Annotated in this window: 51 protein-coding genes (1 of these 51 running past the window's edge); 26 read left to right on the forward strand and 25 right to left on the reverse strand. The window is 43.0% G+C overall.

Annotated features, from left to right (window positions below):
- Positions 1-740: 740 nt before the first annotated feature.
- Positions 741-1,436, reverse strand: a complete 696-nt coding sequence (locus tag BTV98_RS09545; RefSeq protein ID WP_218612969.1) for a DNA glycosylase — start codon at positions 1,434-1,436, stop codon at positions 741-743.
- 234 nt (positions 1,437-1,670) lie between these two features.
- Between BTV98_RS09545 and upp the strand changes: the two genes are divergently transcribed.
- Positions 1,671-2,318: a uracil phosphoribosyltransferase gene (gene upp, locus BTV98_RS09550; RefSeq protein WP_075103473.1), complete on the forward strand. Its 648-nt coding sequence runs from the start codon at positions 1,671-1,673 to the stop codon at positions 2,316-2,318.
- A gap of 64 nt (positions 2,319-2,382) precedes the next feature.
- The gene (locus BTV98_RS09555; RefSeq protein ID WP_075103474.1) at positions 2,383-3,135 is read left to right on the forward strand and encodes an SDR family NAD(P)-dependent oxidoreductase; all 753 of its coding nucleotides are present in this window, start codon (positions 2,383-2,385) and stop codon (positions 3,133-3,135) included.
- A 25-nt stretch (positions 3,136-3,160) separates the two neighbouring features.
- Here BTV98_RS09555 and BTV98_RS09560 read toward each other — a convergent pair whose 3' ends face one another.
- Positions 3,161-3,841 carry a hypothetical protein gene (locus tag BTV98_RS09560; RefSeq protein WP_075103475.1) on the reverse strand — a complete coding sequence of 227 codons (681 nt, stop codon included), beginning with the start codon at positions 3,839-3,841 and terminating at the stop codon, positions 3,161-3,163.
- 207 nt (positions 3,842-4,048) lie between these two features.
- On the opposite strand from BTV98_RS09560, the gene BTV98_RS09565 reads away from it, so the two are divergent.
- Entirely contained in the window at positions 4,049-5,011 is a 963-nt protein-coding gene (locus BTV98_RS09565; RefSeq protein ID WP_075103553.1) for an alpha/beta fold hydrolase, read from the forward strand.
- Between the two features lie 95 nt (positions 5,012-5,106).
- Here the strand turns inward: BTV98_RS09565 and BTV98_RS09570 are convergent, their stop codons facing one another.
- Positions 5,107-5,334: a DUF1653 domain-containing protein gene (locus BTV98_RS09570; RefSeq protein WP_058369567.1), complete on the reverse strand. Its 228-nt coding sequence runs from the start codon at positions 5,332-5,334 to the stop codon at positions 5,107-5,109.
- Between the two features lie 128 nt (positions 5,335-5,462).
- The gene (tyrS, locus tag BTV98_RS09575) at positions 5,463-6,674 is read right to left on the reverse strand and encodes a tyrosine--tRNA ligase (protein ID WP_075103476.1); all 1,212 of its coding nucleotides are present in this window, start codon (positions 6,672-6,674) and stop codon (positions 5,463-5,465) included.
- Positions 6,675-6,793: 119 nt separating this feature from the next.
- On the opposite strand from tyrS, the gene BTV98_RS09580 reads away from it, so the two are divergent.
- The 3 genes from BTV98_RS09580 (at position 6,794) to BTV98_RS09590 (ending at position 10,711) form a co-directional block, all read left to right on the forward strand.
- On the forward strand, positions 6,794-8,122 hold the full coding sequence (locus BTV98_RS09580; RefSeq protein WP_075103477.1) for an anhydro-N-acetylmuramic acid kinase: 1,329 nt from the start codon (positions 6,794-6,796) through the stop codon (positions 8,120-8,122).
- A 372-nt stretch (positions 8,123-8,494) separates the two neighbouring features.
- On the forward strand, positions 8,495-9,757 hold the full coding sequence (fabF, locus tag BTV98_RS09585; RefSeq protein ID WP_058369579.1) for a beta-ketoacyl-ACP synthase II: 1,263 nt from the start codon (positions 8,495-8,497) through the stop codon (positions 9,755-9,757).
- Positions 9,758-9,931: 174 nt separating this feature from the next.
- Positions 9,932-10,711, forward strand: coding sequence for a hypothetical protein (locus BTV98_RS09590; protein ID WP_058369570.1), 780 nt, complete (start codon positions 9,932-9,934; stop codon positions 10,709-10,711).
- A gap of 123 nt (positions 10,712-10,834) precedes the next feature.
- On the opposite strand, the gene BTV98_RS09595 is transcribed toward BTV98_RS09590, so the two are convergent.
- The 5 genes from BTV98_RS09595 to BTV98_RS09615 all read right to left on the reverse strand — a co-directional run bounded on the left by BTV98_RS09595 (position 10,835) and on the right by BTV98_RS09615 (position 18,293).
- Positions 10,835-12,652 (reverse strand): aminopeptidase P family protein, encoded by a 1,818-nt coding sequence (locus BTV98_RS09595; RefSeq protein WP_075103479.1) that lies wholly within the window; start codon positions 12,650-12,652, stop codon positions 10,835-10,837.
- 382 nt (positions 12,653-13,034) lie between these two features.
- On the reverse strand, positions 13,035-14,600 hold the full coding sequence (locus tag BTV98_RS09600) for a peptide MFS transporter (protein ID WP_075103480.1): 1,566 nt from the start codon (positions 14,598-14,600) through the stop codon (positions 13,035-13,037).
- A 277-nt stretch (positions 14,601-14,877) separates the two neighbouring features.
- Complete coding sequence (locus BTV98_RS09605; protein ID WP_075103481.1) at positions 14,878-15,351, reverse strand: hypothetical protein; 474 nt, start codon at positions 15,349-15,351, stop codon at positions 14,878-14,880.
- Positions 15,352-15,486: 135 nt separating this feature from the next.
- Positions 15,487-17,061: an apolipoprotein N-acyltransferase gene (gene lnt / locus BTV98_RS09610; RefSeq protein ID WP_075103482.1), complete on the reverse strand. Its 1,575-nt coding sequence runs from the start codon at positions 17,059-17,061 to the stop codon at positions 15,487-15,489.
- A 332-nt stretch (positions 17,062-17,393) separates the two neighbouring features.
- Entirely contained in the window at positions 17,394-18,293 is a 900-nt protein-coding gene (locus BTV98_RS09615; protein ID WP_058369575.1) for a CBS domain-containing protein, read from the reverse strand.
- Between the two features lie 336 nt (positions 18,294-18,629).
- Between BTV98_RS09615 and BTV98_RS09620 the strand changes: the two genes are divergently transcribed.
- Complete coding sequence (locus tag BTV98_RS09620; protein WP_256713888.1) at positions 18,630-19,823, forward strand: DUF4105 domain-containing protein; 1,194 nt, start codon at positions 18,630-18,632, stop codon at positions 19,821-19,823.
- Positions 19,824-19,868: 45 nt separating this feature from the next.
- Here the strand turns inward: BTV98_RS09620 and BTV98_RS09625 are convergent, their stop codons facing one another.
- The gene (locus tag BTV98_RS09625) at positions 19,869-20,426 is read right to left on the reverse strand and encodes a YcgN family cysteine cluster protein (protein WP_075103484.1); all 558 of its coding nucleotides are present in this window, start codon (positions 20,424-20,426) and stop codon (positions 19,869-19,871) included.
- Positions 20,427-20,591: 165 nt separating this feature from the next.
- Between BTV98_RS09625 and BTV98_RS09630 the strand changes: the two genes are divergently transcribed.
- From BTV98_RS09630 to mutY, 3 genes are all read left to right on the forward strand, one after another.
- Entirely contained in the window at positions 20,592-21,329 is a 738-nt protein-coding gene (locus BTV98_RS09630) for a dienelactone hydrolase family protein (protein WP_075103485.1), read from the forward strand.
- A 292-nt stretch (positions 21,330-21,621) separates the two neighbouring features.
- Positions 21,622-22,575, forward strand: a complete 954-nt coding sequence (gene ylqF, locus BTV98_RS09635) for a ribosome biogenesis GTPase YlqF (protein WP_075103486.1) — start codon at positions 21,622-21,624, stop codon at positions 22,573-22,575.
- Positions 22,576-22,797: 222 nt separating this feature from the next.
- Positions 22,798-24,045, forward strand: coding sequence for an A/G-specific adenine glycosylase (gene mutY / locus BTV98_RS09640; RefSeq protein WP_075103487.1), 1,248 nt, complete (start codon positions 22,798-22,800; stop codon positions 24,043-24,045).
- A gap of 30 nt (positions 24,046-24,075) precedes the next feature.
- Here mutY and BTV98_RS09645 read toward each other — a convergent pair whose 3' ends face one another.
- Together BTV98_RS09645 and rapA are read right to left on the reverse strand one after the other, a co-directional pair.
- Positions 24,076-24,978, reverse strand: coding sequence for an acyl-CoA thioesterase II (locus tag BTV98_RS09645; protein ID WP_075103488.1), 903 nt, complete (start codon positions 24,976-24,978; stop codon positions 24,076-24,078).
- 311 nt (positions 24,979-25,289) lie between these two features.
- Positions 25,290-28,178 (reverse strand): RNA polymerase-associated protein RapA, encoded by a 2,889-nt coding sequence (rapA, locus tag BTV98_RS09650; protein ID WP_075103489.1) that lies wholly within the window; start codon positions 28,176-28,178, stop codon positions 25,290-25,292.
- Between the two features lie 552 nt (positions 28,179-28,730).
- Between rapA and BTV98_RS09655 the strand changes: the two genes are divergently transcribed.
- Positions 28,731-29,675, forward strand: coding sequence for a D-2-hydroxyacid dehydrogenase (locus BTV98_RS09655; protein WP_075103490.1), 945 nt, complete (start codon positions 28,731-28,733; stop codon positions 29,673-29,675).
- A 4-nt stretch (positions 29,676-29,679) separates the two neighbouring features.
- Here BTV98_RS09655 and BTV98_RS09660 read toward each other — a convergent pair whose 3' ends face one another.
- Together BTV98_RS09660 and BTV98_RS09665 are read right to left on the reverse strand one after the other, a co-directional pair.
- The gene (locus tag BTV98_RS09660) at positions 29,680-31,281 is read right to left on the reverse strand and encodes an NAD(P)/FAD-dependent oxidoreductase (RefSeq protein ID WP_256713889.1); all 1,602 of its coding nucleotides are present in this window, start codon (positions 31,279-31,281) and stop codon (positions 29,680-29,682) included.
- 117 nt (positions 31,282-31,398) lie between these two features.
- Positions 31,399-32,112 carry an RluA family pseudouridine synthase gene (locus tag BTV98_RS09665; protein WP_075103491.1) on the reverse strand — a complete coding sequence of 238 codons (714 nt, stop codon included), beginning with the start codon at positions 32,110-32,112 and terminating at the stop codon, positions 31,399-31,401.
- A gap of 374 nt (positions 32,113-32,486) precedes the next feature.
- Between BTV98_RS09665 and trxA the strand changes: the two genes are divergently transcribed.
- The 3 genes from trxA to BTV98_RS09685 all read left to right on the forward strand — a co-directional run bounded on the left by trxA (position 32,487) and on the right by BTV98_RS09685 (position 35,187).
- Positions 32,487-32,813 carry a thioredoxin gene (gene trxA / locus BTV98_RS09670; RefSeq protein WP_075103492.1) on the forward strand — a complete coding sequence of 109 codons (327 nt, stop codon included), beginning with the start codon at positions 32,487-32,489 and terminating at the stop codon, positions 32,811-32,813.
- 514 nt (positions 32,814-33,327) lie between these two features.
- The gene (rho, locus tag BTV98_RS09680) at positions 33,328-34,596 is read left to right on the forward strand and encodes a transcription termination factor Rho (RefSeq protein WP_075103494.1); all 1,269 of its coding nucleotides are present in this window, start codon (positions 33,328-33,330) and stop codon (positions 34,594-34,596) included.
- 339 nt (positions 34,597-34,935) lie between these two features.
- Positions 34,936-35,187, forward strand: coding sequence for a hypothetical protein (locus tag BTV98_RS09685; RefSeq protein ID WP_075103495.1), 252 nt, complete (start codon positions 34,936-34,938; stop codon positions 35,185-35,187).
- Between the two features lie 180 nt (positions 35,188-35,367).
- On the opposite strand, the gene BTV98_RS09690 is transcribed toward BTV98_RS09685, so the two are convergent.
- Positions 35,368-36,255: a neutral zinc metallopeptidase gene (locus tag BTV98_RS09690; RefSeq protein WP_075103496.1), complete on the reverse strand. Its 888-nt coding sequence runs from the start codon at positions 36,253-36,255 to the stop codon at positions 35,368-35,370.
- 559 nt (positions 36,256-36,814) lie between these two features.
- Here BTV98_RS09690 and BTV98_RS09695 point away from each other — a divergent pair.
- Positions 36,815-37,180 (forward strand): hypothetical protein, encoded by a 366-nt coding sequence (locus BTV98_RS09695; RefSeq protein ID WP_075103497.1) that lies wholly within the window; start codon positions 36,815-36,817, stop codon positions 37,178-37,180.
- Positions 37,181-37,388: 208 nt separating this feature from the next.
- On the opposite strand, the gene BTV98_RS09700 is transcribed toward BTV98_RS09695, so the two are convergent.
- The 5 genes from BTV98_RS09700 to rpmI all read right to left on the reverse strand — a co-directional run bounded on the left by BTV98_RS09700 (position 37,389) and on the right by rpmI (position 42,376).
- On the reverse strand, positions 37,389-37,688 hold the full coding sequence (locus BTV98_RS09700; protein WP_058369589.1) for an integration host factor subunit alpha: 300 nt from the start codon (positions 37,686-37,688) through the stop codon (positions 37,389-37,391).
- A 205-nt stretch (positions 37,689-37,893) separates the two neighbouring features.
- Positions 37,894-40,311, reverse strand: coding sequence for a phenylalanine--tRNA ligase subunit beta (gene pheT, locus BTV98_RS09705; RefSeq protein ID WP_075103498.1), 2,418 nt, complete (start codon positions 40,309-40,311; stop codon positions 37,894-37,896).
- Positions 40,312-40,379: 68 nt separating this feature from the next.
- A complete protein-coding gene (gene pheS, locus BTV98_RS09710; protein ID WP_075103499.1) occupies positions 40,380-41,435 on the reverse strand; it encodes a phenylalanine--tRNA ligase subunit alpha in 1,056 nt (351 codons plus the stop codon).
- A gap of 273 nt (positions 41,436-41,708) precedes the next feature.
- The gene (gene rplT / locus BTV98_RS09715) at positions 41,709-42,065 is read right to left on the reverse strand and encodes a 50S ribosomal protein L20 (protein WP_058369591.1); all 357 of its coding nucleotides are present in this window, start codon (positions 42,063-42,065) and stop codon (positions 41,709-41,711) included.
- Positions 42,066-42,178: 113 nt separating this feature from the next.
- Positions 42,179-42,376 carry a 50S ribosomal protein L35 gene (gene rpmI / locus BTV98_RS09720; protein WP_058369592.1) on the reverse strand — a complete coding sequence of 66 codons (198 nt, stop codon included), beginning with the start codon at positions 42,374-42,376 and terminating at the stop codon, positions 42,179-42,181.
- 415 nt (positions 42,377-42,791) lie between these two features.
- Here rpmI and BTV98_RS09725 point away from each other — a divergent pair, with 415 nt between their 5' ends.
- From BTV98_RS09725 to BTV98_RS09755, 7 genes are all read left to right on the forward strand, one after another.
- Complete coding sequence (locus BTV98_RS09725) at positions 42,792-43,235, forward strand: thioesterase family protein (RefSeq protein WP_058369593.1); 444 nt, start codon at positions 42,792-42,794, stop codon at positions 43,233-43,235.
- Between the two features lie 79 nt (positions 43,236-43,314).
- Positions 43,315-44,169: a bifunctional phosphoribosyl-AMP cyclohydrolase/phosphoribosyl-ATP diphosphatase HisIE gene (hisIE, locus tag BTV98_RS09730; RefSeq protein ID WP_075103500.1), complete on the forward strand. Its 855-nt coding sequence runs from the start codon at positions 43,315-43,317 to the stop codon at positions 44,167-44,169.
- A gap of 177 nt (positions 44,170-44,346) precedes the next feature.
- Positions 44,347-44,634 carry a Sec-independent protein translocase subunit TatA gene (gene tatA, locus BTV98_RS09735; RefSeq protein ID WP_075103501.1) on the forward strand — a complete coding sequence of 96 codons (288 nt, stop codon included), beginning with the start codon at positions 44,347-44,349 and terminating at the stop codon, positions 44,632-44,634.
- A gap of 70 nt (positions 44,635-44,704) precedes the next feature.
- Positions 44,705-45,604 (forward strand): Sec-independent protein translocase protein TatB, encoded by a 900-nt coding sequence (gene tatB, locus BTV98_RS13785; protein ID WP_256713890.1) that lies wholly within the window; start codon positions 44,705-44,707, stop codon positions 45,602-45,604.
- Positions 45,601-46,458, forward strand: coding sequence for a twin-arginine translocase subunit TatC (gene tatC, locus BTV98_RS09745; RefSeq protein WP_075103502.1), 858 nt, complete (start codon positions 45,601-45,603; stop codon positions 46,456-46,458). The genes tatB and tatC overlap by 4 nt, the downstream gene beginning before the upstream one ends.
- Positions 46,459-46,682: 224 nt before the next feature.
- Positions 46,683-48,179, forward strand: a complete 1,497-nt coding sequence (locus tag BTV98_RS09750; protein ID WP_058369597.1) for a UvrD-helicase domain-containing protein — start codon at positions 46,683-46,685, stop codon at positions 48,177-48,179.
- On the forward strand, positions 48,169-49,164 hold the full coding sequence (locus BTV98_RS09755) for a tRNA-dihydrouridine synthase (RefSeq protein ID WP_075103503.1): 996 nt from the start codon (positions 48,169-48,171) through the stop codon (positions 49,162-49,164). Before BTV98_RS09750 ends, BTV98_RS09755 begins: the two co-directional genes overlap by 11 nt.
- Positions 49,165-49,274: 110 nt before the next feature.
- Here BTV98_RS09755 and BTV98_RS09760 read toward each other — a convergent pair whose 3' ends face one another.
- Complete coding sequence (locus BTV98_RS09760; protein WP_058369599.1) at positions 49,275-49,700, reverse strand: MAPEG family protein; 426 nt, start codon at positions 49,698-49,700, stop codon at positions 49,275-49,277.
- A gap of 14 nt (positions 49,701-49,714) precedes the next feature.
- The gene (locus tag BTV98_RS09765) at positions 49,715-50,128 is read right to left on the reverse strand and encodes an OsmC family protein (protein WP_058369600.1); all 414 of its coding nucleotides are present in this window, start codon (positions 50,126-50,128) and stop codon (positions 49,715-49,717) included.
- Positions 50,129-50,560: 432 nt separating this feature from the next.
- Here BTV98_RS09765 and BTV98_RS09770 point away from each other — a divergent pair, with 432 nt between their 5' ends.
- The gene (locus BTV98_RS09770) at positions 50,561-51,082 is read left to right on the forward strand and encodes an RNA pyrophosphohydrolase (protein WP_058369601.1); all 522 of its coding nucleotides are present in this window, start codon (positions 50,561-50,563) and stop codon (positions 51,080-51,082) included.
- Positions 51,083-51,160: 78 nt separating this feature from the next.
- On the opposite strand, the gene BTV98_RS09775 is transcribed toward BTV98_RS09770, so the two are convergent.
- Positions 51,161-51,979, reverse strand: a complete 819-nt coding sequence (locus BTV98_RS09775) for an NRDE family protein (RefSeq protein WP_075103504.1) — start codon at positions 51,977-51,979, stop codon at positions 51,161-51,163.
- 209 nt (positions 51,980-52,188) lie between these two features.
- Between BTV98_RS09775 and lgt the strand changes: the two genes are divergently transcribed.
- From lgt to BTV98_RS09790, 3 genes are all read left to right on the forward strand, one after another.
- Positions 52,189-53,073, forward strand: a complete 885-nt coding sequence (gene lgt / locus BTV98_RS09780) for a prolipoprotein diacylglyceryl transferase (protein ID WP_058369603.1) — start codon at positions 52,189-52,191, stop codon at positions 53,071-53,073.
- Between the two features lie 70 nt (positions 53,074-53,143).
- Entirely contained in the window at positions 53,144-54,004 is an 861-nt protein-coding gene (locus BTV98_RS09785; RefSeq protein ID WP_075103505.1) for a thymidylate synthase, read from the forward strand.
- Positions 54,005-54,052: 48 nt separating this feature from the next.
- Positions 54,053-54,625, forward strand: coding sequence for a dihydrofolate reductase (locus BTV98_RS09790; RefSeq protein ID WP_058369605.1), 573 nt, complete (start codon positions 54,053-54,055; stop codon positions 54,623-54,625).
- A gap of 111 nt (positions 54,626-54,736) precedes the next feature.
- Here BTV98_RS09790 and uvrC read toward each other — a convergent pair whose 3' ends face one another.
- Both uvrC and BTV98_RS09800 read right to left on the reverse strand, forming a co-directional pair.
- Entirely contained in the window at positions 54,737-56,581 is a 1,845-nt protein-coding gene (gene uvrC / locus BTV98_RS09795) for an excinuclease ABC subunit UvrC (RefSeq protein WP_075103506.1), read from the reverse strand.
- Positions 56,582-56,724: 143 nt separating this feature from the next.
- On the reverse strand, positions 56,725-57,671 hold the 3' portion of the coding sequence (locus tag BTV98_RS09800; RefSeq protein WP_058369606.1) for a DUF3360 family protein. The gene runs 580 nt beyond the window's last position; the window shows 947 of its 1,527 coding nt (coding positions 581-1,527); the start codon falls outside the window, past its right edge — the gene reads right to left on this strand; the stop codon is at positions 56,725-56,727.

A 57,671-nucleotide genomic window follows, 5' to 3' on the forward strand; every position in this document is an offset into this window, starting at 1 on the left:
CTTCTAATCTTGACTCATCTAATCTGGCAATTACGCTCTTCGTATATGTTCGTAATGAATTAACTTTGAGTTTTTTTTGCTGATTAAATGATAATTTTTATAGTTAAATATCTTTCCCAAAAGAAAAGATATGCAACTTTATTTTTAGCATTCGATCTTAGCAAAAATCCACACAAGTTGTTCTTTAGTTTTGCTTTTAAATAATGCCCTATACTGTCGTCCAGTATTAGGTTACTTACTCTATCGAGTAAGACTAAATAGTGCTAAACCTATATGGTTTATCCTATTTAGCGAGCCGACTATCATATCACAATGAATAGGTTTGTCAAGCTTTTTATCTAATTTGTTTCAACAAGTTAAGAAGTTGATTTGACTAAGTTTGTTAGTCTTTATCTCGTCCTATCCCTTAATGAGGTGCGTATTATAGACGCTTTATTTGGTAAGTCAAGAATTAATTTAAGATGTTTTAAACTAATTTGTCAGGCTCGGTTTTTAGTCAGTAGTGTTCTACTTGTAAATACCCTTCCCTTTCGACTGGGTGGCATTATACGCGCTTTAAGTTGGGGGTCAAGGGGGATTAGATATTGTTTTTAATAATATTTGGCAAGAAAACCAATATCCCATACTTATCAAGAAGTTAACCATCAAAATAATTTTATTCTACGCCAAATAACACGCTATCAATGAATAATGCGCTTTTATACATATTATATTTTTTCTATAACCTCTCTCAGAGCCCTTTATAACTTACCCATTTTTTCAAAAAATGCTTTATAAGCAGCAACCTTTTTGTCTAATGCTAACGGATAAGCGCGCGAAGTAGAAGGTAACCTATATAAGGTTAAGTCATTTATCGAAGTCGCTGCTAGACTAGAATCATTGCCTTGCCATGTATAAGGGTAAGCCATACTTTGATTGGTTTTTGGTTGTTTAGACTTAGGTAACGAGCTACCTAACAAATCAATTAAAACTTCTGTGGCTTTACCGCCTGTTGTGAATAGCGCTTGCATTTTGGGAACTTGTGGCAAGATGTTGTCTAAATTAACAGATGTGACGACGGTTAAGTTTTTATCAGAAGCATTACCTGTCTCTCGAATTGCTTGCTTGACCGTTGGGCATAACGCAATACCACGCTCAAATAAAAAATTGCGAATACGCTCAGGATCAAAGCGCTTTTCGTCCCCGACTCTAAAATAATCTACGTCGTCAAAGAACACGCCCCCATAGATGCGCCACATGTCATTATAGAAATTGGGATAATGAAAGCGCATTGCCCATTTATCAGAGGTCGGTGGAAACGTTCCCATCATCATGACGGTAGCATTAGTTGGTAATATGGGCTCAAAAGGGTGGGTTTCTATTGGCATTGCTACTGTTTTTGTCGATACTAAGCTGGCATTTGCTTGATTGTGGTTGTTAGATGGTTGTTTGGTCATAAGATTCTTCATCGGAAAAGTGGTTTTTTTGGTATCATAACAGGCCTAAACACGACTTCACTTATCATAGCGCTATATAGCCGAATAGGTTTGGCTTAAAACTGGTTATTTAAGCCTCAATCTTACTATTTCTATGCTTGGTATAGCGTTAAGTGCAGTAAGTGTTTGTATCTTTTATACTAATAGCGACCGCAGTATCTGCGTGAGCATCAGCCTAAAACCAAGAGAGTATTTATGAGTGACTTAAAAATTACTGTAATTGATCATCCGTTAGTCCGTCATAAACTCAGCCTAATGCGTGAAAAAGACTGTAGTACTTATAAATTTCGTACGCTAACCAAAGAGCTTGCCCGTTTAATGGCTTATGAAGCAAGTCGCGATTTTGAGATTGAAACCTTTCCTATGCAAGGTTGGTGCGGTGAGATAGAGGGTGAGCAAATCACTGGCAAAACTGCCACAATCGTACCTATATTACGTGCTGGCATCGGCATGTTGGATGGGGTGCTTGACTTAATCCCTACTGCAAAAATCTCTGTCGTAGGTTTGCAGCGCGATGAAGAAACCTTGCAACCAGTGCCGTTCTTTGAAAAATTCGTCAGCCACATGGATAAACGCCCGGCACTTATCGTTGATCCCATGCTTGCTACTGGCGGTTCGATGGTTGCCACTATTGATATGTTAAAAAGAAATGGCTGTAAAAGTATCAAAGCACTGGTGTTGGTCGCGGCGCCTGAAGGTGTGCGCTTGGTGAATGAAGCACATCCTGACGTGACCATTTATACAGCTGCATTAGATAGTCATTTGGATGAACACGGATATATTATTCCAGGTCTTGGTGATGCAGGCGATAAAATCTTTGGTAAGCAATTATTTAACAAATAATCCAAAAAGTAGTCGCTATAAGAATCATGGACAAATCTTACGACATCAATGATAAGGATATAAAATGAACGTATTGATTACAGGTGCAAGTGCTGGTTTTGGTAAAGCGCTGGCTGAACGTTTGGTTGCCAAAGGCCATCGCGTAATTGGTTGTGCCAGACGACTTGATAAGCTGAATGCAATGGCTGAAACGTTAGGCGATTTATTTTTACCCGTCGTCATGGATGTCAATGATACTGCCTCCATTCCAAAAATTATTGCAGATTTGCCCGATGGCTTTGAGCAAATAGATGTCTTGGTCAATAACGCTGGCCTAGCACTTGGTACAGACCCTGCACAAACTGCCAATCTTGATGATTGGATGAGAATGGTCGATACCAATGTTAAAGGATTAATAGCTTTGACCCATGCTGTGTTGCCATCGATGGTTGCACGCGATAGTGGTTATATTATCAACGTTGGCTCTATCGCCGGTAGCTGGCCTTACTTTGGTGGGAATGTTTATGGCGCGACCAAAGCGTTTGTAAAGCAGTTCAGCTTAAACCTGCGCGCCGACCTACTTGGTACGCAAGTGCGAGTAACCAATCTTGAACCAGGTAATGTTGCGGGTACGGAGTTTTCAAACGTCCGCTATCATGGCGATGAAGAGAAAGCGGCCAAGGTCTATGATGGCTTTAAAACCATGACAGGCGAAGATATTGGCGATATTTTACTATGGCTGATTGAGTCGCCTGCGCACATTAATATCAACCGTTTAGAAGTCATGCCAGTCGCGCAAACCTATAATGGTTTAACGATTGCTAAGCAAAACTCTTAGTCTATAAAGTTTTATATATAAACCATCAACGCAATTCATAATAACGTAGCACTACGGCGGTGTCATTTGGCACCGCCGTATTAGTTAGCGTCTCACTATTTAAAATCTGCTCATTGACCAAACGCAAATCGTCAAAGTCCAAGATAAGTACTTCATTACGAGTGCGCTCACTGGTACGCTTATTATGGCGTATCGGAAAGCCAACCGCTTGTTTACCAACGACTTTTATCTGATTCACAATCAAGGTTTGACTGTTTTCTCGCCCTAGTCTTAGCGCCTCCTGCCTAACTTTTTGAGCATTTAAGACGGCAGTAGCAGGATTAACAGTAGTAGTAAATAACTTATCAAGTCGCGCGCTTTTTGGCATAGTACCTGCGATAAATAATACTTGCTCTAACGGTAGATACTGCGCATGACGTAACAGCTCAGCGCGAAACAGCGCTGGCATATCCATATTAAAGCTGTCTTCAGTTTGACGATAAAATGCTTCAAAACTACGCTGGATGTAGCGCCCAAATACGGTAGCATTAATCCAATCTTGATACGTATCATTTGCCAGTAATCGTTTGGTAAAGTCGTTGGGTTCTAATGCCAAATCACCCATTAAAAGCGCCATTAATAAACCATGCGAATCTGCAAAAGTCAGCTGGCCCCAGACCTGAGGATAAAGGCTACTATCAAGACTGGATAATGTCGCTCTACTCATAAATACTTACTTCCCTTTTTTCATTGAATTATTAGGTTGGCGACGTGGCTCTGATAGATATTTTTATACTTATACTGTTGTTACAGTGGCCTTTTTTACTATAACACGCCTTACTAATATTAAAATGTTTTGTGCTGAGCATTTTCATATTAAAATCATTTGATAAACCCCTAAAGATAATAAAATTAAAACGAGATGATGCTGCCCATGATAAAAGACTGGCTAAAACTACCGCCTCAATACCAATTACAGACTTTAAGCATCATCAAGACTGACGGTACAAACATTCCTGTCTCTGTAATTGGCAAAGGCAAGCCTGTAATCTTGCTACATGCGTATGGCATGGATGCACGTGAGTTTTTACCTTTTATATTGCCACTTACTGGCGAATATAGGTTTTATCCCCCACACTTTAGAGGTTTTGGAGAAGCGAAATTGTCCAATTTGACGCAATTTGATTTTGTGCGCCAGTATGCTGACGATATCAACGCTGTGATTGAGCAAATCTGCCATGACCTTACAATAGAATCTTTACCGGTTGCCGCTATTTCAATGGGCGCGCAAGTAATGTGGGGGTATTTTGAGCGTTTTGGTATGTCACGGATCAGCCGTTATATGAATATCGACCAAAGTCCTGCGATTCATAATCAGTCTGATTGGCAAGGCGGCTTATTTGGTAAGCGGCAGCAGGAAGTGTTTGATATATTTCATGAAGTGGTAGATATGACACTGCTTTATGCTAATGTTGATAGCTTTAAGCACCTACCATTTACGATTAAACGTCGAGTCACGGATATTGAGCGGCTATTCTCTTTACTATCAGTAAATCGTACACGCTCAAAAGCTATCGTACAATTCTTGACTCATCAAAACGATCATAAGCTGGTGTTTTATAATCACAGTACATGGCAACATAAGATGCGCTGTTTGCAAGCATATTTAAAACTGGAGTACGATTTTCGAGCCGTCATAGAAAAAGTCACTATTCCAGTGGTGAACGTAATTGGAGGTCGCTCAAAGCTCTATGATCCTAAGTGGCAGCAAGAAGTGACCCGTATGCTACCCAATGCAACTGAGATCGTTTTGCCGCGCTCTGGTCATGCGGTACCAATGGATGAGCCGATTGGGTTTTATAAAGTATTAAAGGGGTTTTTGGGAAATGAGCGATAGGTGATATGGTAAAAATCTGGGTTAAAAACCCAGCCTACGACAGCGTACCTTAAGTTTCTAGTCGGGCTTTGCATTTCCAACTAATCAGCTTCAAACTAATCAGTGAGCGCTTTAATCAATTCAAATCTAGGCACTTCTTTACCGTCACGCGTGACTGTCTCGCTAAACATCGACAATGGTCGTACCCATACGCCATATTCGCCGTACAGACAACGATAAACCACTAGCATTTCTTCCGTTTCGGAATGCTGAGCGGTATGCAAGACTTGGTAGAGATTGCCTTTATAATGGCGGTAAATGCCTTGTGGCATAGATTGGTTCATAAATATTTTCCTAGTCTTCCCCATAAATGTATGAGCTAAATACTGTCTCGTTATGTTTAAATAATAGAAATAGATAAGGCCGACAATCAATGTCGACCTTATTTATGCTCTTGATATTAAAAGCCCTATCAACCCACCGTTACTTTTGCATAGCCTTTCTTGCCTGCTTGAATAACAGCCGTCTGACTTGATGTTAAGCTAAAGCTAGCATCAACCACTTCGCCATCTACTTTTACCGCGCCACGTTTTACCATATCTTTGGCTGCTGAGTTGTTTTTAGCAAGTGCTGCTTGGTTTAAGATTTGAGTGATAAATAGTGCGTCTTGACCTTCTAGATCTAGCATAATTTCTGGCAGATCAACTGGCAATTCACCATCAGCCAATACGTTGCCCGCTGACTTGTGCGCATTGGCAGCAGCGTCCGCATCGTGGAAACGCTCGATTAATTCTTCGGCTAAGACACGTTTGATCTCTTGTGGATTGCGACCGTTTTCCATCTCTGTCATCAATGTTTCGACTTCTTCCATCGGCTTAAAGCTTAAAAATTCAAAGTAGCGACGAATTAAGGTGTCTGGCATGGATAGCAGTTTTTGGTACATGGTGCCCGGTGCATCATAAATACCGACGTAATTGTTCAAGGATTTAGACATTTTATTGACGCCGTCTAATCCTTCTAAGATCGGCACTGTGATACAAACTTGTGGCTCTTGGCCGTAACGGCCTTGCAAAGTACGCCCCATTAGGATGTTAAAGGTTTGGTCGGTACCGCCCAGCTCGACGTCAGCTTTTAGTGCAATAGAGTCGTAGCCTTGCACCAACGGATACAAAAACTCATGAATAGCAATGGGCGTTTGGGCGGCATAACGTTTGGAGAAATCATCACGCTCAAGCATACGCGAGACGGTAAGCTGGCTTGACAGCTGAATCATATCTCCTGCTGACATATCATTAAACCATTCAGAGTTAAAAACAATCTTGGTTTTTTCTTTATCCAAGATCTTAAACACTTGCTCGGCATAGGTCTGAGCATTGGCTTTGATTTGCTCATCAGTCAATGGCGGACGCGTGCTATTCTTGCCAGAAGGATCGCCAATCTTGGCCGTATAATCACCGATTAAAAAATAAATCTCATGACCTAAATCTTGAAAGTGCTTAAGCTTATTAATCAGTACCGTATGACCCAAATGCAGGTCAGGCGCGGTAGGATCAAATCCTGCTTTGATACGTAGCGGACGGCCCAGTTTGAGTTTCGCAACTAAATCCTCTTCAGATAAGATTTCTTGCGTACCGCGTTGCACAAGGGCAATTTGTTCTTCTAGGGTGTATGAATGGTCTGTCATGATGCTCTCTTTATTGTCTTTATTAAAAGGGTAACGCGTTTGGGCTATTTAGGACTTCGTAGCCTGTAAAAGATGTTAGAATTTGAGGGATATACTAGCGTTTTTTAAGGTAAATTGCCATGACCAACCCTGCTCAGACCACGAATGACCCTGAAAACACCGAATTTTTAGCTGACTTAGCTGATTCAATAAATAATGATGACGATACAAACTATGCCTCCCTGACTGAAGCATTGGAACAAACGGTGTTTGAAAGTTTTGATGATGGTCTGTATATCGGTGTGATGTCAGGCACTAGCTTGGACGGTATGGATGCGGTGATTTGTCAGTTTGAGGATGAAAATAACACCCAACAGCCGATGCAGCTATTAGCCACTTATAGCCAAGATTTCCCGCCGCGGCTGCGTGAGGTACTCTTGGCTTTGTGTCAGCCAAATGGTGTTCAAGAATTAACGCCAACGGCTGATGAGCCAAATAATGAGCCAAGCAGCGAATTGGACTGGTTTGGCTGGGCAAGTAAAGCTTATAGCGAGTTTGCGAGCGTTGTGGTCAATAATCTATTACAGCAGTCGAATACCGATAGTGAGTCGGTCCTGGCGATTGGCTGTCATGGGCAGACGGTACGTCATCGTCCGCAGTTGGGCTTTAGCTTACAACTACTCGATGCCAATATTATCACTGAACAAACGGGCATTAGTGTCGTCAGCGACTTTCGTCGTCGTGATATGGCGGTTGGCGGTCAGGGGGCACCTTTGGTTCCCGCTTTTCATAAGGCATTATTTGCCGCACCTGATAACACGCGAGTATTATTAAATTTGGGCGGTATTGCCAATATTACTGTCTTGCCAGCTGGTGATAGTTCTGTTGTTGGTTATGATACTGGCCCTGCCAATTTATTACTTGATGCGTGGACCGCGCTACATACCGACAATGACTATGACGCAGGCGGTGCATGGGCGCAGTCTGGACAAGTCATTGAGCCACTACTTAATCAATTATTAGAGTATCCGTTTTTTGCGAAACCTTATCCTAAAAGTACAGGACGCGAGGACTTTAACCTAGAGTGGCTACAAAGCGAGCTACAAAAATTTGATCAGATTTCTGCCTTTACTCGCTACTCATCAGCAGATGTACAGGCAACATTGACAGAGCTTACTGCCATTAGTGCCAGTGCACAAATCAATATGTTTATTAATGCAAAAGTAAATAGCTCGGTGTATGTCTGCGGCGGCGGCGCATTAAATGATTACTTAATGGAGCGCTTGCAAGCGCATCTGCCCCATTGCACAGTAGAGACTACAGCAAGTCTAGGACTTGAGCCAACTTGGGTAGAGTCTGTGGCCTTTGCTTGGCTGGCACGCCAAACTTTGATGGGTGAAACAGGTAACTTGCCAGCGGTAACAGGCGCAAGTAAAAGCGTAGTACTGGGGCAAGTGTGTTTTGCTTAACCAGCAAATAGGTTTTTAGGTTTTTAGGTCTTTAGGTTTATAGAGATTTTAAACGCGTCATGACTAGCAATGTAGCAACAGCATGCTAACTTTCTATTTTATCTTACTCTAGCGTCATCATTCTATAAATTATTAAGTTTACAGACGTGCACTTATGTGCTTTATAATAGTTGCTAAAATGGCAAGATAACGCTATAAATAATATTGCGTAATTTTAGAATATTTACAATAAAACAAGTAGTCTCACCCCTTTAGGATCGCAAGTACAGGATATATCACATGAGCCAAAACAGCAGTTCACCGACACCGCAACATACCAACGCTGAATCAAAACTGCGTCGTAAGCCTCCTCATCATGAGCGTCCTGATGAGATGCGTGTCGTCGTTACTGGTATGGGGGCTGTTACCCCGCTAGGTATGGATGTTGAGAGTACATGGACACGGTTGCTCAATGGCGAAAGTGGTATTTCAACCATCTCACATTTTGATGCAACTGATTACCGCGCCCAAATCGCAGGTGTGATCAAAGACTTTGATACTAAGCCATACATGAGCCCCAAAGATGCACGCCGCTATGATGCGTTTATGCACTATGGTGTCGCTGCTACTGCGATGGCACTCAAAGATGCAGGCTTTATCGAAGAGATTAGCGCTGAGGATACGCCGGTACAGAATGTCGATCAGGAGCGTTTCGGTGTCATATTAGGATCAGGTATCGGTGGTATTCAGACTATTGAAGACAGCTGCGCTATGCTAACTGAAAAAGGCGCTAAAAAAGTATCGCCATTTATCGTACCAGGTTCTATTGCCAATATGGCAGCTGGACTGGTGGCTATCAAACACAAACTCAAAGGCCCCAATCTGGCTACAGCAACCGCCTGTACGACAGGTACACATGCTATCGGCTTGGCTGCACGTCTAATTGCTTATGGCGATGCTGATGTTATGATTGCAGGTGGTAGCGAGAGAGGTTCGAGCCCATTAGGTATGGCAGGTTTTGCAGCCATGCATGCACTCTCTACTCGTAATGATGAGCCTACCAAAGCATCACGCCCATTTGATAAAGATCGTGATGGTTTTGTGATGGGTGATGGCGCAGGCGTGTTGGTGCTTGAAAGTCTTGCCCATGCTAAAGCACGCGGTGCAACCATACTCGCTGAAGTCGTCGGCTTCGGTATGAGTGACGATGCCAGCCACATTACCGCACCCCCTGAAGATGGTAATGGTGCCGCGCGCGCTATGCAAAGTGCCCTCAATGACGCAGGTATCGAGCCATCAAGCGTTGGATATGTCAATGCCCATGGCACCAGTACCCCTGCTGGAGATGTCGCTGAATCGATCGCGATTGAAACCGTTTTTGCACCAGTTAAAGACAGCATCTTGGTCAGCTCAACCAAATCAATGACTGGACACTTACTGGGCGCAGCTGGTGGTGTTGAAGCTATCTTTACTATATTAGCTTTGCAAAATCAGCACGTGCCGCCAACGATTAATCTAGATAATGTCGAGGATAACTGTAATCTAGATTATGTAGCCAATCAATCACGTAAGGTTGAGAATCTCAATTATGCTGTCTCTAATAGCTTTGGCTTTGGTGGTACCAACGGCTCAGTAATTTTTGCACGTTGGTCATAATTAACGTCATTATTACAGGTATTGGGTCTTAGTTGCATCCTATACAAGTCATAAAAGCGAATAATACTATCAATGTAGCGCTGGTAGCAGTTTTGCTACGTTTGTCCCCTTGCAGCCCCTTATTATAGTTGCGTATGATAAGGGGTAATTTTTAGAAAATTTATGGAAAAGTCTATGTCAAGCTATTCGTTTTCGCATCAATTTTATCAGCGTTGGACTCGTGCGCCAGAGCAGATACGGGCTGCCATCGTTCAAGAGTTAACGGATATCACGACTCTGCTGCAAACAGACACCCCCTATGAAAGTTTCACATTTAGTTTGCCAGACTTAGATGCACACCTCGATGAGCTATATAGTGTGCATAAAGCTGAGCAAGCTGCTGCAAAAGAGCTTGCCGATAAGCAGGCAGAACAACGTGCCGCTGCTGAACAACTACGCTTAGCAGAAGAAAAAAAGCGTGAGGAAGAAAAAGCACGTGCTGCAAAAATTGAACAAGAAGAAGCTATGCGTCAAAAAGAAAAACAGCAAGCAGAACAAGCTCAAAAAGATGCGGATGAACAAAGCCTTGCTGAGCAAGAGAAGAGCGATACCGAAGCCGCTACGAACGACAAGCAAACTACAAGCGATGCACACAGTCCTACTAACGACGAAAAAAACAACGTCAATGGTCATTCTCATACGGTTAATCAGACTGAAAACACTATCGTAAAACCTCAAAAAGGCGCAGCAATCGACCTGTCTTTTAAAAACCCAGAACTGACTGCCGCCCACGAGAGTTTAATTCAAGAGCTTGAAATGCATGTAGACGACTATTTGAGTGAGCAAATGATGCAAATATCTGAGGATCTAAAGTCGTGGTTACGGGCTGAAGTGAGTCAGCAACTCGCTGGAATCACAGAAAAAAACCAAGCTGTCGAAGACATTGTTCAAGAAAACATGGCTAAAAAACACTAGTCTATTAACTGATTTATCGACAGCTTTCAGATACTTGTCAAAAAATAAAGTTTTAATAAAAAGCCCCGTAAACATTTTTACGGGGCCTTTTGTATTTCAATTAAGCATTAACCAATCTTTATTTTAAATAGCTTGTGTACGTTCGGTCAGCCATTCAAGCGCTGCGCCATCAACGCGATCTTTTAGCTCAGCATAGACTTGGCTATGATAATCGTTAAGCCAATCAATCTCTACTTTGTTGAGCAAGGATTTATCGATCAAACGGGTGTCAATTGGGCAATAAGTGATGGTTTCAAAGTTTAAGAATTTGCCAAACTCGGTCTCAGTAGGGTTCGCTACCGGCATATTGACCACCAAATTTTCGATACGAATACCCCACTTACCTTCGCGGTATAAGCCTGGCTCATTACTGGAGATCATCCCCTCTTTCATCGCACGCTCTTTTGGCGTACTGGCACTATAAGCGATGACTTGCGGGCCTTCATGGACGTTTAAAAAGTAACCAACGCCATGACCGGTACCATGCCCATAGTCCATTTGTGCCTGCCATAATGGCGCACGGCAAATCGCATCAATTAGTGGCGAGGCAATACCATCAGGGAAGCTTGCACGCGCCAAAGCAATATGAGCTTTGAGCACAGTGGTAAAGTCACGTTTGTGCTCGCTGCTTACTTTTCCAATACCGACCACGCGAGTGATATCAGTGGTGCCGTTTTGGTACTGAGCACCTGAATCAATCAGTAGTAAGCCTCCTTCGCCCTCAGCGACATCAAGGTAGCTAAACTTCTCTGGCGTTGCACGGTAATGCGGCAATGCGCCATTTTCATTAAAGCCTGCAATCGTTGGAAAGCTTGGTGAAACATAATGTGGCTGCTGACTACGTACCTCAATCAGCATACTATCAACATCAAGCTCACTTAAACGCTCACCGTCTGCTAGACGCTGCTCAAATGCAGCAAAGAACTTACTCAATGCCGCCCCATCTTGACGCATGGCTTCACGTACATGATCTATGTCTGAGTCAGACTTAACAGATTTAAGTAGTGTACTAGGTGCCATTTGCTCAATAAAGCCCACATCGTCTGCCATCTTCGATAGCGTACCCACGGCAACTTTACTTGGGTCTAACAATAACAAGTCTTCTGGTGTCATCTCGCTCAGCGCATCTTGTACGGCATCATAATCAGCAAGGGTGATACCACTATCTTGTAGATCTTTTGCAATATCAGAGCTGACTTTATTATTATCAACGAACAGCGTTGCTTTATCTTTACTAATGAGCATATGTGATAAAAATACAGGATTATAATCGACATCAGCGCCGCGCAAATTGGTGAGCCAAGCAATATCATCTAAGCTTGATAGCAGATGATGTGTCGCGCCTGCACCAGCCATACCTTCACGTACCGCAGCAAGTTTTGAGCTAGTAGATTGTGCGACGAACTGCGCATCATGCTGATATAACTCTGCTGATGGTAGCGCTGGACGATCTGTCCATATCTCTGTCAACACATCACGCTCGGTGATTAAGGTAATGTCGTTAGCATCAAATGCATTTAATAGCTTATCTTGCTCAGCGATAGACAGCACATTGCCATCGACGGCCACGCTATCACCCTCTGCCAAATGTGTAGCTAACCAGTCGATATGGTTTGGCTGACTGGGAGCAAGCTTCTCCAAGCTGATACCTGTACCTTTTAGCTGATCAGCGGCATGCACCCAATAACGACTATCAGTCCACAGACCTGCAAAATCAGCCGTAACTACCAGCGTACCAACTGAGCCTGTAAACCCTGACAACCATAACCGCGCTTGCCAATATTCTGGTAAATACTCAGATAAATGCGGATCGGCTGACGGTACGATAATGGCGGTAAGGTCTTGTACGACTAAAGTTTTACGTAAGCTATCGATACGATCATGTATGGCTTGTTTATTCATTAAAAGTTTCCTTATTGATATTGATTATGGAGCGTTGATATCGTGAAGCGACTATGCATAGTCGTCTTATTCGAGTGGATAAATTTTTAAGCGTTGACAAAACGTTCAGTATTCGAATATGCATCAGCCACATTCAAAATACTAAAAATTAAAATATCGTAAGTAACCAGACGACACATAAATGAAGCCACCTATTATTTCTATAAAATAGTATGACAGCAAAGCATCTTAGATGTCTGGGCACAAAGCAGGCTTTCAATAGCGCAAGATAATTATCTTATCGAGTGAAACAATAAAACGTGCTACCAGTAATGGTAACACGTCTGAAGATTTGTCTTTTATTGAGCGTGTAGCCTGTACAAAAGTAACATCAAAGCGCTGTTTATTGGACAGTCTTATCAGCATGCTCGCTCTTTTTGAGCATATTATTGATAGGCTTTGCTAATATTAACAAGATGGCAGCAGTCACCACCAAAAAGACGGTCATTGTGGTAAATAATGTTGGTAGACCTTCAATTTTATCGGCTGACACATTGCCACCAAAAAATGCCGCGACCAAGTTACCCATCGCTAAAGATGCAAAGAAAAGCCCCATCATCTGTCCTTGCATGCCCTTTGGTGCAAGTTTCGTCATTGACGACAGACCCACAGGACTAAGCGCCAACTCACCAAGTGTTAATAGCAGCAAACTACCAACTAGCCATAAAGGCGATGCTAGGCCCGTATCATTGGTCAAAATGCTTTTTGAGGCGATAATCATCAGACCAAAACCTGCCGCAGCAAGTAACATCCCAAGGGCAAACTTCACCATACTACTTGGCTCAAGACCTCGATTACCAAGCTTGACCCAAACAATACTAATGATGGGTGCTAGGAGAAGAATAAATAAAGGGTTTAATGACTGGAACCAAATGCTTGGAATCTCAAAACCTAAAACGTTTAGATCAGTATAGCGATCAGCAAATAGATTAAATGAGGTCGGCTGCTGCTCAAAACTTGACCAAAACAGCGTTGAGCCGATAATTAAAATAAAACAAATCAGCAAACGCAATTTATCGGTTTTATCCAACCTTGGTGAAATAAACATAACCAAAAAATATAGTATCACCACACTTGCAATGATATAGGTCATATACTCTGCCACCATTTGCGGCTCAAAAGGCATGATACCAGTAGCGACCAACACAACGATTGCGACCAGTAAAGCCACAAATCCTATAACCCAGCGACCGATGTTGTTAAAACGGTCATTTGAGCGCTCCCATTCAGCAGCGATGCCTTTTGCTTGCGCATAGTGTGTCAGTGTTTTTTGGGCAGAAAAGCGGTAGATAAGTAGTGAGACTAACATACCAAGTCCACCAACCCCAAAGCCGACATGCCACATACCTTGCTCTTTAAACACCCCGACGATAAGTGCGGCTAATAAGGCGCCGATATTGATACCCATATAAAATAGAGTAAAGCCACTATCACGGCGTACATCACCTTTAGAGTATAACGCCCCAACCATCACCGAAATACAGGTTTTAAACAATCCCGATCCCAACACGATACAGATGAGACCGACGAAAAATAACGTCATACCGAACATCGCGGAGAGCGCAATACATAGATGGCCAAGCGCGATAATAATACTGCCCCACCATAATGCACGCTCTTGTCCAAGCCAGTTATCAGCTAGCCAGCCACCAGGTACTGCTGCCAAGTATAAAGAGCCTGCAAAGATGCCATAGATAGCAGAAGCGGTGACCTCATCAAAACCAAAGCCACCGCTTCCTACTGTTGCCACCATGAATAATACTAATAGCGGACGGATACTATAGTAAGAAAATCGCTCCCACATTTCAGTAAAGAATAAAGGACGCAGTGGCCGAGGATGACCCATAAACCCATTGTCTAGTGCTTCTAGCTCAGCAGCACTAACCTCTGATTTTGTTTCCGTGCTCATAAGTTTATTCCTTTGCTGCACTATGATAAAGATAGACCAAGCCCGTCATTTCTAAGACGGACGGTCGCAAATGCGCGTTATTGTTTCATTAGATTATAAGTATGTAAAGTAAAAGAGTGTTCATGAATTGAACAGTCATTCACAAAGTCCTGACATAAAAAAGCACCGAGCTATTATATTTAATAGCTCGATGCTTTTTATAAACGCTACTACTTGATTATTCGTTATCAAATGCTAACGATACGATTTAACTATCTTATCAAACAATCTCATTAGATTATTGAGCAGTAGTCGTATCTTCAGCCGTACCAGCATCCACATCACCATCAGCTTGCTCTGCGGTAAGCTCGGTATCTTCAACCGCAGCTTGGCTCACTGTGCCAGAAGCAGTGGCTGTACCAGCTTCAGCGCTAACCACTGCGCCACTTGTGTCTTCAGCAGGCGTGACGGTAGCGTCAGCGGCAGTTTCGGCCGCACTCTCGCCAGCACCTACTGTTGCGGTTGCGTCGGTATCAGTATCTGCTGACGCGGCTTCTGCGGTATCAGTTGCTGCTGTCTCTTCAGCAGCGATCGCTTCTGCTTCATCAGCCGCTGCCGAGGCTTCAGTCGTTTCAGCTGTGATGTGCTCACCTGCTGGACGCAAGAATGCTGAGACACCAATAATTAAGACAATACCCAAAAACAAGGCAATGCCGCCTAAGGCATACATAAACTCTTTTTTTGGATTGTTGTTGACGATATCTTCTGACATACCTTATCCACCTTGCACAAAATATTTGAAATTTTAGCCTATTATATCGCAATTTGTACTAATGTGTTAAAACCCTTAACTATTTGAAGGAATTATTATTTAGTACTCGCTCATAAGCCATTGATGATGCCCTTTTTATCTACCAATACGAGCGCGATCGGTGGCGCGTTTGCCAAGATAGCCCAGCAATAATAATAGCGCAGTGATAAATAAAACTGGGTAATTACCAAAACGCATAAATGGTGTATTGCCAATCCGTGCTTGTACATGACCTCGCAATACTGTGCGCTCAAACTGCGGTGCGCGCTCGACGATACGGCCTTTATGATCGATGATAGCCGTCACACCAGTATTGGTAGCTCGCATAAACCAGCGGCCATTCTCTAACGCGCGCATTTGTACCATTTGTAAATGTTGCAGTGGACCTGCCGATGTACCAAACCAAGCATCGTTTGAGATGGTCAATAAAAAGTCAGTACTGATGGCGTTTTTACGAGTGGTATCAGGGTAAGCAACTTCGTAGCAAACCGCCGCGCCTAGATTATGTCCGCGCACCTGTAATGGTAACTGCTCATCACTACCGCGGCTATAGCTCATGATGTCTTGGCTACCTGCCAAATTCGGTAGTATATCTAATAAGCCCTCAAATGGAATATACTCACCAAATGGCACTAAACGCTGTTTTTTATACAAGCCTTCTGCATCAGCACCTAACGCAACGACACTATTATAAAATGGAGGATATTTATCCTGAGTTTCATCAAACGCCGCCTCATCCTTGTACGGAATCCCTGTCACCCACGTAGTGTCAGTGGCTTTGGCCATTTTTACCATTTCATTGATAAAACCAACCGCTTCTGTCTGAAACATTGGAATCGATGATTCAGGCCAAAGGATAAGATCGCGCCCCCATTCTGTGCTCGTTAATTTGGCATAAATGTTGAGCGTTTCTACTTGATATTCAGTAAGCCATTTTAGATCTTGCGGTATATTGCCTTGAATCAAAGATACGGACAAATCAGGTGTACCCTTTGGCTTAGTCCACTGTGGATTGATCAACCACAATGACGTACTAATGATTAGCAAGGCGATTGCAACCACCATGTAACCGCCGCGACGACGTAACAGCTCAACGATACTTGCTGCCAATAGGATGGCGACAAAAGAGATAGCAAACACTCCAGCGACTGGCGCAAGTGATGACAACCAATACTGCTCAGTAAAGGCATAGCCGACGAACAACCACGGAAACCCTGTGAACAGCCATGTTTTCATCCATTCCTGTAGCACCCAAAGCGCGGCAAACGATAAAGGCTGCTTACCGACTACACGATTAAATAACAACGCTAAAAAGCCATGGAACAACCCCATGCCTAGGCCCATAAGCGCAATCATAATGAGTGCAAGCCATGCAGGCGTCGCTCCATAAACGTGAATGGAGGTATACAGCCAAAATGCGCCGACGCACCAAAGCCCCGTACCGTATGCTTGTCCGATGATAAATGCACGTTTACCAGTCATCGCTGGTAACAATAGACCATATAAAATAGCAGGCGACAATAGCGCTAATGGCCAGATATCATAAGGTGCGAGCGCAAATATGAATATTGCACCTGCAAGCCAAGCAATCAAAATAGTCAACCCAAGCGATAAGCGCTTAGGCTTATTGGGGTTTAAACGCTTTTGTAAATCCACAGTAGACAGGCGCATAGCTATTATCCGAAACCTTATTATTCAAAACGTTAAATCTGAGTTTACTTGTTTGACGGCGACTGTTTTTGACAGCAATCGGCTGTAAATACTCAAAATTAAGAATGCTTAAAATTAAATGCGCCCATGATACCAGCCTATATTCATTAATGGGTAAATTTGCGTAGTAAAAAGAGCATATACTAAAAAGCAAAAAACACGACCGCAGTCGTGTTCTTATCATACAAGTTTAATATGAATGCGTATGGCGCTTATCAAAGGCTATATCGACTATCTAATAATTGACTATCTTAAATAAGCCCTTGTCTAATAGCTAGATTATTATCAATAAGCTAATGGCTACCTATTAATAGACGCTGATCGTCAGTGGTTTTAGTCAGCTCTAGATTTTGAATAAAGCGTCCTTCTGCATCGATTACTTTGATTTTCCAATCGTCTATTTGTACGCTTTCACCTTCTAGGTCACCCACATAGCCAAGTGTTTGCATGACAAGACCACCCATCGTATCGACATCGGTATCATCAAAATGGCTACCTAGCTCATCGTTACAGTCTTCAATCACCGTAGACGCTTGTACTCGCCAAGTATTAGGTTTTTCGGGATCGGCGATAATATTATTAATATCACTGTCTTCATCAAAATCATCATGCTCATCAACAATGTCCCCGACGATTTCTTCTAACAGATCCTCCATCGTGACCACACCAGCGAAGTTACCAAACTCATCAACCACAATCGCCATATGTACTTGAGTACGCTGTAATGAGCGCAGTAACGTATCAGAGCGCGCAGTTTCACTAATATAAAGAGGTTGACGTACCAAGTCTTTTAGACGTTTGCTGTTGATTTTATCTTCTTGGTCACGCACCATGTGGACAAGAATAGGAATCAAATCTTTAGCAAGTAAAATACCGATAACGGCATCATCATCTTGACTGTCAAAGACAGGATAACGCGAATGCGTCGTATCAAGGATAATGTCCATCACTTCAGCAAGGCTATTGCTTTCGTGCAAGCCAATTACTTGCGGACGCGGTGTCATGATTTCACGTACTTGTGTGGCTGGCAAGTCCAGTACACCTTCGAGCATATCAACTGTATCTGGCTCTAAGAACTGACGGGAGTCTTGTACCAAACGAATCAATTCATCACGGGTTTCAGGGGCGGTCGATAGCCAGCGTTTTAAGCCGCGCATCGACCAACTACTCGGGCTTGGAGCATCGTCAGACATGGCGATATGAGTTAACCTCTTTAGTTTAGTATAAAAAATATGTTAATGGGTTGGGTCATGGAGAGTAAAATAAACAAGCCTAGGTATTATTAATTACAAGTATCGTTAATCATTAAGGATAGATAGACCAGTCTAAATTAGCTTCACTTTATCGCAAGCCAATCAGACATTCAACGACAAATTTATCCAAATTGTATTGTCAGTGTGTTATAAACTTTGCTATCGTCAACGACTTTACTTATCTAGCCCAAACTTATGTCGCTTCGCTCTCTTTTTTCTCGGCTTCGATCATCACGAAAACCCACTTTTGGTGCTTTTAAAGACAAGCGTCACCCTGTGCGCCAAACAAACGGTTGGCGATACAATATTGTCTCTTTTTTGGTCGTTCTTAGCCTATTGCTATCAGCATTTTGGCTACTGATGTTAATTGGATATCAGCTTGGCGCATACAATCCTCTAACTTGGCTTGCGTGTGTGTTAATTATCAGTTTACTTACATCGCTATTGCTCACAAAAACCAAGCCAAAGCTCGCAAGCAAAACTATCAATAATACGTTTCATCGATCCTTTTCACAAAGAACCATTATTACTTGGCTAGGAGGTCTGTATGCTGCTGTCTGGTTGCTGGGTCTGGGATGGTTTTTTTCCATTGAAGCTAAGCAAAGCCGCGACTGGATGCCTGAGGTTAGTCAAAGAGTCACCTACAAGCGTGATACCACAAACCCTGATTTGATAACCTTTACCAATGTGCGTAATTTTGATTGGCATACTAGCGAAGATGCGACTGAACGCTGGGAGACGCGTACAGTTGATATGTCTAAATTGTCCGGAGTCGATGTCATTAACTCTTATTGGATGGGGCCACTGATTGCTCATACCTTAGTCTGTTTTCGTTTTGAAGATGATCGTCCGCTTGCCTTCTCTTTTGAGATTCGTAAAGAAAACGGCGAAGCGTTTTCAGCGTTTGCAGGCTTTTTTAGACGTTACGAGCTCAGCCTCATTGCCTCTGAAGAGCGCGATATTATTTATACTCGTAGCAATGCGCGCGGTGAGCAAGTGTATGTGTTGCCTGTTAGCCATTTGCAGCAGTCGGAAGTCAGATCATTGTTTGAGTCATACTTGACCGCGGCTGACGAGCTCAATGCTAAGCCTGCTTGGTATAATACCTTAACCAGTAACTGCACCAATATTATTTTCTACATGGCGCGAATTGTTAGCGGCGAACGTCTGCCATGGGATTATCGAATTTGGGTATCAGGTTGGCTACCAAACTATCTATATGATGTCGGCATGCTCGATGCCAATCCTAACAACAGTGGTCAGCCTTGGTCGATGGCTACCTGGTATGAGCGTGCCCATATCAATCCAAAGGTTAGAGGTTTTGACAATCAGGCTAATCTAGACACTCAGGTTAATGGTAGCAGGTTTTCAGCTCAGATTCGCCAAGGTGTTCCCATACCGCCGCTGGCAGACTCGCAAGCCAAAGCCGACGCAGAAGCCAAGTCTGCTGCCAAGGCTTCTAATGATTAGTATTTTTAGTGGTTGGAAATCTCATCGAACAAGACTTTAAGCCAACTAAGGCGTAACCCAGTTAACCACTCGCGTCTCCATCTCCTCATCAGAGATACCAATCTCAGAGACGCAGCGCCCTGCCACCCCGACATTGGCCGCGCGCATTTGCTGCTGCGTTATGACGGCGTCTTGCGTTAATAGTAGATGCCAATCTGGTAGCGATTGACCTTTATACAAACGTTTGTATGCGCAATGCGCTGGTAGCCACATCATATTGGGCAAATTCTCAATCGTCAGTTGAATACAATCAGGTACGTACTCTTGGCGCGTAGCATAATGTCTACAATAGCCTGTCGCACAGTCCATGAGCTGACAGGTCACATCCGTATATTCAACCAGTTCTTCATCATCATCATCGTCCATATATTTAATCAAACAACAACTGCCACAACCGTCACACAATGCTTCCCATTCGCTATGATTTAACTCATCTAGACTAAATCGGGTCCAAAACTGTGGGCGTAGCGTTGCACTATCGGCCTCGTCGGGCTTTGTACTGGATGTTTTATCAGATACTTTTCTTGAAAATGAACTTGATGGATCTAACAAGTTTGGCCTCATGGAGTCATAGTAGGGTTTTATAAAGTCACAGTATCATTTTGATAAAGAGCGTTACAGTATTATAGCTGTTTTTGTTGGTCGTGGGCGTTAAGGTAGGACGAGTCAGACGATTGAATACGCACAAACACCCCTAAATAAACTTACAATATAAAAAAGGATAATAATATGTCCATTCAAACTTATGAATTAGTCAGCACGACAGACAATGGCGTTGAGCTTATTAGCTATGTTGCACTACCAGAAGATGCTTCTGATACCAACCCAGCGCCTGGCATTATGGTCGCACCAGAGTGGTGGGGCGTGGTTGACCATCCTAAGACCATCACCGAAAATTTGGCCAAGGCTGGTTATGCGGCCGTGGCGATGGATGTCTACGGTGAAGGCAAACTGACTGCAGATGCTGCCATGGCCAATATGTGGATGGAACAAGTGCTTGCAGACCAAGACATGCTAATGGCACGCTGCCGCCTAATCCTCAATGACTTTAGTAGCCAATTGGCAGTCAATGGCGATAATCTAGGCGCGATTGGTTACTGCTTCGGTGGTAAAGTTGTCCTCGATATGGCGCGCGAGGGTATGCCGTTGAAGGCTGTTGCTAGCTTCCACGGTAACTTAGCGCCAAAGCAGCCTGCAGATAATAACTTTAGCGCAAAAGTGCTCATCGCTCACGGCGCTGATGATTCTATGGTCTCTATGGACGCAGTAGCAGACTTCAAAAAAGAGATGGACAACGCAGGCGCTGACTACACTGTCGACGTTTATGATAACGCCAAACATGGCTTTACCAATCCAAATGCAGATGAGCGCGCTGCTAAGAACGATATTGATTTGGGCTACAACGAAAACGCAGCTAAGCAAAGCTGGGAAAATATGCTTGAATTTATGAAAACTAACTTAGGTTAATACCTTAATAGTCTTAGCTGATCAAAGTTAGAGTAAAACTCAAAGCGGAGCATGATATTCATGCTTCGCTTTTTTGTGCAAAAACTTCTATTAACTGTATAGATTTTTACTTGTTTAGGTCTTTTTTAAAACGCACTGTTTACGATAATACACTTAGGCAAATTAAAATAAAACAAGCAATCGACTTTAAGCGCATTCAACGTCTCATTGTGTAGTAAACTTAACCCCATCACAAAAGTAAAAGTTTATCATTCTACTTTTGGCACTCCATTTAAAGAAGGTTGTTATATCAATGAGTAACGCTAGTATTCAGTGGTTCCCTGGGCACATGAACAAAGCCCGTAACGAGATTAAAGAGATTATGCCAGAGATGGATGTCGTCATCGAGGTCATCGATGCGCGCATTCCATACAGTAGCGAAAACCCAATGGTCGCAGCGCTGCGTGGACAAAAGCCAGTCATTAAGATATTAAACAAAGCAGACCTTGCCGACCCTGATCAAACGCAAGCATGGATTGAGTATTTGGAAAGTCAAGATAAGGTAAAAGCCATCGCTTTTGATGATAACAAATCCAATGACGTGCATAAAATTGTTGAGCTGTGTAAGCGGCTAATCCCCAATAAGGTCGGTACTGGTAGGCAAATCAAGGTGCTGATCATGGGCATACCAAACGTCGGTAAATCAACCTTGATTAACAGTTTGGCTGGACGTAGTATCGCTAAAACAGGCGATGAACCTGCCGTGACTAAATCTCAGCAGCTGATCAAAATCGATAACGACATCATGCTTTATGATACACCTGGTATGCTCTGGCCAAAAATAGAAAACCCAAATTCAGGCTACCGCTTGGCGGCTACGGGTGGTATTAAAGATACGGCTTTTGACTTTGCTGATGTGGCAGGTTACACCGCTGAATATTTAATTGAAGCTTATCCTGAGCTGCTTAAAGAACGCTACAAAATTGAAGATCTACCACAGACTGATTGGGAGTTTTTCGAAGTTGCTGGCCGTAACCGAGGCCTGTTAAAAAAAGGTGGCATCGTTGATACCTACCGTATGTCGGAGATACTCATCAATGAGCTGCGCAGCGGCATATTGGGGCGCATTACTTTAGAGACGCCAAAAATGCGTGAAGCAGAGCTGTTATTGGTAGAAGAGATACGCGCACAGGCTGAAGCGAAAAAAGAAGCTAAGTTAGAGGAAAAGCGTTTACGTAAAAAGCGTGCGCGGAAGAATCGGAAGTAGGGTTGGTGTTCACTTAGAACTCATCAATATTTTATAAAGAAATGGGCCAAACTTGGCTCATTTTAAAGTAATACTTACTTTTCCTTATTAGAAGTATTTCTTAAATGGTATTTTCTAGCTATTTTTACCATAACCCATTCTCTTGCATCAACCCTCATCACACCCCATAAATAACCTTAATCATAAATTTCATATTCATTTTTTGATTTACAAGGAATACTCTTGCCTACTCAATTTTCTCAGTCAACCCAATCTCTAGATTCCTTTGCCCCACGCCTTCTCGATTGGTTTGCCGAAAATGGTCGCCATGACTTACCTTGGCAACAGCATCAAACCGATACACCCAATCCTTATGTTGTTTGGTTATCCGAGGTCATGCTCCAGCAAACACAAGTGACTACTGTACTGCCCTATTTTGCGCGCTTTATGGAGTCGTTTCCGACGGTGCAAGATTTAGCGGCAGCGGATTGGGATACAGTCGCGGAGCATTGGGCGGGGCTAGGCTATTATGCGCGCGCGCGTAATCTGCATAAAGGTGCAAAGCAATTGGTCGAGATCATTGATGAGACGGGCGACTTTCCGCAGAGCCTAGTAGGTTGGGAAGCGATATCTGGCGTTGGACCATCGACCGCTGGGGCAATTATGGCGATGGGACTACATCGTTATGGCGTCATCTGTGATGGTAACGTTAAACGCGTGTTGACACGCTGGGCAGCCATCGATGGCGATATTACCAAATCTGCGACGACTAAAGAGCTATGGGCATTGGCTGAACGTTTAACGCCAAAGGAGAGTTCAGGTTTATTTGCGCAAGCCATGATGGATATGGGTGCAACCTTATGTACGCGTAGCAAACCTGCTTGCTTATTGTGTCCACTACAAGATGATTGCTTGGCACATGCGCAAGGGCGCGAGACTGAGTACCCTGTTAAGGCAAAAAAACAGCCCAAACCAAGCAAGTTTAGCAATGCGTTATTGATTAAAGATGCAGGTGGCAACATTTTATGGCTACAGCGTCCTGATAATGGCATTTGGGGTGGATTGTGGAGTTTGCCTCTACAGTTTGTAGAGAAAATTAACGGCGAAGCCAATGGTAAGACGACTGGTAAAAAACAAGCTGCGGACAATGCTAAGCAATCAAATGTACCAATCGACGTACGTAGCAATGAGAAAGTATACGAAGCGGAATTTACCACCGCTGAGCAGATTATTTATGAATGGCTAGCAAAGAATGACTTGGTAACAGAATCCGTAAGTCACTCTTTACTAAATGACACCCCGATTAAGCATTCACTAACTCATTTTCATTGGTATTTGACACCGCATCAGCTAACAATTGATTCTACAAAAGTAGTAGCGTTAAATGCCAAGCTAAATGCTGCCGAAATAGAGTTTAAATGGCTCACAGCGCAGCAAGCTAAGGACAGCTTAGGACTACCGCGCGCAATGGGGAAAATCATAGAAGGTTAAAATTTAGGATGGTGCTGCGCTTAAGACTTTTTAAGACTTAGGCACGCGCAGACGCATCAAGCCCTCTTGTTGCACAGTAGCAACGAGTTTGCCATCTTGCCAAAACTGACCGTGGTTTAGCCCCATCGCATTGGATGTTGTATCACTCCACATGTCATATAACAGCCAATCATTTATATCAAAACTGCGATGAAAGTGCATTGAATGATCAATGCTAGCCGCTTGTAGGCCACTGGTCATAAAGCTGATGCCATGGGACATAAGCCCCGTTCCCACTAGATAAAAATCAGAAGAAAATGCCAATAGCGCTTGTTGAATCGCAACTGGTTGCGAGCCTAATTCACGTATGCGTAACCAGCTGGCTTGTTTGGGTTTGGTTGGCACAGGATTTATAGGGTCACGCGGTTTGACAGGCTTAATCTCCACATGACGACGACGCATAAAACGAGCTTTGAGCGCATCTGGTACTTTGCCCACATAACTCTCTTTTAGATCTTGCTCAGTCTGTAAATCTTCAGGTGGTGGATAAACAGGCATGTTTTCTTGATACTCTAAACCCTCTTCCATTGGTGCAAATGAGGCAATCATCGAAAATATGACCTGTTCAACAGGTGGCTTACCACGGACTTGTTTATACTGAATCGCCGTCACTTCGCGTGCTGACAAGCTACGGCCGTCACGTAAGCGCCTTACTTGATAAATCACTGGTTGATTGATATCACCACCGCGCAAAAAATAACCATGTAGCGAGTGACAAGGCTTATCTGTATTTAATGTATGAGCTGCGGCCATCATAGCTTGAGCAAGTACTTGCCCGCCAAATATACGCGTACCAACGTAATCATGGCTTTTGCCTTCAAACACATCTGGACTGACTTCGATAAGTGCCACTGTAGCGAGCAACTCATCAATCAGTTGTGAATAATAGGACATGGCAGTAATTTTCCTTGTTTTTGAGCGACCATTACTGGAGAGCAGTGTTAATACGTGAGCGCGTAAGGGAGTTTGTTTGACACTTAGAAACGGTGTTTGACTTTAAAATAGAAAACATCTTAACCAATATTGTAGGCTTTGACCAGTTGCCACACGCTTACTCACTCGCATTAACTTGACTACTTAGGTTAGAGTTTATTTATATGAATATATAAATAAACTCTACGTCATTGTAATATAAATTATTGAATGAATAATGATGTAAAAAAAGAGACGCTACTCAATACCTCTTTCGACCATGCTTACGATAGTTATGGCTTCACGGTAACTAGTACACGAATAGAATCCGGTACTAGTGATAAATTTGCTAGCGCTTGCTCACCTTGCGCTTGCAACTGCTCTAGACGCTCAACTTCTTCAGGACGCACATTAGGGTTAATAGTTTGCAGGTGCTTGAGACGTTTGATCTCACGTGACCATTGCTGATTAAAGCGTGCACTTGCTTGCTCACCAATGTCCGCTAACTGTGCTCGTGCGATCTCCTCAGCTTCATAATAACGACTCTCAATCACATCACTGCGTACTTTGACGACTTGGCGCGCGCGGGTTTTGTCCAAACGGTCAATATGTGGCATAATCATCTCGCTACTGATACGCGCAGACAAGTCACTTCCTTGCTCACTGATAAAGACACGAATGTTCTGAGTAGGTAGAGTAGCTGGTAGGTTAAGTAACTTTGGCGCAATCGCTTCAACCCTAAAATGAACCTCAAGCATAATCATACCTTGAGGAATGGCATTGCTCTTGAGCATCGCCACCGTCGTATTGCCAAAGGTACTCGTGCTGGCAAGCTCATAAATCGATCGCATCAATGGATGTTCATGGGTGACAAAATCGATGTCTTCGCGCTGCAGCGCAAGATTGCGATCAAAGGTCAACGTCATACCTTCTTCATCACCAAGTGGCAACCCTTCAATATACTCACTAACTTCGGTGCTATCAAGCGGTGCAAGCACCCAAGAACCATCGCGCTGGATACTGTAATCGACATTGGCTGATGCCAAAAAGCGCTCAATAAAGGGCGGTAGTACATTATGAGCATCAAAATCATGCATCGCATCTGCAATACGCCCAGCGACGCGTGGACGGCATGAGTTGTATTCGAGCAGACGATCACGCCCTGCTTGCAGCTGCGCTTCTAGCGCCAAACGCATTTGTAGTGCTTCAGCAATGAGGTCTTGCAAAGCAGCACGGTTTTCAGCGCTATCAGCGCCTTCAAGTAGCGGTTTGAGCGTTTGAATATACTGTTCTTGCACGCTTTGAGCAGTCGGAGATATCTGATTGAACATATTTAGTGCGCTGCTATACCACTGATATAGACGCTCTTGCGCGGTCCCTTGTACATAAGGAACGTGTAGCTTGATTTGCTGTGTTTGCCCAATACGATCTAGGCGACCAATACGCTGCTCTAACGTATCTGGATTAGCAGGCAGGTCCCATAGTATCAGCTGACTTGCAAACTGAAAATTACGACCTTCAGAGCCAATTTCTGAACACAACAATATTTGCGCGCCTTCTCTATCGGCGAAGAACGCTGCCGCTTGATCGCGCTCAAGTAGTGTCATCTGCTCAGTAAAGATGGCAGTCTTAATACCAGCATGTAAACGCAATACTGCCTCTAAGCTTTCTACGGTTGCACCACTACGAGCAATCAGCAATACTTTTTCGTGTTTAAGCTCACCTTTTAATATATCAATCAACCATGGCACACGTGGATCATCTTCTAGCCAGCCGCCATCGGGCTGATTTTCTTCACCCCACAGCTGCTCACGCAGCTTGCCATTGGTTTGATAGCTGTTCTGCCACGCCTCAGGTAACGGTAAAGGATATGGCTGACTGCTACGTCCATAGAACCCTTTGACACTCTCACGAGTATTACGGAACAACACCCGCCCTGTGCCATGACGATCTAATAGCTCATTAAGGGCATAAGTACGTAGTTTGTCATCTTCATTAATCGTTGCCAACTCGTCGGCACTCAAATCCAACAGGGCAGTTAATGCAGCGATTTGTCCGTCATTTAACGGCTTATCGTCAATCAAAACCCTAGCCACTGCTGCAGTTTCAGCAAAGGCTTCTTGACCGGCAATAAACTCATCCAAATCATCAAAGCGATCAGAGTCGAGCAAACGCAAGCGCGCAAAATGACTTTGTACACCCAGCTGTTCAGGCGTGGCCGTTAGTAACATCACACCAGGCGTTTCTTCAGCGAAGTCAGCTACTAAGTCATATTTCTCATTGCCGCCCGTTGCTTCATCCCAGTGCAAATGATGCGCCTCATCGACGACTAACAAATCAAATCCGGCCTCTATCGCTTGATCATATAAGTCAGGATGGTCAAGCAGCAGATCCATGCCAGCGATGATACATTGCTCAGTGGCAAACACATTTTGCTCAGGATCATGCTCTTTAATCGCTGCAGTACGGACCAAATCAAACAAAGCAAAGTTTAGGTTAAAGCGGCGACGTAATTCAACCATCCATTGATATTGCAAACTATCAGGAACCAATACTAAAACGCGCTCAGCTTTACCGGTTAAAAGCTGCTGATGAATAATAAGACCCGCCTCGATGGTTTTACCAAGGCCTACCTCATCGGCAAGTAACACACGCGGTGCAATACGCTTACCGACTTCGTGGGCGATATACAGCTGATGTTCAATAATATCGACACGCGCTCCCATCAAACCCTTTAGCGGATGTCCTGCCAGCGCTGATTGCATACGCAATATATCTTGACGCAGCTCATACCAGTCACCGCGCTCAATACGACCTGCCAACAGTCTTTCAAGTGGCTTTGCTAAAGTGATATTTGCCGCAAGACGAGTTTCCATGATGCCTTTTTCGTGCTCATCGACACTGTATTTGAGCACGCCCATCACTTCATCAACCGCAGTGACCGTATAGCTATTTCCTTGTTGATCACTGATACTATCACCAACCTTAAACACGACACGTGACAACGGTGCAGAGTTTTTTGCATACACTCGCGTCTCTTCGCTTTGCGGGAATAAGATATGTACACAGCGGTCGTCTACATCAATAACCACGCCCAAGCCAAGCTCGGACTCAGTGTCAGATAAATGGCGTTGACCAACGGCGAATTCGGTACTATGCAATGAGGCGGTGGAGATAGTCATAAGGCGATGTCTTTTGTACTCAGATGATAAGAAAATGGGCGACAACAACATCGTACTACTCTTAAATCAAGCACAATGAAGTTGTTACGATAGTCAGCACTATCGTTTGAAGATGCATATATTAACTTAGTTAAGCGACGTTTTAGCAAAACCAGTCAAGTGCACCATTATATAACGTTACCGGCTAAATGCGTGCAATAAGTTGGTTTTTCAAGTGCAGATCGATGAGGAATATAGATAATAAAATGAGTGGTGTTTTACGAAACTTATGGTGAGGATTATACCTACAGTAATAAGTTGCCATAAGTTAGTAGTATCTATAACCATTATGACAACTAACATCCTTACGCTTACTGACGTATTTTTCAATTTTCGCTCAAAGCATGCTACATTGAGTCGTTACTGACAAAAGCAGCACATAATATCTTGTTACCCGAAATAGTATGCTTTGTTTTATGGAAAAATGTCCAAACACCACCTATTCTATTCATCGTCATAAAAACACTACAAGAGACTTTATAAATTAAAAAATTTTATAAATAAGGATTAATTATGCAAGCAGTTTTTTTAGATAAAGGAACATTCTCTGATGGCGTAGACTTGCCAGCACCCGCAGGCGTGACTGACTATATCACTTATGATGACACTTCTGCAGACATCAGCCTCATTATTGAGCGCTGCCAAGATGCTGACATTATCTTTACCAATAAAGTTCAGATTACTGCTGACGTGATTGCTAATCTCCCTAAACTTAAGCTCATTCAGCTGACTGCCACTGGCATGAACAACGTCGATCAAGAGGCGTGTAAAGAGCACAACGTTACTTTATATAATGTCGCAGGCTACGCGGTCAAAAGCGTTCCTGAACATACCTTTATGCTTATGCTAAACGCAATGCGAGCTGGCATTTATTATCACCAAAAGGTGGCTGATGGCACATGGCGAGACAACGGCAACTTTTGTCTGCTTGATGTGTCTCTTGTAGATTTAGAAGATAAGACTCTAGGGATTATTGGTGTCGGTACTATCGGTAAGCGTGTGACCGAAATAGCCCGGGCGTTTGGTATGACAGTATTGTGGGCAGAGCATCAAGGACGCACACCGCGTAATGATGACTATACCGCCTTTGAAGAGGTACTCGACCAATCTGATGTGATAAGTCTGCACTGTCCATTAAATGAGCAGACTAAGCATCTTATTAATCAAAACACCTTAGCAAAAATGAGCAAACAACCTTTGCTAGTGAACGTCGCTCGCGGCGGCATCGTCGATAGCCAAGCCCTAGCGGTTGCTGTCCATAATGAACAAATCCTTGGCTACGCAACGGATGTCTTTGAACAAGAACCTATCACAGCAGATGACCCACTATTAAGTATGAGCGATCATCCACGCGTGATATTTAGCCCGCATAATGCGTGGGGTAGTAAAAGCGCACAAGAGACTCTCTGGCAAATATTAAGTAAGCAAGTGGCAGATTTCGTCACCGATTATCAATAAATATTTAACGGGTAAAGTGTAGCCAGTTATCTTCGATTTTACGGTATTTAAGCATGATGCGGTCACTTAAGTAGTTGTTCGTCACCTGCCATGGATAGCGATCGCCCTGCTTGGGTAGCTCATCTTTTGCACGGCGTACATAGCCTGCTGATAGCGCACCAAGAACCGTATCTGGCTGCAATTGCACCTGTTCTTTATCGGTTATAGCTTGTGGGCAGACGACATCATAACGGTGCTTTTTCATATGCTTGAGTACTCTGACCACATATTGACACGCCAGATCTATTTTTAGCGTCCATGACGCATTGGTGTAGCCAAACATCATCGCGATATTGGGCACGCCCTCAAGCATCACAGCTTTATAAGTCATGCGCGCACCGACATCGATAAGCTCACCATCGACATATAGCGCGGCCCCGCCTAGTATCTGGAGCTTGAGTCCTGTTGCGGTCACAATAAGATCTGCTTCTATATGCTTGCCAGATGTTAAGGCGATACCCGTCTTGGTAAAATGACTGATTTGATCGGTCACGACCTCTGCTCTTTTGCCATGTAGTGCAGTAAATAAGTCGCTATCAGGTACCGCACACAAACGCTCATCCCACGGATTATAAGTAGGCATAAAGTGAGCAATATCGACACCGCTGCCTTTCAGCTCTTTTTTGACGCCATGTTTTAATACTGCTTTTAGGACGTTAGGCGCATGAGTAGCAAATTGATACAGACCTTGTTGCATTAGGACATTGCGTGTACGCAGTAAGGTGTACGCCTGATGCTTTGATAAAGGTGAAAACTTACCCGCTAGCCAGTCAAGTGCATAATCATCGCCTGGCACACTGGCTACATAAGTCGGTGAGCGCTGTAGCATGGTTACACGACGCGCACATTGCTCACCATTTTCATCGACTAGCGCTGGTACTAAGGTCATCGCAGTCGCACCACTACCAATCACTACGATATTTTTATCGTTATAATCCACATCTTGCCAATACTGTGGATGCACGATATCACCTTGGAATTGTTCCTCATTCTCAAAATGTGGTCGATATCCTGCATCATAGTCATAATAACCAGTTGCACCAACGATGAATTTCGCTGTCATCGTATATACTTCACCGCTAGCATGGTTTTTGACCACGACGGTCCACTGTTTAGCAATACTTGACCAAGATAGTTGCTGCACGTCATGTTGATAGCGTATATGTTTTTCAACCCCAAACTCGCGCGCGGTATCTGCTATATAGCTTTTGATGTCATCACCTTTAGCTAGCATCTTATGATCTAACCATGGACGAAAACTATAACCAAAAGTCAAAGCATCAGAGTCCGAACGAATACCAGGATAAGTAAACAAGTCCCATGTACCACCCAAGTCTGCACGCTTCTCTAATATAATAAATGGCTTGGTAGCTTTATCTTTAACACGCTTTTTCGTCTTATTGAATAGCTTTTGATGGTTTTGCTGCAAGCGACACGCCATACCGATTCCGGAAATACCAGCACCAATGATTAAGACCTCATAATCCGCCGTCACGTTCGATTGAGATTTTGAGCGCGTCAGACGAGCTTTGGTCATATTTTTTATAGAATCAACACCGATCATCATCTCATCCTATTTTAGTAACTGATTATCCTAAATTCATAATATATAGCTGTTACTACTCTCTACGCTACTAAATTAACGCACTAAACTTGATTTGATATTCTTAAAGATGCGCCACGTTTAAAACGGTATTGCGCTTTCCCAGTCCATCCAAGCGCCAAGTACAGGATGCTTTAGACGTAGCTGCTGGGCATGCAAATTTAAACGCGGTGCAATTTTTAATGCCAGTCCTTCTGCATAAATGGGATCACCGATAATGACATGTCCTGTATGCACCATATGCACGCGCAATTGATGGCTACGTCCTGTCACTGGTTTTAGCGCAACACGAGTGACTGCTTGACCGTTACATTGTTCATAAGCGAGTACCTCATACAAGGTCAAGGCATTTTTACTCCAATCATGATCAACGATATGTCGCGGCTTAGTTGTCGGCTCATATCTTACGGGCACGGATATTTTTCCCGTTGCCCCTATCCTCTCCCAAGTACCAAAAACCCGCGCTTGATAGGTCTTTTGCGGCAACCTATCAATGAATTGTTTACTAATATTAGTCTGAGCCGCCGAATTTTTTGCAAATATAAGCAGGCCTGAGGTATCCATATCCAAACGATGAATAAGTTTTACATCAGGATTGGCACGTTCAAGTCGAGCCAATAAACTGACCTTTAAGGTCTTACCATCAACACTTAATAGCCCTGCAGGCTTGTCTACTACCCAAATATCATCATCTTCATAGACGGTAATTTCTTGCGCAAATTTTTGAAAAAACGCCAAGGGATACTGAGTTTCTTGTAAATTCATGGCAGCGATGTCATCATCGGTAAAAGGCATAAAAAATGGCTACTTATATAAATAGGTTTAAATGAGGTAAAAAGGCATAATCAGTCGTCTAGGCGTTTTTACTGACTAAAACATAAGGACAATCTGCTACAAAGATGTAGTGTCTGTTAATTTGTGTTTCGATTTATTGTACTAATACTAGTTGTTAAGCATTTTAACCACCGTTTGTCTGTCAAGAGTTGGCAAACATGCTAATATAATGGCACATTTTCACTTCCATTCAATACTTCTTAAGCCGTAAGTAGATAATTAATGGGATAAATATAAGTCACTTGTCTTGTACAGCAATGAGATATTTATACTTAATTTACCAAACTACTTTTATCTATTACTGGTAAAAGATGATACAACAAGAGAGAATAATTATGTCAGACCTTATTGTTAATACCACTGATACAGATTTTGACCAAGACGTATTGCAATCTGATGTCCCAGTTTTAGTAGACTTTTGGGCAACATGGTGCGGTCCTTGTAAGTCAATAGCGCCTATCTTAGAAGATTTGGCCAACGACTATCAAGGTAAAGTAAAAATCGTCAAAGTCGATGTAGACAATAACCCACAAGCAGCAAGCCGCTTTGGTATCCGTAATATCCCAACTTTATTCGTCTTTAAAGACGGCGAAAAGGTAGATTCAGTAATGGGTCTACAGCCAAAATCTGAACTTGCTAAAGTACTTGATAAGCACTTATAAATTGCGCATCAACAACGCCGATTATTTGAATAAATAATCGAAATTGGCCATTATCTGTACAAGATGATGGCTTTTTTGCGTCTTTGTTAGCAAATAAGTGAATTATGCAAATTTTTTAACAAAAATAATTGACAAGCCTAACTTTAAAACCGTATAGTCTGCTGTCAAGAGAAACATAAATTTTTTCTGATGCGTCTTAACGCTATTCTCCTCGTGTTTATCAACACAAAACACAGTTGTATACTGAACGAAATTACTAACTATAATTATTGATATGGAGCTTTCATTGCAAGCTTTTATATCCCAAACTCTTATATAGTCCTCTTTATATTCACATTTGTCATCCTGACACAGTTTTGCGCAGCTGATGATAATCTGACACATAAAAATCAATGCTATATAAATCTCAACTCTGTGCACACATCCTATCGCTACACTATCGTTGTTTTAATCAATGTCGTGGGTTGTGCTGCTAATGGCAGTTCTCACCCGATAAATCGTTAATGACCTACCTATGAATTTAACTGAATTAAAGAAAAAATCAATCACTGAGCTACTGGCTATTGCCAAAGAAATGGGTCTTGATAATATGGCACGTAGCCGTAAACAAGACATTATCTTTGCGATACTAAAAACGCATGCTCGTAATGGTGAAGCTATTTATGGTGATGGCGTACTTGAAGTCCTACCGGATGGTTTTGGCTTTTTGCGCTCATCAGAAGGCTCTTATCTGGCAGGCCCTGATGACATTTATGTCAGCCCAAGCCAAATCAGACGTTTTAGCTTAAAGACAGGCGACAGTATCGCTGGCACCATTCGTCCACCAAAAGACTCCGAGCGTTACTTTGCATTACTAAAAGTAGGCGAAGTCAACTTCGATACGCCAGATCGCTCACGCCATAAGCTCATTTTTGAGAATCTAACACCGCTATTTCCTACCGAACATCTTAAGCTTGAGCTTGGTAACGGTACGACCGAAGACTTGACTGGACGTATTATTGATCTGATTGCACCGATTGGTAAAGGTCAACGCTCTATTATCGTCGCTCCCCCAAAAGCAGGTAAAACTGTACTATTACAGACGATTGCCCAATCCATCACTCGTAACAATCCTGAATGCTATCTGATTGTTCTGTTGATTGATGAGCGTCCAGAAGAAGTGACAGAAATGGTACGTACAGTACGCGGCGAAGTGGTCGCCTCAACGTTTGATGAACCGCCGCAGCGTCATGTACAAGTCGCTGAGATGGTCATCGAAAAAGCCAAGCGTTTGGTTGAACACAAGCAAGACGTTGTCGTTCTACTGGACTCTATCACACGTCTTGCTCGTGCTTATAACACAGTCATCCCCTCATCCGGTAAAGTATTGACTGGTGGACTTGATGCCACTGCGCTTGAGCGACCAAAACGCTTTTTTGGTGCAGCACGTAATGTTGAAGAAGGTGGCAGCTTAACCATTATTGCTAGTGCTCTTATTGATACTGGTAGCAAAATGGACAGTGTTATCTTTGAAGAGTTCAAAGGTACTGGTAACCAAGAGATCACTCTTGAACGTGATTTGGCCGAAAAACGCGTCTTTCCAGCAATCAATATCAAGAAGTCAGGTACTCGCCGTGAAGAGCGTATTCTTGATGAAGATAAACTGCGTAAAGTTTGGATACTCCGTAAGTTATTGCAACCGATGGATGGTGTTCAAGCAACTGAATTCTTACTAGATCGTCTAAAAGAAGCTAAGACAAATGATGAATTCTTTGAACAAATGAAGCGTAAATCTCAAAATTAAATAAATTAGCTTCCATTTGTGTACAGTTTATTTTCAAATGATTTTAAACGAAATAGTTCTATGTAACATAGATAATTCAAAATCAATAAGCGTTGTTATCTTTAATCTCTATGGTAGCGTTTAAAAGTATTAGCTTATTGTTTGATTGAATACAAGAATTATCAGTAAAAGCACTACCAATGACACAGTGAAGCAACATAAATTACAGGGTGTTTGCAAAGCTTAGCCAATCTACTACGACTCTATTAGTTTTATAAGTATAATATTATCTACAGTATAAATAAGCTTTACGTAATATACTTTGTGTATTTTAATTTTGATTATTTAATAGGTGATAACATGAAATTTGCTAAATCTATTGCAATGACTGCTCTTGCAAGTTCAGCTTTAATTATGACTGGTTGTAATTCAACTGGTGGATATGGCGGATACAACAGTGGTGTAAGTAATACTGCTAAAGGTGCAGCTGCAGGCGCTGCGGCTGGTGCTCTTATTAGAAGTGGTGGTGATAGCAAAGACATCGCTCGTGGCGCACTTGGTGGTGCTGCGGTTGGTGGTGCTGGTGCCTATATTCTTGAAAACAGTAGATAATAAATAAGTTATTATTTGTCATCGCTTTATTTATTATATATTCTAGATGTTTTTTATTTTAAATGTATTTAATTTATATAATATAAGCTGAATTAATAAAAGACCTACAATTGTTATTGTAGGTCTTTTATTGTTTGTTGTTTGTTGTTTATTATTCTTTAGCCTTTATATTGTCATCACCTATAAAGCGCCACTAAATGTATCACAAGATTGTACATTACCACTCTCTAAACCACGAGTGAACCATTGCACGCGTTGTTGGCTAGTACCATGGGTAAAGCTATCTGGTGTCACCGCACGACCGCTTGCCCGTGCAAGACGATCATCACCAATCTGACTTGCAGCATTGATTGCTTCGTCTATATCACCTGGCTCCAAAAACTGTACACGCTGTTGATTGCGCTGTGCCCAAACTCCTGCAAAGCAATCAGCTTGTAACTCCTGTAATACAGATAACTTATTAGCTTGTGTACGAGTCACTTGACGACTTGCTTCATTGACTTGCTGAGATATACCAAGCAACGTTTGTACATGATGCCCAACCTCATGAGAAATAACATAGGCTTGCGCAAAATCACCAGCTCTTCCTTGATTTTCGATATCACCTGAACCCTGCTGATCACCAGAGATACCAAGATTTTGACGCATTTCTGCAAAGAACGATGTATCTAAATAGATAGTCTGGTCGCCTGGGCAGTAGAATGGCCCTGTAGCAGCAGTAGCACTACCACAAGCTGAACTTACTTGGCCATTAAAAAGAATAAGTGAAGGCTCTTGATACATTTGCCCACCTTCATTAAATATTTGATGCCATACCTCCTCTGTATCAGCCAATACTACTTTGACAAACTGTGTATCACGATCGTCACCCGTAGCTGGCTCTGTTGAGGTACTAGTACCACCGCCTGTTATCACTTGTCCAGTTTGCAACGCTGTCATTGGATTTACGCCAAAAACTAGCCATAAGATACCAGCTATAATAATACCGCCAATACCCCCACCGATCATTTTTCCGCCACCTCTACTGGTACGAACGTTAGAGCTACCTCGTCTGCCTTGCCATTTCATAATGCATCCTCTAAATTGATAAAATATGTTGTTGTAATTATAACTATTGATAAGTCATAAAAATATATTGCTATCAAACCTAATTTTATAAATAACTAATATCACAATTTTCCAATTCATTCTTTAAATTACTTTGAATATGTTTTTCTTGGTATAATTTTTCTACTGTTTATCTAACTATTACTCGAACAACTGCACAATAAATAGTTTATATAAAACCAGTTCAATACATTTTGTTGTACATACTAAAGAATTTTACGCTTCTTTAACCTTAGTTACAAAAGCTATCTATTAGTTGTTGATAATTCTGTGTTCCAATTGATTATACGGAAAACTTTTACGTAAGTTGTATTAAAAATTATATCGAAATGACATTAACAAAGTTTATTCACTATTTTATTGTTACTTAATTGTACATTCTCTTCTCATTTGAAAAGAAAACATATAGAATGCGTGAAAGCTAAGTAGCTGTACTTAGGATTGGTTGACTTTCGAAATAATTCGGACGTTCAACCCTTTGTTGTGGCTACTGCTCATTTTATTTTACGGAGATTATCTTATGAAACTTAAATTACTTGCTCTTGCTGGTATCATGACTGCTTCTATGGGCTTAACTGCTTGCGACAGCAGCACAGAAAACGCTGCTGAAGACTTATCTGACGCACAAGAAGAAGTGCAAGACGCACAAGAAGAGCTTAACGAAGCTGATGCTGAAGGCGAAGTTGTTCCTGCTGATGCCGAAGCTGCTGCTGCCGATGCTGAAGCTGACATTGCTGAAGCACAAGCTGCAACTGCTACTGACGAAATGGACGCTGAAGTTCCTGTAGACGGTACTAGTACTAGCATGGACGTAGCTAGCGAAACTGATACCGCTGCTGTTGATGCTGCTGATGAAGTTGTCGTTGTTGAAGAGCCAGCTCAGTAATTTTTGCTACTCATGTATTAGAATATATTGATAAAAAAAGAGAGCCTATGCTCTCTTTTTTTGTACGTAATATTTAAATTTATTGATAATTATTTATTATATCTGAAAGTGTTTTTCAAGAATATAGATATTTAACTTCTGATAACGTCACCTGTGACCATCAATCCTTCCTACCTATTATTCCCAAATTTAATCTTCAAACTCATTACTATTGATCAAATAAATGCTCATCTACTTTTTGACGAAATTTTTGCCCAGTCTTAAACGTTACTACACGGCGAGCAGACACCGCAACAGGCTCTCCTGTTTTAGGATTACGTCCTGGACGACTATTTTTGTCTTTAAGCTCAAAATTGCCAAAGCCTGAAAGCTTGACTTCTTTGCCTTCAATCAAACTATCTGATAACTCATCAAAAAAATTCTCAACCAAACAGCGCCCTTCTTGCCGCGTCAAGTTAAGATGATTCATCAAATGCTCGATCATGTCAGATTTAGTTAAGGTACTCACAAGTACGACTCCTATGCTATGTCGAGATATCGGGTATCATGGTTTAGCGGTATGACTACTATATAAAGGGTCAGTGATTTACTGATTACAGCCATAAAATGGCCGCATCTTTAAATCAAGTTTAGGCATTATAAAGTATTTTTACTCAATTTTTAACAAATCTTGAAATAAATCTCTTTATTAATAGTCACTTAGCTAAATATAGTTAACTGTCGCGTAATTGCGCCCCATGGTGTTGAATCAATGATTCAATAACTTTATCTGTGTTCGTTTTTACTACTTCGTCAGATAAAGTTTGATTATCATCTTGCCATACCAATGCAAATGCTAAAGAGCGTTGTCCCATTGGTACTTTTTCACCTTGATAAACATCAAACAACCACAGATCTGCTAGTAGCGCACCTGCGTTGGTACGTATCGTCGACTCTAGCGTTTGTACGCTGATATCACTGTCTACTAAGATGGCAATATCGCGACGCACTTGTGGAAACTTACTTGGCGTGGTGATGGTGTGCTGCTCACGAGCCAAGTCTAACAATGGCGCAAGTGATAACTGTGCCACCCAAGTTGTCGGCATGTCTAACTGTTTGGCGGTGCTCGGATGCAACTGACCCAACCAGCCAACATAGATGTCGTCGATATAAAGCTTTGCACTTTGACCTGGATGCAAAAAGGCCATCTCGCTACGCTCATAGCGCATGCGCGTACGATCGATTTGGGTTGGTAGTAGCTGCTCAATATCATGCTTAAGATCATAAAAGTCTAAGGCACGGTTTTGGTATGCTTGCTCATCCCAAACATCACCGACTGCTACCAAAGCGATACTTGGGGTCTGTACCAAGTTGCTGATGTTTTGGCCGACAAAGCTAAGCCCCGTCTCGAAAAACCGTACGCGCGGCTGCTGACGGTTTAAGTTATATTGCACGCAAGGCAGTAAGCTTGAGAGCAAAGTACGGCGCATCACTGCCAAATCACTAGAGATAGGATTGGCCAGAGCCAACACTTCACCTAGCGCCTCATCATCAAGTAGCGTCTCAAGTTTGGCATCACTAAAGCTAAAGCTGATCGCCTCCATATAGCCAGTATTGACTAATGCAAGCTTCATCTCATGCGTCAAATCAGCCGTATCGTCATAATCCATGCTAACTTGCAAATGCGGTAGGACACTTGGAATATTATCGTAGCCATAGATACGAGCAATCTCTTCGATCAAATCCTCGAGGATGCTCATATCAAAGCGATACGATGGCGGCGTACAGATTAGACTCTCCGCTTGCTGCTCTACCTCGAACCCCAGCTGAGTTAAGATACGCACCATGACCGCAGGTTCAATTTCGATACCGACGACCTCACGGACTTTGCTAATTGGCAAGGTAATCGGCGTACGTGCTGGCAAGTGCTCGCTATTTTCTACTTTTACTATTTGCCCAGCTTGCGAGTTCGTGACACTAGTAATCAAATTACAAGCGCGAGCCAATGCCAACTCTGGCAGCGCAAAGTCTACCCCGCGCTCAAAACGCTGTGAAGCATCGGTATGCAAGCCAAAACGGCGCGCACGGGCAGCGATGGCGAGTGGATTAAAAAAGGCACTCTCTAATACGATATTGGTTGTGCTATCGGTGACGCTACTACGCTTACCGCCCATAATCCCAGCAAGAGCCAGTACGCCTTTATCATCAGCAATGACCAACTCATCACCCGTTAGAGTAATGGTTTGCTCATTTAGTAAAGCAATGGTTTCTTTAGGCTGTGCCAAACGCACCACGATATCACCTTGAATGGTATCGGCATCAAACGCATGTAATGGCTGGCCAAGCTCCATCAATACATAGTTGGTCACATCCACCAAAAAGTTATGCGAGCGTAGTCCTGACTGCACCAAGGCATCAGCCATCCATTTTGGCGTATCGATACTGCGATCGATATTGCTAATTGACTGCAATAAATAACGCGGGCAAGCCTCCACCGCTTCTACGTTTACAGCAAATTTTGCATCGCTCTCAGTCGCTACGTTGTTGGCCGCAATCTCTGGCTGCTGCATCGGTAAATCGTTGATGACTGATATCTCACGTGCAATACCACGGACGCTAAAACAATCACCACGGTTTGGCGTGATAGAGATATCCAATATCTGATTGTCTAAGCCTAAGTATTCACGGATATCAGTACCGACTGGCGCATCAGCTGGTAGCTCAAGCAGACCATCAATATCGTCAACCAAATCAATTTCAGAAGCACCGCAAAGCATACCGTTAGAATCGACACCACGTAGGTTGCCGTTTTTAATTTTAAAGCCTGCTTTACCATTACTGGCGTCATCACTTGGCAATACGGCACCAACGGTAGCAACGGGCGCTTTCATACCGACAGTCACATTGGGAGCGCCGCAGACGATTTGTAATGGCTCAGCATCACCAATATTGACCTGCGTGACGCGCAGCTTATCGGCATCGGGATGCGGCTCAACACTGACGACTTCACCGATGACCACGCCGTGAAAGGCACGCGCAACCGCAAAGCGATCGTCAATCTCAAGCCCTGCCATAGTGAGTTGTTCGGCCAATTGCTCACTGCTATTATTAGGATTTACCCATTGACGTAGCCACTGTTCGCTAATTTTCATAAATATCTCGGGTCAGAATTTTATAATAAAGATTTTAGAATAAAGGTTGGCATCTCAATAACGACATGCTAGCCAAACTGTTTTAAGAAGCGTACATCGTTTTGGAAAAACAAACGCAAATCATCAATACCGTAATACAGCATCGCAAAGCGCTCAATACCCATGCCAAAAGCAAAGCCAGTATATTTTTCACTATCAATACCACAATTGGTCAGCACCTGCGGATGCACCATGCCGCAGCCCATGACTTCTAGCCATTTGCCATTGTCATCTAAGATATCTACTTCGGCTGAGGGCTCGGTAAACGGGAAAAATGACGGACGAAAACGCACAGTCAGTTCTTTGGCAAAGAAGGCTTCTAAAAACTCGCTAATCAACCCTTTTAACTCGGCAAAGGTGCTCGACTCTGTGACCATCAAGCCTTCTAGCTGATGAAACATCGGTGAGTGGGTTTGGTCCGAGTCGTTACGATAGACGCGACCTGGGCAGATAATACGAATCGGCGGCTCCTTCTTTTCCATCGTGCGAATTTGCACGGGGCTGGTGTGAGTGCGTAGTAAGTAATGCGCATCAAAATAAAAAGTATCGTGCATGGCGCGGGCTGGATGATGCGATGGGATATTGAGCGCTTCAAAGTTATAGTAGTCGCTCTCAACTTCAGGACCTGTCGCCACATTAAAACCCGCTTGCACAAAGTACTGCTGCATACGCTGGGTAATCATCGTCACTGGATGTAAATGGCCTTTTTGACCACCACGCGCCGACAAGGTAATGTCGATACTCTCTTTGGCAAGCTTGGCATTGAGCGCCGCGACTTCCAGCTGCTGCTGCTGGTCCGTTAATGCTTGCCCGATACGGCTACGTACGCTGTGCAACCAGCCGCCATAGGTTTTTTTATCATCGGAGCTAAGCTTGCCCATTTGCTTAGACCAACCTGTTAGCGCGCTTTTTTTGCCCGTCAACTGGACACGTAAGTCTTGAAGGGTGCGCGCATCGGTTACTTGTAGGATTAAAGCTTCAGCAGCACTAGCAAACTCGTTGAGCTGAGTCTCATTGAGCTCGCTAAGCTCTGAGGATAAGGTCGGTAGCGCCGACAAATCGGTGATAGCAGCAGGGGTAGTCATAAGACGCATTCTTCCTGATTTAAACGAACTATTAATTATAGTGATTTTTAATTGTAGGGGTTTGACCAAATATTGCAAACCATTTGCCCAGTCATTTCAATGCAAGGGCTTGTGATATAAATGGCTTGAATATGTAGACAGTTAAAATATTTTAATATAAAAAAAGCCACCGACCAGCGGTAGCTTTTATTAATATCGTACTATTAATCAATATTAGTCCTATCCATTTAAGCCATTACCCACTAAGCAATGTACCTAAAGGATGGTTAATATTTAGGCCAATTCCGCTTTTGCTTTTTCGACCAATGCTGTGAAAGTCGCTGCATCATGCATAGCGATGTCAGCAAGTACGCGACGATCGATTGCGATGTTTGCTTTTTTCAAGCCATTGATAAGGCGGCTATAGCTCAAACCGTTTAAGCGTGCACCAGCATTGATACGTGCGATCCAAAGACGACGGAAGGTACGTTTTTTGTTGCGACGGTCACGATAAGCATATTGACCAGCTTTGGTCACTGCTTGTACCGCTACGCGATAAACACGTGAACGGGCACCGTAGTAGCCTTTTGCGCGTTTTAAGATTTTTTTGTGACGGCGATTTGCCTGTACACCACGTTTTACACGGGCCATAAATTACTCCAAGATTTTGATCATTATTAAACGAATCACGATGTCTTTAAATAGTAGACATCGTTATCAAATTGCAAAGTCAAATATTTAAGAAAACAGATGACAATAGGCGATTAGATGTATGGGCACATACGACGAACTGCTGCTTCGTCAGACTTGTCTACCATCTTTAGACCGCGCAGTTGGCGGATACGTTTAGCTGATTTCTTGGTCAAGATATGGCTTTTGAAGGCTTGCTTACGCTTAAAGCCATTCGCTGTTCTTTTGAAGCGTTTTGCAGCACCGCTTCTGGTTTTCATCTTAACTTTCATGATGATTTGCCTCTTTGTCTTTGATAGAACCTGGTCGTCAAACAGTCGATAGTAAATAGTGGCTTTAAAACAACCACTAAACAGCTATTTGCCTCGAGGTGGGAGGCGCTATTTTAGCAGAAGTGTCATGATTTTGCCAAGTAAAGTTTTAAGACAACTATTTAGCCTACTGTTTGCAAAGACTGCTTCTTACGAACATCCCTTAGCTTCACGACAATAGGGTATAAGAACATCATGAAGTTTTAAGTATCGCTTTAAAAAATAGGCATTAAATGTTCAATCTTGCTCATAATTAAAGCAGTTAGTAAAATAATACTACCGCTTATTCCTAATTCGATTGAATGTCTGTCTAAGCTATGTTTTATTGATGACAATGGCGTCTCAGACGTTATGGAAACTTATGTAGGAGATAACGTTGATAGACCGTGAGTTAGAGTTTGATGATAGAGTATTTGTCTTTGAGACAGTTATGCGTGTCCGTAACACAGAGATTGATGTTGGGCAGCATTTGACGTTAGAATCTCTCATTGCATTATTGGCGGAAGCAAGAGCAAGGTTTTTGTATTCTAAAGGTATCAAAGAGATCAATGCAGAATGCCAAGGTTTGATTGTTAGTAATTTACAGCTGAACATCATTAGCCGTGTACGTGCACGTGAAGAGCTACTATTTGAAGTAGGTATAGAGCAAATATCTGACAAGAATGGCGAAATGGCTATCAAGGTGACACGTATGTATGATGGTTCACTAGTAGCAAAAGCCCGCAAATCTTTTGTTCAATATGATTATCGCTCCAATAGAAGCATATCCTTTAATAATGATATTGAAGAGGCGCTAAATCAACAACCATTTGAGCTATAATGACGTCGATTACGTGGGATTTGTAACCCTTATGCTTGCCACTTCTCTATCAACCTAAACGTCTATAAGAAGATAGATTATGACCACACCTAATTGGCTAACCTCTATAAAATTTAATACTGATGGCCTGATTCCTGTAATCGCTCAAGATTACGCTACAGGACGCATCTTAATGATGGCATGGATGAACGCTGAGTCCTTACAGCTAACGGCAAAAACGCAAACTGCAGTCTATTTTTCGCGCTCACGTAATCAGCTTTGGCACAAGGGTGAAACGTCAGGACATACTCAACAGGTGCATGATATTCGTTTAGACTGTGATGCTGATGTCATCGTGCTAAGTGTCACTCAAGTTGGAGGTATCGCCTGTCATACTGGACGTGAGTCTTGTTTTTATCAGCGCTTAGATATGACAGGAGCAGAGCCCGTCTGGCAAACAGTCGATGCTGTACTAAAAGATCCTGCTGATATCTATCAATCGAAAGAAAATGCTAGTAGTAATATAAATAATACTGTTCATAAAGAGATTATTCATAAACATACTATTTCTAATGCTAACGGCTTATCAAGCCAAGCGGCTCAGACTGCAATATTGCCACAGCTTGACCGTGTGTTGGCTGAACGTAAACAGGCATCAGCAGACAGCTCTTATGTAGCGAATTTATATGCTCGCGGACTTAATAAAATACTTGAAAAAGTAGGTGAAGAGACGACTGAGAGTATTATTGCTGCCAAAGACTTTGCTAGTTGTGACAAGCTGACAGATGAAGCACAGTACAGCGCTGCACGGCATGAGCTCATTTACGAAGTGGCCGATGTGTGGTTTCATACGTTAGTGGGGTTGGCATGGTTTGATATTGAATCTGATGCTGTATTAAATGAATTGGGACGACGTTTTGGGCTCTCAGGTATTGATGAGAAAGCAGCGAGATAGTTGTAGATAAAATAAGCTTGTGTAATTATTGTTGTTTTCAACTTTTTATCATCAGTGCGCGTTATAATGTATCTTTAATGACTTGCATCTTATTTGGCAAAAACACTTTATTGTGCGGCTGATAGATGCAATGTAATACGATATATATTGGTCTCATCAAGACATAAGGATACCGTTATGGGCAGTTTTTCCATTACCCATTGGCTAATTTTGTTGGTTGTAGTGGTTGTCGTATTTGGCACCTCTAAGCTTAGAAACGCTGGTAAAGATTTGGGCGGGGCAGTAAAAGGGTTTAAAGAAGCCGTCAAAGATGAAGAGACAGAGCATGCGCGTAAACGCCGTGTACTCGATCATGACGCCAGCTCAGATACACAGTCGACTACTTCAGTGAATTCTCAGACTGGTACTAAGGTTGATGATGTAGAAATCAGTCCTACTACTTCTAATGATAAACATAAAGTATGATGCATGTTATTTATAAGTTATTTATAAATAGTATCGTTGCATAGTATGTTCATGACTATATTTGACAATTATGTTTGATATTGGATTTTCCGAACTACTCTTGTTTGGTGTCATTGCCCTAATCGTGTTGGGCCCTGAAAAGCTACCTCAAGCTGCACGTACTGCTGGACAATGGTACGCTAAGCTACGCCGTACCGTCTCGACCCTGCAGTCTGAAATCGAAGCTGAGCTTGACTTGGCTGAAACACGTAAACAAATGCAGGATGAACTTGCTAAAATCCGTCAAACTGAAGCAGATATGAAGCGCGAAATGGCAGAGTTGCGCGGTAGTATGCAAGAGTTTGAGTATTCGCAGCACCAGAGTATGGATGCTATAAATACTCCAAACAGCTATAACTCAAACGATGATTCGTTTGAAGACGACTATGACGAAGCGATGATGAGTGAGTTAGAGGAAGAAGCATCTGGCTTGTCCTCAGACATGCCATCTGACTTTGCTTATGATTATGAGCAAGATCGACTGCCAAAAGACCCATCTGCTGTCTTTGTATCTGATACAGACGATGATAAAGACTCTGTTGATACAGACTTCGATCAGACTACCATAAATGCTAAAAAGCCCTTAGAGGCTTCTAGTAGTATACCGCAGCGCTTTATCACCAGACCATGGGAAAACATGTGGTTTCGTCTTAGTGATTATGATAAAGCCCGTCGTTTACCTGCCCCGCCCTACCTGCCCAACTATGAAGCAGACAATCTGTTGCATGACGACTTTTCGCATTCGAGTTTTTCACATCCTGATTTAGATGAAAAAATGCCACCTATTGATGAGTATTGGGAGTCTGAATTTGATGAAGATGAGTTTGAGCAATCAGAAAAGTATTCATTACAAAACTCTTCTGCTCATAATACAGATCAAGACGGTTCAAATACTCCCCCCTCGTTTACAAAACACGGGGCATCCAAATGAGTTTGTTTAAACGACAAAAGAGTCGTAAAGAGAAAATAGCGGCAATTGAAGACAGCTCATTGGAGCAAACAAACGCTGTACCCGATGACAATCCTGATGATATATTAGGCAAGCTTGTCGATATGCCCATCACTGAGCATTTGATAGAGCTGCGTCGCCATTTGATCAAAATCTGCGTGGCGATATTAGTCATATTTTTGGCATTGGTTGGGTTTTCACGCGAGCTATATAACTTTCTATCAGATCCATTGGTCGCGCAGCTACCAGTCAATTCGACCATGATTGCGACAGATATCACTTCCAACTTTATGGCGCCGATACGCCTAACTGTGTTCGTTGCTGCCTTCGTAGCGATGCCTTATATTCTTTATCAAATTTGGTCGTTTGTCGCTCCAGGTTTGTATAAAAAAGAGAAAAAAATCGCTATACCAGTGCTGACATCGTCTATCTTTTTATTTTATGCTGGTGTCGCTTTCTCTTATTTCATTGTGCTTAAAGGTGTTTTAAAGTTCTTTATCGTATTTGCACCGCAAAACGTATTACCGATGACTGATATCGACAGTTATTTGAGTTTTGCGCTCAAACTATTCATGGTATTTGGCTTGACGTTTGAGATCCCTGTAGTCACCTTACTATTGATATTGGTTGGTATCGTCTCCATTCAGGGTTTAGAAGACAAGCGGCGCTATATCATCGTTGGTTGCTTTGCCATTGCAGCGGTTGTAACGCCACCAGATGGTGTGTCTATGCTGATGTTAGCAATTCCCATGTGGTTGCTGTTCGAGCTTGGGCTATTATTGGCTAAAATACTAATTAAAGAAGATAAAAGCGCGACAACATCTGATAATGACTAAGTTGGTAGTATTGAGTTTACTGAGTATCAATAGTCAACTGAGCAAAACTGACAGCGTATTTAATTTAAATTGAACTGACGTTACGTCAATTATCTACCCACCTCTCATACATCGCTATCTTCATTTATTATCATGACTGAACTGCCAGCCATTGTTGATCTGTTTCAGTGGCTTTTTTTGACCCAGTTGTTTTTAATCACTTTTTGTACTTTAGGTAGCTTTTTATGTCCGCATCTATGCCAGCTTATATGAGCGATCCCACTGACGAGCAGCTCAGCGCGCTTAATATGGCCATGGACCATAAGTCATTTAAAGTAGTCGCTTATGCAGGTGCTGGTAAAACCACAACGTTGAAACTTATCGGTGAGCGCTTACGTGGACGCGGCTTGTATCTAGCATTTAACAAAGCCATCGCCAATGATGCAAGGCAAAAATTCCCAAGTCATGTAGACTGCCGTACCTTTCATTCACTTGCTTATCGGCATGTCGCTCGTGATATTACGGCCAAACTGTCTTTACCACGCTTTTCACCCAAACGCCTTGGCGATGATTTGGGCTTGCAACCTGTACAAGTACGGCGCCAGATGGATGGTATTAATAAATATATTACGTTAACGCCTGCTAGATTAGCGCGTTTTGTCAGTGATGCGGTTAGCAACTTTTGTAGTACTCATGCCAGTTACCCTGCGCCAAGACATATTTTGTTTCCAAGCTGGCTCGATGAGTCTGACGCTGAGCAGCTACGTGAGATGCTCTACCCTGCTGTTGAACAGCGCTGGTTACAGTCCATTGATGCCCGCCATCCTGCTGGTATCGGTCATGATATCTATCTAAAACTATGGGCATTGTCTAAGCCCAGCATTCCTGCTGACTTTATTCTATTTGATGAGGCGCAAGATGCTGACCCACTCATGATGGGTATTTTGACTCAGCAATCAAAGCAAGTTATCTATGTTGGTGACGCTCATCAGCAGATTTATGAGTGGCGCGGTGCAGTCAATGCGATGAAAAAGCTGCCATTGCCGCAAACGCTATTGACTCAATCTTTTCGCTTCGGTGAGCCAATTGCTGAAGTTGCTAATACCTTATTAAAGGCATTGCAAGAAGATGTGCCTCTCAAAGGTAATCCAGATAAACACTCATCAACAGATAAAGGTATGGTGCACAGTAAAAAAGATGCCATTCTTTGTCGTACCAATGCTGCTGCCATGGCGCAACTGTTGACTGGCCTTAAACTCGGTCATCGCGTGGCACTACAAGCGGATACGGATCGTATGCTCAAATTTTGCCAAGCTGCCGAAAACCTAAAAAACGGCAAATCTGCTTACGGTGTGCCTGAACTGGCTTATTTTTATCATTGGGGCGATGTACAAGAGTACTCTGAAACTAATGAAGGTAGCGATCTTAAAACTTTGGTCAAACTGGTCGATGATCATGGCACCAATGTCTTAAGCCAAGCAGTCAATAGTTTGACCAGTATTGAAAATGCTGATTATGTAATATCAACCGCGCATAAAGCGAAGGGGCTTGAATGGTCGCGCGTTCAGCTCGACGATGATTTTTATTATGATGTTACAACGAATGGCGTGAAGATTAATCCTGAGGAATTACGCTTACTTTATGTCGCTTGTACACGTGCGCAGGCCAATTTAGATGTGCATAATATTCAAGACTTGATATCAGGATTACAGACTGGCAAAAAAGTGATTTATGGAAATTAAGAAGCAATTTTTTAAACAACCCGTCCGCCTCCTTGCGCCTATGGAAGGGCTGACCGATCCGTTAATGCGGCAAATATTAACTCAAATTGCGTCAGATTTGGGGCGTCCTTATGATTGGTCAGTCAGTGAGTTTATTCGCGTAACTCAAACTGTCTTGCCCGCGCATGTATTTTATAAATATGTACCTGAGTTGCACCATGATGCAAAAACCGCATCTGGTACCCCTATCCATGTCCAACTACTGGGTAGCGAAGCGCAGTTGATGGCTGAGAATGCTGCCTACGCATGTGAACTGGGAGCGCCTGCTATCGATATCAACTTTGGTTGTCCTGCCAAGACGGTTAACAATCACCGAGGCGGCTCTGTGCTATTGGATGAGCCAGAAGTCATATATGAGATTATCAGTGCTGTGCGCCAAGCGGTCCCTACTCACATTCCAGTCTCTGCCAAGATTCGATTGGGCTATACCGATACCAGTCGCATGGATGATATTCGCGGGGCGATTAGCGATAGCGGTGCAGACTGGCTTACTATTCATGCGCGTACCAAAACTCAAGGTTATAAGCCACCTGCTTATTGGGACAAGATTAAAGCATTTAATAAACTTAGTATTCCAGTCATTGCTAATGGCGAGATTTGGAACGCAGAGCAATCGCAACGCTGTATGGTGCAGTCAGGGACAACACATCTTATGTTAGGACGTGGCGCTGTTACTCGTCCAGATCTGATTGCACAGATTGACCATGGCCATCAGCAGAATCTAGGAAGCAACACAACCCTATTGTGGGAGGATTTAATTACGCATCAGATTAAGTTTTTGGAAGGTCAAGCCAAAAACGATGTGGTCTTGGTTGGCCGCTACAAACAGTGGCTTGGTATGCTTACTAAAGGCTATAATGAAGCGCAGATACTGTGGGAAAATGTCAAACGAGAAAAAAATAAAGCGACTATTATAGCTGCGCTACAGTCGAGTACGCAGTTATAATTAGCCGCTTCTATGTTCAATACCTGTATAACCTTTTATAAAGGTAGACCAGCTTAGATAATTACTTAGCTAATAGTTGTTAGTAATTGTTAGTAATTTTCAGCGACAAACTAAGTGCTAATTCTAATCGCAAGATAAAATAACATCAAACAGCATATGATTGACAACACCCAAAGCACTGAACGAAACATCGATAAGTTGGCAACATAAGCCATGCCATAACCAATACGAATCAGTACATATAACCATGCCAAGGTATTGATAATCGATTGCGGGACGAAGAATAACATCGCAACTAATACCGCTGCCAAAAAGACAGGTAAGGTCTCATAACTATTTTGCTGAGCGGCATTAGCACGTGCTGCCACTCCTGTCGTACGTTGCAAGAAATCACGTGGATGTGCATTGTCAGCCAATCTAAAGCCACCAATGGCTTTTGCTGTCAGCGCCATAACTAGTGGAAGCAAACTTGCAACCACCATCGCCCAAATTGCGGCTGCAGCGGTGTCAGGGATTAACCCAAATAATGCACTCATAATTATCTCTACCCTTACCCTGCAATAACTTCAAAATCATGAGTAACATTCACCCCGCCTTGCACCAACATCCGACTGGCTGAGCAGTACTTCTCTGCTGACAACTGAATGGCTTTCTCAACTTGCTTATCTTTGATATCTTGACCGGTTACCACAAAGTGCATATGGATATCGGTATATACCGCTGGTACGGTCTCAGCGCGTTGTGCTGTCAGATCACAGCGTACATCCGTCACGTCTTGGCGAGACTTTTGCAAAATTGCTACTACGTCATAACTGGCACAACCTCCAAGCCCCAATAGTATCAGCTCCATCGGGCTTGCGCCTTTTTCTTTATCGGCATCGATTTGTACGTTATGTCCTGATGGTGATACACCCATAAATGCTTTGTTATCTTGCCAGGTAACGCTCGCTTTTGACTCTGCCATTATTCGCTATCCTTTCATAAATTTTGATTAAAACCATTAGATATTCTTGTATTTAATAATATTAACAGTACATGGTTAGTTTAGCATAGGATAAAACAGGGTTTTATAGACGATCTGTCATATAGTACAAGCCATTTTTATTGCATTAACCACATCACCCAATAGCATTGTACTTTTTCTATCGATTGGTAAGCTTAATTCATTTATCAAACATAATTACCCTTTATTCAAGCCATTGATTTTAAACGTTTAAATTCGTGAAACATTTTATAGCAAAATACTGTTACACATTTGGTCTATTTCTTGTTTTAATGATGGTAATAAAGCTTATTTTACTAGTATGAATATACCATTCACCTAACAATAATTATGATTGCTGTATTTTTATGCTATTGAGATGAGCTGTTTTTAAATAACTTTAAGGGTTTGTTCATGATAGATGCAGACGGCTTTCGCGCCAATGTCGGCATTATCTTAGCAAATACACAGGGGCAAGTTCTGTGGGCGAAACGTATTGGTCACAACGCTTGGCAGTTCCCGCAAGGCGGTATCGATCGCGGAGAGACGCCGATGGATGCGATGTACCGGGAGCTCTGGGAAGAGGTCGGATTATATCCTCGTCATGTAGACTTATTGGCAGTTACGCAAGATTGGTTGCGTTATCGTCTGCCAAAGCGCTACGTGCGCCATGGACAACATCCGCTGTGTATTGGGCAAAAACAAAAATGGTTTTTGCTGCGCTTAGATGAGCCGAACGCGCAACATATCCGCTTTGATGCGGGTAAACCTGAGTTTGATCACTGGCAGTGGGTCAGTTACTGGTATCCACTAGGACAAGTGATTCACTTTAAACGCGGGGTATACCGCCGTGCTTTGCAAGAATTGGCACGCGAGTTACCCCTTAGACAAGAGTTAATTATTCCTGAACAGGACAATCATTTGTTGATGGAATAATTAGACAACCCAATGCAGAATGCATTACGGATGCTCACATTGATATCTAGAAACTTTAGATATCAATGTGAGCATTTTCTATGGCGTATTTGAATAATCAAATTCTCGGCTTGCAATATTAGCTTTAACTGTTGCTTCTTTGGCATCATTACGCAGCGTTAAAATACTTTGTGTGCGGGTTCCATAGTTTGGTATTACTCCATCCTCAGGCCCTGTCAAATCTACAGGCTCAATATATACAGATGATAGTCTTTGTTCAATCTCAATAGCCATGCCAGTATTCGGTAGCTTATTTGCTGGAGCTGGCATGTTATCCGATAACACATTAAATGCCGCATCTTGCCAATATTCAAGCGAGTTGTTTTCCGCAATTAGCGGCAGGACTTCTTGGCGTAGTCGTCCACGCAGGCGCTCAGTCTTAAACCAGCTATCTTCTGGCTGACCGTTAGAGAGGACATGCAAGCCTGCATACAAGGGTGTTGGTGCATGGCCGCGATTATTAACGATGACAGCCTGCGCTGCATCGCCAATAATGAGGTTAAAGCCTGCGTAGTCTTGCAAGCTGATTTTCCGTGCAAAGTCCATCGGACTTATACTGCTGGACAAAAAATCCGTAACAAGCGCGCCACGTGAGCGTTCATCCAAACGTGCCTGCACACCATCGCGAAAGTTCAGTACGGCGGCCCAGCGTCCATTTTGCTCATACAAATCTGTATGTTGTTCTTGATGAATACCCAACCAAGTGCCACCACTTTGACTATCACGCCCAGCATAGATAGGTTTGTCAGACCACTGATGTAGCGGCTTAGTTGGGCGCTGCAAAAACTCATCGCGATTAGACAATAGTACTAATGGCAACTCATCAAATAGTTGCCAAGCAATGGCGACGATGCACATAAAATTCCTTTTTATTTTAAAGTTTACAGTTGTCATAACACAGCTTTACATCTTAGCGGTTTTCTACTTTTCTTTCTAGACGTTACTAGGGTCAGATAAGTTGGTACGAAGAAACTGTTTACTCCTGTACTAACAGTTATTTGGTATGCCTAAGTAGCTATTTTTGCTATTATGACCATCATTCTATTATCAATAATTATGACACTCTTATGATGATTCATCCTCAGTATGATCCCGTGGCGCTATCCTTGGGTCCAGTAGAAGTACACTGGTATGGCCTCATGTATTTATTAGCGTTTGGCGCCGCTTATGGTTTGGCTTGGTATCGCAGTACTAAGCGTGATAGCTGGTCGACTGACATGGTCTCTGACTTAGTATTTTTTGGTGCGCTTGGGGTTATATTAGGTGGTCGTATTGGCTACGTTTTGTTCTATCAGTTCGGTGAATTACTACAAAACCCAGCTTATCTCTTTAAAGTTTGGGAAGGCGGCATGTCGTTTCATGGCGGCCTAATCGGTGTCGGGCTTGGTATGCTATATTTCGCCCGTAAATATAAAAAGACGCCTTTTCAAGTACTCGACTTCATTGTACCTTGTGTACCAACAGGGCTGTTATTCGGACGTATCGGCAACTACATTAACGGCGAGCTGTGGGGACGCATATCTGATGGCGGCTATAATTGGCTGACTTATTTTCCACAAGCTGCTGCCTTTGATATGCAGCAATTGCAAGCCAATCCTCAATTACAAGAGTTGATGATGGAAGTAAATGGGCAATATCTACTACCGCGTCATCCTTCACAGCTTTATCAAGCGCTTACTGAAGGTCTGCTATTGTTCTTGTTATTGTGGTGGTATTCGTCCAAGCCGCGTCCGCGTATGGCGGTCACTGGCGTCTTTATGCTCGGTTATGGCTTCAGTCGCTTCATCGTTGAATTCTTTCGTCAGCCAGATGCCGATCAAGGCTTTATCTTATTAGGCTGGGTTACTAAGGGACAGATACTAAGCGCTCCGATGATTCTTATCGGTATTTTACTAATTATTTATGCTTACAAGCGCGATATCTATGACTGGGGTCGTCAGTCTGCCTATTAAGACGTTTTAAAATTAAGATGCATTAACATTGAGATACATCGAAACCAAAGACTATGGAATCTAAAAAATCATGATTACTACTAAGAACGAAGCAGCTTATCTTGATTTATTAAAGCTAGTATTGACTGACGGTACCGAAAAAGGGGATCGTACGGGCACAGGTACGCTAAGTCATTTTGGCGCGCAGCTGCGTTTTGACTTAGCAGATGGCTTTCCACTGTTAACGACTAAAAAAGTTCACTTCAAATCGATCGTCTATGAGCTATTATGGTTTTTGAGCGGTAGCACCCACGTCGATTATTTGCAAGAGAATGGCGTACGCATTTGGAATGAATGGGCAACAGTGGAGCAGACAGCGCGCTTCAATCGTCCTGCTGGCGATTTAGGGCCAGTATACGGTCACCAGTGGCGCAACTATGGCGCGACTAAAAATGAGGGAGGTCGCTATAATAATGACGGCGTCGATCAAATCGCTCAAGTGGTTGAGCAAATCAAGACCAACCCTAACTCCAGACGTTTAATCGTCTCAGGCTGGAATCCAGGTGAAGCCGAGCAAGTTGCCCTGCCGCCTTGCCACACGCTGTTTCAGTTCTTTGTTGCAGACAACAAGCTGTCCTGCCAGCTTTACCAGCGTTCAGCAGATTTATTCCTAGGGGTACCGTTTAATATCGCCAGCTACGCACTGTTGACTCATATGGTTGCGCAAGTTTGCGGATTAGAAGTTGGCGAATTTATCTGGACGGGTGGCGATTGTCATATCTATCAAAACCACCGTGAGCAAGTCGAGCTGCAACTGACACGCGAGCTCTATACGCTTCCAACATTGACGCTCAACCCTGATGTCGATGATATTTTTGCGTTTGAATATGAAGATATCAGCGTTGATGGTTATGAGTCGCATCCCGCTATCAAAGCAAAAGTCGCGGTATAAAAACTGTTTTTGACTTCATATTACTGATGAGAATAATAAGGATATATTATGAGTTATGCCCATACTGAAGTTGCCCAAATCGTCGCTATCGGTAGCAATCGCTGTATTGGTAAAGATAACGAGCTGCCGTGGCATATCTCAGCAGATTTGCAGCACTTTAAAAAAATGACCACCAAACAAAATAATGGCAAGGTTCAAGGTATCGTCATTATGGGGCGTAAAACTTTTGAATCGATGAACAGTAAGCCATTGCCAAAGCGCGTCAGCTTTATCATTACGACGCAGCTAGATTATGCTGAGCAAAAAGGTCTTAAAGACCGTGATGATGCATATGTCGTCCATAATTTGGATGATGCTTTAACGCAAGCTGCCAGTCTTGCACATGGTGCCCATCTTGATACGATTTGGGTTATCGGCGGTGAGCGGGTATTTAGTGACGCCTTTATGTACACTGATCGTATTGAGCTGACGCATGTAGACACCGAAATACTCGATTGCGATGCCTTTTATCCAGAGCTACCAAGCGAATTTGAAGTCGCAGAAGAGTCTGAGCAAATGAGTGATGAGAAAAGTGGATTGGATTTTAAATTTGTGACTTATATGAAAAAAGCTGATGAATAATAACCGTTCATTCATCAAAAAATATTAAAAAATTGGGGCTGTTCTAGTATGATTCTAAGGCAGCCCCGTTTTTTATTGCCATAAGTCCGAATTTAGCAAATATCAATCGGCCTACTCATGCAGCACTTTATACACAGTTTTCGCTAATACTGGGCCAATCCCTTGCACACCTGCCAGCTCTTGCTGGGATGCGCCAAGCAACTGCTGCATACCGCCAAAGTGATTGAGCAAGTCACGGCGGCGCTTCTCCCCTAGTCCTGGTATCACCTCCAGCACGGACGACGAACGGCGCTTATCGCGCTTCTTACGGTGCGCCGTGATAGCAAAACGATGGGCCTCATCGCGAATATGCATCAATAAATGCAGCGCCTTGCTATCCATAGGCAGATCGAGCGGCTCATGATCGATAAAATGTAATACTTCCAGACCCGCTTTGCGCCCTTCTCCTTTTGCCACACTAACGAGCAACGTATCATTAAGAATACCCAGCTCTGTCAATACTTCTTTAGCAATCCCAAGCTGACCTTTACCACCATCAATAAGCAATAAATCAGGCAGTGGTTGCTTTTTATAACGACGCGTCAGCACTTGTTTCATCGCGGCATAGTCATCACCACCTTGAATATCATGAATCGCATACTGACGGTAATCACGGCGGCGCGAGCCACCTTGATCAAAGACCACGCAGCTACCGATGGTGGCCTCGCCCATGGTGTGAGAAATATCAAAGCATTCAATACGGTCTATAGTTCGATCAGTGACATCAGCCAACACGTCTTTAAGTGCGCCAAAGCGCGCATGCAGCTCTAGATAGTCGCCCAGTTTAGTTTTAAGCGCATTATTGGTATTTAGTTTGGCCAAGTCCAGCCATTCTGAGCGATGTTCACGGACATTGGTCTTGATAACGACTTTGCTCTCAAAGTGTGTGGCCAGTGCTTCGCTGATTGCTTGTTGATCAGGCAGCTCATGACTTAGAATAATCTCGCTTGGCAAGTCGTCGGTCACCTGAAAATAGAATGAGGTAATAAAGGCCGATAAATTATCCGCGAGCGACTCACTACTATCAACATCAGGGAAGTAGTTTTTACCGCCAAGTACGCGGCCGCCGCGCACCGTCAATACGTTGACACAAGTCATGCCAGCTTGACTGGCAATCGCAATCACATCCGCCTCGCCCTGCACAGTATAAACCGCTTGCCGTGCCTGCACTTCGCGTAGCATAGACAGCTGGTCACGATAAAATACCGCTTTTTCAAAATCCAACGCTTCAGCAGCGCCTTCCATTTTTTCTATAAGCGTACTGTGAATATCGCTCGAGTCGCCTTTGAGGAAGCGAATGGTATTATTGACATCTTCCGCATACTCTTCTGGCGATACCAAGCCCACGCAGGGCGCACGGCAACGCTTAATTTGATACTCAAGACAAGGACGTTTACGTTGCTTAAAAAAAGTATTGGTACATTGGCGCATCTGAAACATTTTTTGCATCAAGACCAACGTTTCTTTGGCAGCATGAGCAGAGGGAAAAGGACCGAAGAAACGACCTTTTTGATGGTTGCCTTTACCGCGTCCGTAAGCCAATCTCGGATAAGGTTTGTCCGCTGAAATAAACACGTACAGATAAGACTTATCGTCACGCAGTAGTACGTTATAAGGGGGACGATACTCTTTAATCAAGTTTTGCTCAAGCAGCAGCGCCTCGGTTTCGCTACGCGTAATAATGGTCTCGATATCATGAATCCGTGCTACCAGCGCGCGTGTCTTTGGATGGTCAATGGTCTTGGCAAAGTAGCTATTCACTCGGCTTTTTAGCGATTTAGCTTTACCCACATATAAAATATCACCGTTTTTACCCAGCATTTTATAGACCCCTGGCAGATTTGGCAGGCGTTTGATGAGATGCTTAAGACGGGCTTTTTTATCATCCGTGGTATTTGTTTCTGAGACATTAACCATAAAATTCATTGCTCTTAAGATACTGATATACAGCTAATTATGGGGCGGTAGCCTGAGTTTTACAAGCCATCACTACCTATAGGTTTATGCACAAAAAAACCAGCATGAAGCTGGCTTTTCTTTTTTTATGGTAGGCAAAATCTCTAATGACGGAAGTTCGGTAATAGTGCGGGAATACCTGGCAACATACCAACGACCGCCATAACACCCGTTAATATCACAAAGGTGATCACAGGGATAATCCAGCGACTCATCTTTGATAAGCTCGCACTACGCTCTTTGGATCCAATCAGCCCTAGGTTATCAAGTACCAAGGTAATCGACCAGCCAAACGCTGGGTTTACCAGTGCTGACGCGAATACCACGATAGCAGCTGACTGCGTGGTTTTACCTTCGCGCGTCATCTCCATGCCAGCCTCAAGCAGTGGAATAAATACACCAACGATCAGCGCCACACACATCACCGGCTCCCAAATAGCCAAATCCATTGGGTAGCCCCAGATACCAGCGATCAGACAAAACAGTCCCGTGAGTATCGCACCCGCTGGTATCGGCCGTTTAGCAATCGCCGCCGGCACAATATAAGTCCCCCATGAGGATGCAAAGTTTGCCCCGCCAAGGACAGAGCCTGCCACCTGACGAATAGAAGCGCTGGTCATCGTATCATCGATATCCATCAACACGCGCTCAGTACGCTTTGGATAGCTGATCTTTTGAAAGACTTGATGACCCAAAAAGTCGGGCGACCACATGGCGACAGCCAATACTGCAAACGGCAGTACCACAACGAAGCTCTCAACCGTCGGTAAGCCTAACATCCAACCAGTGTCTTCTCCCCACCAGTACATCGGGTTCATATTGGGCAGACCTGGTGCCGTTTCAAAAGCAAAGGGTGCGCCCATAACAAAGGCTACGCCACCACCTAATAAGCAGCTAAGCGGTACAGCAAGCCAACGCTTTTGGAAATTCTCTAATACAGCATACAGTATAATGGTCAGCAAAATCACCACAAAGGCGATATGCGCCATACCAATACCTTCTGCCCATGCAAACAGGTTTTTAACTTGCGAGATGGTACCGATAAAGCCTA

Origin of the sequence: Psychrobacter sp. Cmf 22.2, assembly GCF_001921745.1 — a bacterium.
Classification (GTDB): Bacteria; Pseudomonadota; Gammaproteobacteria; order Pseudomonadales; family Moraxellaceae; genus Psychrobacter.

Excerpts from the sequence above, each read along its gene's own strand:
- rpmI (WP_058369592.1), bottom strand. The coding sequence starts at position 42,376 with ATGAAAGTTAAGATGAAAACCAGAAGCGGTGCTGCAAAACGCTTCAAA.
- BTV98_RS09605 (WP_075103481.1), bottom strand. The coding sequence starts at position 15,351 with ATGTCAGAAGATATCGTCAACAACAATCCAAAAAAAGAGTTTATGTAT.
- BTV98_RS09770 (WP_058369601.1), top strand. The coding sequence starts at position 50,561 with ATGATAGATGCAGACGGCTTTCGCGCCAATGTCGGCATTATCTTAGCA.
- pheT (WP_075103498.1), bottom strand. The coding sequence starts at position 40,311 with ATGAAAATTAGCGAACAGTGGCTACGTCAATGGGTAAATCCTAATAAT.
- upp (WP_075103473.1), top strand. The coding sequence starts at position 1,671 with ATGAGTGACTTAAAAATTACTGTAATTGATCATCCGTTAGTCCGTCAT.
- BTV98_RS09545 (WP_218612969.1), bottom strand. The coding sequence starts at position 1,436 with ATGACCAAACAACCATCTAACAACCACAATCAAGCAAATGCCAGCTTA.
- tatA (WP_075103501.1), top strand. The coding sequence starts at position 44,347 with ATGGGCAGTTTTTCCATTACCCATTGGCTAATTTTGTTGGTTGTAGTG.
- tatC (WP_075103502.1), top strand. The coding sequence starts at position 45,601 with ATGAGTTTGTTTAAACGACAAAAGAGTCGTAAAGAGAAAATAGCGGCA.
- BTV98_RS09775 (WP_075103504.1), bottom strand. The coding sequence starts at position 51,979 with ATGTGCATCGTCGCCATTGCTTGGCAACTATTTGATGAGTTGCCATTA.
- BTV98_RS09790 (WP_058369605.1), top strand. The coding sequence starts at position 54,053 with ATGAGTTATGCCCATACTGAAGTTGCCCAAATCGTCGCTATCGGTAGC.
- rho (WP_075103494.1), top strand. The coding sequence starts at position 33,328 with ATGAATTTAACTGAATTAAAGAAAAAATCAATCACTGAGCTACTGGCT.
- pheS (WP_075103499.1), bottom strand. The coding sequence starts at position 41,435 with ATGACTACCCCTGCTGCTATCACCGATTTGTCGGCGCTACCGACCTTA.
- BTV98_RS09785 (WP_075103505.1), top strand. The coding sequence starts at position 53,144 with ATGATTACTACTAAGAACGAAGCAGCTTATCTTGATTTATTAAAGCTA.
- fabF (WP_058369579.1), top strand. The coding sequence starts at position 8,495 with ATGCGTGTCGTCGTTACTGGTATGGGGGCTGTTACCCCGCTAGGTATG.
- tatB (WP_256713890.1), top strand. The coding sequence starts at position 44,705 with ATGTTTGATATTGGATTTTCCGAACTACTCTTGTTTGGTGTCATTGCC.
- BTV98_RS09760 (WP_058369599.1), bottom strand. The coding sequence starts at position 49,700 with ATGAGTGCATTATTTGGGTTAATCCCTGACACCGCTGCAGCCGCAATT.
- BTV98_RS09565 (WP_075103553.1), top strand. The coding sequence starts at position 4,049 with ATGATAAAAGACTGGCTAAAACTACCGCCTCAATACCAATTACAGACT.
- BTV98_RS09765 (WP_058369600.1), bottom strand. The coding sequence starts at position 50,128 with ATGGCAGAGTCAAAAGCGAGCGTTACCTGGCAAGATAACAAAGCATTT.
- BTV98_RS09630 (WP_075103485.1), top strand. The coding sequence starts at position 20,592 with ATGTCCATTCAAACTTATGAATTAGTCAGCACGACAGACAATGGCGTT.
- BTV98_RS09625 (WP_075103484.1), bottom strand. The coding sequence starts at position 20,426 with ATGAGGCCAAACTTGTTAGATCCATCAAGTTCATTTTCAAGAAAAGTA.
- BTV98_RS09645 (WP_075103488.1), bottom strand. The coding sequence starts at position 24,978 with ATGTCCTATTATTCACAACTGATTGATGAGTTGCTCGCTACAGTGGCA.
- tyrS (WP_075103476.1), bottom strand. The coding sequence starts at position 6,674 with ATGACAGACCATTCATACACCCTAGAAGAACAAATTGCCCTTGTGCAA.
- BTV98_RS09750 (WP_058369597.1), top strand. The coding sequence starts at position 46,683 with ATGTCCGCATCTATGCCAGCTTATATGAGCGATCCCACTGACGAGCAG.
- rapA (WP_075103489.1), bottom strand. The coding sequence starts at position 28,178 with ATGACTATCTCCACCGCCTCATTGCATAGTACCGAATTCGCCGTTGGT.
- trxA (WP_075103492.1), top strand. The coding sequence starts at position 32,487 with ATGTCAGACCTTATTGTTAATACCACTGATACAGATTTTGACCAAGAC.
- BTV98_RS09615 (WP_058369575.1), bottom strand. The coding sequence starts at position 18,293 with ATGTCTGACGATGCTCCAAGCCCGAGTAGTTGGTCGATGCGCGGCTTA.
- BTV98_RS09570 (WP_058369567.1), bottom strand. The coding sequence starts at position 5,334 with ATGAACCAATCTATGCCACAAGGCATTTACCGCCATTATAAAGGCAAT.
- uvrC (WP_075103506.1), bottom strand. The coding sequence starts at position 56,581 with ATGGTTAATGTCTCAGAAACAAATACCACGGATGATAAAAAAGCCCGT.
- BTV98_RS09595 (WP_075103479.1), bottom strand. The coding sequence starts at position 12,652 with ATGAATAAACAAGCCATACATGATCGTATCGATAGCTTACGTAAAACT.
- BTV98_RS09655 (WP_075103490.1), top strand. The coding sequence starts at position 28,731 with ATGCAAGCAGTTTTTTTAGATAAAGGAACATTCTCTGATGGCGTAGAC.
- hisIE (WP_075103500.1), top strand. The coding sequence starts at position 43,315 with ATGACCACACCTAATTGGCTAACCTCTATAAAATTTAATACTGATGGC.
- BTV98_RS09600 (WP_075103480.1), bottom strand. The coding sequence starts at position 14,600 with ATGAGCACGGAAACAAAATCAGAGGTTAGTGCTGCTGAGCTAGAAGCA.
- BTV98_RS09590 (WP_058369570.1), top strand. The coding sequence starts at position 9,932 with ATGTCAAGCTATTCGTTTTCGCATCAATTTTATCAGCGTTGGACTCGT.
- BTV98_RS09755 (WP_075103503.1), top strand. The coding sequence starts at position 48,169 with ATGGAAATTAAGAAGCAATTTTTTAAACAACCCGTCCGCCTCCTTGCG.
- BTV98_RS09665 (WP_075103491.1), bottom strand. The coding sequence starts at position 32,112 with ATGCCTTTTACCGATGATGACATCGCTGCCATGAATTTACAAGAAACT.
- BTV98_RS09690 (WP_075103496.1), bottom strand. The coding sequence starts at position 36,255 with ATGAAATGGCAAGGCAGACGAGGTAGCTCTAACGTTCGTACCAGTAGA.
- BTV98_RS09560 (WP_075103475.1), bottom strand. The coding sequence starts at position 3,841 with ATGAGTAGAGCGACATTATCCAGTCTTGATAGTAGCCTTTATCCTCAG.
- BTV98_RS09555 (WP_075103474.1), top strand. The coding sequence starts at position 2,383 with ATGAACGTATTGATTACAGGTGCAAGTGCTGGTTTTGGTAAAGCGCTG.
- lgt (WP_058369603.1), top strand. The coding sequence starts at position 52,189 with ATGATGATTCATCCTCAGTATGATCCCGTGGCGCTATCCTTGGGTCCA.
- rplT (WP_058369591.1), bottom strand. The coding sequence starts at position 42,065 with ATGGCCCGTGTAAAACGTGGTGTACAGGCAAATCGCCGTCACAAAAAA.
- ylqF (WP_075103486.1), top strand. The coding sequence starts at position 21,622 with ATGAGTAACGCTAGTATTCAGTGGTTCCCTGGGCACATGAACAAAGCC.
- BTV98_RS09660 (WP_256713889.1), bottom strand. The coding sequence starts at position 31,281 with ATGATGATCGGTGTTGATTCTATAAAAAATATGACCAAAGCTCGTCTG.
- lnt (WP_075103482.1), bottom strand. The coding sequence starts at position 17,061 with ATGCGCCTGTCTACTGTGGATTTACAAAAGCGTTTAAACCCCAATAAG.
- BTV98_RS09580 (WP_075103477.1), top strand. The coding sequence starts at position 6,794 with ATGACCAACCCTGCTCAGACCACGAATGACCCTGAAAACACCGAATTT.
- BTV98_RS09685 (WP_075103495.1), top strand. The coding sequence starts at position 34,936 with ATGAAATTTGCTAAATCTATTGCAATGACTGCTCTTGCAAGTTCAGCT.
- BTV98_RS09695 (WP_075103497.1), top strand. The coding sequence starts at position 36,815 with ATGAAACTTAAATTACTTGCTCTTGCTGGTATCATGACTGCTTCTATG.